Here is a 55,086-nt window from a genome sequence, read left to right as displayed (position 1 = left end):
TTCGGCGTCCAGCCGCTCCCAGCCGGCGTCCAGCGCGGCCGGCTCGCTCGCCTCGGCGAGCAGCGCCCGGCAGTCGGCGCAGACGGCGAGGTGCGCGTCGGCGGACCAGAGTGCCGGGGGCGCCAACTCGCCGCGCGCATAGGCGCGTACGTCCTCTTCGGTGACGTGCCAGCTCATGCCAGTGCCTCCCGCAGCTGCTTGCGGGCGCGCATCGCCCGTGTCTTGACGGTTCCGGCCGGTATGCCGAGCAGCACCGCCGCCTCCCGGGTGGTCAGCCCGTCGACGACCGTGGCCTGCAGGACCGCCCGCAGTTCCGGGGAGAGCCGGACCAGGGCGCCGGCGAGGTCCCCGTGCTCCACCCCCGCGAGCACGCGTTCCTCCGCCGACGCCTCGTCCCGGTGCCGCAGCCGGGCGAGCGCCTGCCGCAGCCGGCCCCGCGCCCCGTCACCGCGCAGCGCGTCGACCAGCCGCCGCGACCCGATCCGCCACAGCCACCCGGCCGCGTCCCCGGCGTCACCGTCCTCGCGATAGCGGGCGCTCCCCCGCCACACCGCGAGGAACGTCTCCTGGACGACGTCGTCGACGACCCCGGCGTCCGCGCACCGGCTGCGCAGCCGGGCGGTCAGCCAGGGCGCGTACCGCCGGTACAGCTCCTCGAAGGCGCGCCGGTCCCCGGCCGCGGCGATGGCCCGCAGCAGCTCCCCGTCGCTCTGTGGTGTGCTCACGTCTCCTCATCGGACGAGCCCCGCCGATCGGTTCACGGAAGTCTGACTTGACTTCCACCACCCCCCTCCACCACCCTTTCACTACTCAATTAGTGAAAGGGTGGTTCAACGCGTGGTCGAATTCCGCATCGACCGGCACAGCGGTGTCGCCACCTACGTCCAGATCGTCCAGCAGACCAAACAGGCTCTCCGCCTGGGCCTGCTGCAGCCCGGCGACCGGCTGCCGACGGCCCGCGAGGTCGTCGAGGCCACCGCCATCAACCCCAACACCGTCCTCAAGGCCTACCGCGAGCTGGAGCGGGAGGGCCTGGTCGAGGCGCGGCGCGGGCTCGGCACCTTCGTCCGGCGGTCCCTGGGCGCCGCCCCGGCCGACTCCCCCCTGCGGGCGGAGCTGGAGGAGTGGGCGGCGAAGGCCGTCGACGCGGGGCTGGACCGGGACGACGTGGCGGCCCTCTTCACCGCCGTACTCGACAAGCACTTCCAGGGAGAAGGTTCATGAGCGACACGGCTCTGGAGGCCACCGGCCTCGGCAAGCGCTTCGGGCGCCGGGGAGGCTGGGCGCTGCGCGACGCCGCATTCCGGCTGCCCGCCGGGCGGGTGTGCGCCCTCGTCGGGCCCAACGGCGCGGGCAAGTCGACGCTGCTCGCCCTCGCCGCCGGGCTGCTGCCGCCCACCGAGGGCCGGCTGACGGTGCTCGGCGGCACGCCCGCCGGGGCCCGCGCCCGGGTCGGCTTCGTCGCCCAGGACAAGCCGCTGTACCCGCAGCTCACCGTCGCCGAGACGCTGCGGATGGGCGCCGACCTCAACCCCGAGCGCTGGGACGCGGCCACCGCCGAGCAGGTCGTGGCCGGCGGCGACCTGGACCCGAGGTCCCGCATACGGTCGCTGTCCGGCGGACAGCGCACCCGCGTCGCCCTCGCCCTGGCACTCGGCAAGCGGCCCGAACTGCTGCTGCTGGACGAGCCGATGGCCGACCTCGACCCGCTGGCCCGGCACGAGCTGATGGGCACCCTGATGGCCGAGGCCGCGCAGTACGGCACCACCATCGTGATGTCCTCGCACGTGGTGGCCGAGCTGGAGGACTCCTGCGACCACCTGCTGCTGGCCGGCAGCGGCCGGATCCGCCTCGCCGGCGAGATCGACGACCTGCTCGCCGCCCATCTGCGCGTCAGCGGGGCCGCCGAGTCGACCGACCTGAGCGCGCACACCGTGGTCGAGTCGCGGGTCACCGGCCGCCAGCTGACCGCGCTGATCCGCCCGGCCGGACCGCTCCCCGGCGACCTGCGCACCTCGGTGCCCTCGCTGGAGGAACTCGTCCTCGCCCACCTGCGCAACCCCGGGGCCCCCGCGCTCAGCGCAGCACCGGCCGTGACCCAGGGGAGTGCCGCGTGACCGCCGTGACGACGCCGGCGGCCGTCCGCCGCCCGCACCTCACCCGCTGGGTGCTGCGCCTGCACCGGCCGGAACTGGTCGCCTGGGCGGGCCTGGTACTCCTCGGCGCCGCCCTGCTGCTGTGGCTCGGGGGCCCGCTCACCGACGCGGCGGCGGACGGCTGGCGCCAGTACAACGCCTGCGACTGGTCCGACAAGTGCTCCTACGACCAGGACGCGATCCTGCGCTACAAGGACGCGTACAACTACCTCACGCTCCCCCTCGCCGCGCTGCCGCTCCTTGTCGGGGCCTGGGCGGGCGCGGCCCTCACCGGCCGCGAGCTGGAGTCCGGCACCGCGCAGCTGGCCTGGGCGCAGGGCGTCACCCCGGCCCGCTGGCTGGCGACCAGGCTGGCCCTGCCGGCCGTCGCGGTCACCGCGGGGACGAGCCTGCTGGTGTTCCTGCACCACCGGGCGTGGTCGGCCGCTCGCGGCCGCATCGGCACCGCGAAGAGCTGGTGGGACCCCTGGACCTTCCACACCAACGGCCCCAGCACCGTCGCCCTCGCGCTGGCCGCCCTGGCCGTGGGCGCCCTCGCGGGCCTGACCCTGCGCCGCGCCCTGCCCGCGCTGGCCGTCTCCCTCGTCGCCACCGCGGGCGTCTGGGGCCTGGCGCAGTGGCTCATGCCGCACCTGTGGCCGGCCGTCACGCGGGTGACCGGCCTCAAGCACGGATACGACGGTCTCTACAGCGGCATCACCGTCGACCAGGGCCTGGTCACCCGCACCGGCGAGCACATCCCCGAGCCCGTCTGCTCCGCGCACACGACGGAGGAGTGCCTGCGGATGTTCGAGAAGCGGAACGCCGTCGGCTTCTTCCACACGTACCACCCGTACGCGCACTACGGGCCGCTCCAGCTGACCACCAGCGCCCTCGCCCTGGCCCTGGCCGGACTGTTCACCGTCGCCGCGTTCCTGGTGCTCCGGCGCCTCACCGGCGCGCTCCGGCCCGGCAAGGGGGCCACCGCATGAGCGCCGCCCTCCAGGGCCTGCCCCGCACGGTGCTGCGGCTGCACCGCACCGCCCTGCTCGTCTGGGCCGCCGTCGTCGCCGGCCTGACCGGCTGGCTGGTGTACCTGAACGAGGTCACCGCGGCCGCCACCCGCAGGGCCGAGCGGGCCTGCGCCCACACGGACGTGTGCATCGACTCCTTCGACCGCTTCGACTACGGCACCACGGTCGGCTGGATCGGCACGCTCATCTGCTACACCTTCCTCGCCGTCGCCGCCTTCGCGGGCGGCGCGCTCGTCGGCCGCGAACTGGAGTCCGGCACCGCGCGGCTGGCCTGGACGCAGGGCGTCACCCCGGTGCGCTGGCTGACCGCCAAGCTGGCCCTGCCCGCCGTGGCCGTCGCCGCCGGGGGGCTCACCCTGGTCCTCGCGTTCCGCTGGGGCTGGTCGGCGGGCGAGGACCTGATCCCGGTCACCCACTGGTACCAGAGCGACATCATCGTGGCCCGCGGCCCGCTCACGGTGGCGTACGGTCTGTGCGCCCTCGCCGTCGGCGCGCTCGCCGCGCTGCTGCTGCGCCGCACCCTGGCCGCGCTCGGCGCCGCCTTCGCCGCGATGTGGCTGCTCAACTTCCTGCTCACCCGCTACCGCGCCGACCTGTGGCCCGCGATCACCCGCACCTCCGGCAGAAGCATCGAGCTGCCCGACAACGCCTGGCGGGTGAACTCGGGACGGAACGCCGACGGCTATTTCGCCGTCTACCACCCCGCGTCCCACTTCTGGCCACTCCAGTGGGTGGAGACCGGCATCGTCCTGGCCGCGGCGGCGCTGACCACCGCCGCCGCGTACGCGGTACTGCGCCGCCGGGCGGCCTGACACCGAGGCGAGCCGAGGCTCCGTACGCCCCTTCGGTCCCGTACGTCCCTTCCACGGGGGGAGTGACGTACGGGACCGTCGCTTTCTCGGGTACCGGATCGCGCCTCGGACCCCTTCGAGCCGCCCCCCGATATCCCGCACGTCATGTCTCCGTAACCATCGATTCAGACGGTCTTGCGACGCTCAGCCAATGAACCCCGCCGTGCCAGAGCCTTCGCCGCCCCCCGAGGGGATCGCGAAAAACGGGACCGTGAAGCTCCCTCCCGCACGTTCCGACGCGCCTGTCTCGCCCTTGGCGCGGAAGAATGGGTTCATGAGTCAGCAAGACACCCAGGCAGAGGTCCAGCACGTCCAGCCCTCCGTGGGCTCCATCGCCGCGCACCGGCCGCACACCGTGGCCGCGGCGGTCTCCGACCTCGAACCCGACATCGATGCCGACCTCGACGAGTACGAGGAGGCGCCGGGTGAGGGGGCACCGCTGCCGCAGGGTCGTTTCCTCGACCGGGAGCGAAGCTGGCTCGCGTTCAACGAGCGCGTACTGGAACTGGCCGAGGACCCGAACACGCCCCTGCTGGAGCGCGCCAATTTCCTGGCGATCTTCGCCAGCAACCTGGACGAGTTCTTCATGGTCCGGGTGGCCGGTCTGAAGCGCCGTATCGCGACGGGCGTCGCCACCCGCTCGGCCTCCGGCCTCCAGCCGCGCGAGGTCCTGGAGATGATCTGGGCCCGCTCCCGCGAGCTGATGGCCCGGCACGCCGCCTGCTACCACGAGGACGTCGCCCCCGCGCTCGCGGAGGAAGGCATCCACCTGGTCCGCTGGAACGAGCTGACCGAGAAGGAGCAGGCGCGCCTCTTCACGCTCTTCCGGCACCAGATCTTCCCGGTCCTCACCCCGCTGGCCGTGGACCCCGCGCACCCGTTCCCGTACATCTCCGGCCTGTCCCTGAACCTGGCCGTCGTCGTACGCAACCCGGTCAGCGGCCACAAGCACTTCGCCCGGGTGAAGGTGCCGCCGCTGCTGTCCCGCTTCCTGGAGGCCGCGCCCGGCCGGTACGTCCCGCTGGAGGACGTCATCGCCGCGCACCTGGAGGAGCTGTTCCCGGGCATGGAGGTGGTGGAGCACCACGCCTTCCGGCTGACCAGGAACGAGGACCTGGAGGTCGAGGAGGACGACGCCGAGAACCTGCTCCAGGCCCTGGAGAAGGAACTCATGCGGCGTCGCTTCGGGCCGCCGGTGCGCCTGGAGGTCGAGGAGTCCATCGACCGCGAGGTGCTCGACCTGCTGGTGCGCGAGCTGAAGATCAGCGAGGCCGAGGTGTACCCGCTGCCGGGTCCCCTGGACCTCACCGGTCTCTTCCGCATCGCCGGCATCGACCGCCCCGAGCTGAAGTACCCGAAGTTCATCGCGGGCACCCACCGCGACCTCGCCGAGGTCGAGTCGGCGTCCGCGCCCGACATCTTCGCGGCCCTGCGCAGCCGGGACGTCCTGCTGCACCACCCGTACGACTCCTTCTCGACGTCCGTGCAGGCCTTCGTGGAGCAGGCGGCCGAGGACCCGGACGTCCTCGCGATCAAGCAGACCCTGTACCGGACCTCCGGCGACTCCCCGATAGTCAACGCGCTCATCGACGCCGCCGAGGCCGGCAAGCAGGTCCTCGTCCTGGTCGAGATCAAGGCCCGCTTCGACGAGCACGCCAACATCAAGTGGGCGAAGCGTCTGGAGGAGGCCGGCTGCCACGTCGTGTACGGCCTGGTCGGCCTGAAGACGCACTGCAAGCTGTCCCTGGTGGTCCGCCAGGAGGGCGAGACGCTGCGGCGCTACAGCCATGTCGGCACGGGCAACTACCACCCGAAGACGGCCCGCCTGTACGAGGACCTCGGCCTGCTCACCGCCGACCCCCAGGTCGGCGCCGACCTCTCCGACCTCTTCAACCGCCTCTCCGGCTACTCCCGCCGCGAGACGTACCGCCGGCTCCTGGTCGCCCCCAAGTCCCTGCGGGACGGCCTGGTCGCGCGGATCAACAAGGAGATCCAGCACCACCGCGCGGGCCGCCCGGCCTTCGTCCGCATCAAGGTCAACTCGATCGTCGACGAGGCGCTCATCGACGCCTGCTACCGGGCGTCCCAGGCGGGTGTGCCGGTCGACATCTGGGTGCGGGGCATCTGCGCCGTCCGTCCGGGCGTCGCGGGCCTGTCGGAGAACGTCCGGGTCCGCTCGATCCTCGGCCGGTTCCTCGAACACTCCCGGGTGTTCGCCTTCGGCAACGGCGGCGAGCCCGAGGTGTGGATCGGCAGCGCCGACATGATGCACCGCAACCTCGACCGCCGGATAGAGGCCCTGGTCCGGGTCACCGACCCCGGCCATCGGGCGGCCCTGAACCGGCTGCTCGACACGGGCATGTCCGACGCCACCGCCTCCTGGCACCTCGGCCCCGACGGCGAGTGGACCCGGCACGCGACCGACGCGGACGGACAGCCCCTGCGCAACGTTCAGGAGATGCTCATAGACGCCCGGAGGCGCCGGCGTGGCAACGCAACACCTTGACCCGACGGACCCGACGGCCTCGGAGGTGACCGGGAACGCCCTCGCGGGCTACCTGCGCTCCCAGGCCACGGAGTTCCTCCGCGCGCTGCGCCTGCACCGGGAGAACGGCAGTGCGGCGAACGGCGCGGCGGAGTCCGTCGACGCGGCCCGGGCCCTGCGCCGCTCGGCCCGCCGCATCAGCGGGAGCCTGCACACGTTCCGCCCCCTCCTCGACACCGACTGGTCGGAGGAGATGCGCCCGGAACTGGCCTGGCTGTCGGGCACGCTGGGCCTTGAGCACGCGTACGAGTCCCGCCTGGAGCGGCTGCTGCTGGCGCTGCACCGGCTGTCGGGTTCCACGTCACTGCCCGCACAGGCCGTGATCACCGACCTGGCTGCGGGCGGTCGTCCGGCAAGCCCGACGCCCACACCGGAGCGCGGCAACCTCACCGTAGGCGCGGCGAAAGCGGGCGCATTGCTCGAACGACAGCTGACCCTGGCCCGGACCCGAGCCCACTCCACCGCCCTCCAGGCCCTGGGATCCAGCCGCTTCCACGCCGTCGCCGACAAGGTCGCCGTACTCGCCAGCGAGGTCCCTCTCACCCCCACCGCCCCCACCACCGACCTGCGCCCCCTCGCGGCCGCCGCCGAGGAGCGCCTCACAGACGCCATCGCCGCCCTCCCGCTGCTCACCGCGGGCCACCCCTACAACGCGGAGGCCCTGGTCCACGGCCTGTCCCCGGACCCGTCCCCGCACCCCCAGGACGGCCCCTGGCACCAGGTCCGCCTGCTGCTGCGCCTGCACCGCTACGCCCGCGAGGTGCTGTACGCGGGCAGCGCCCCCATGGACGTACGCCTGCTGGCGGCGGGCCAGGCCCTGAACCGGCACCGGGACGCCTCGGAGGCGGCGGCCGCGGCCGCGCAGGCGGCCCGTACGCCCCGCATCGCGCCGGCCACGGCGTACGCGCTCGGCGTGCTCCACGCCGACCAGCGGCACGAGGTGGAGGCGGCCAGGTTCGCCTTCCAGCAGGCGTGGCAGAAAGAGACGGTCAACGCACCCTGAACCCTCCCGAGGAGGCGGTGTGAACGACACCATGGTCCAGGCAGCCGGATGCGTCCTGTGGCGCCGCTCGCCGGTCGACGGCGAGCTGGAGGTCTGCCTGGTCCACCGGCCGAAGTACGACGACTGGTCCCACCCGAAGGGCAAGCTCAAGCGGGGCGAGGACCCGCTCGCGGGCGCCCTGCGCGAGGTCGTGGAGGAGACGGGCTACACGGCGGAGCCCGGTACCGAGCTGCCGACCCTGCACTATCTGGCCAACGGCCGCCCCAAGCAGGTGCGTTACTGGGCGGCCGAGGCCGTCTCCGGCCGGTTCACCCCGAACAACGAGGTGGACCGGATCCTGTGGCTCTCCCCCACCGCGGCCCGGGGCCGGCTGACCCAGCCGCGCGACCGCGACCTCGTGGACACCCTCGTCCGGGAATTCGAACACATGTAGCGGAAGGGTTAATGCCACAGGAATGAACACCTGTGGCCCTTCTGTGTGACTGCCGAGCCTGTTGGGATGGGTGTGCACCACCTGGCACTGAACGTCCAACCAGACGCATTCACAGGGGAGTTGCCAGCACGATGCACATGAAGAAGAGCGCCGCGCTCATCGTGGCCGCAGCCGCCATCGCCACCGGCGCGAGTGTCGCCCCGGCCGTCGCCCAGAACGACGGCCGCTGCACCACCAGCGTCAGCTCGAACCTGTTCGGCGAGCTGTGTCTCTACTACAACTCCGGTCTCTCCGGCTCGCACGCCGACTTCAACGTGCCGACCCGTGACCACGCCGGCTACGTCTTCTCGTCCTCCGGCTCCGGCCAGGGCCAGCCGGTGAAGAACAACGCGGCCTCGGCCACCAACCTCGACCCCGACTGCACCGCGAGCATCTACTACAACAGCGGCTGGAGCGGCCCGGCCGACTACATCCCGGCCAAGTCGTCGGTCTCCCGCCTGAACAACACCTACAACAACAACGCCTCCAACCACTGGGAATGCCCGTGAGCCTGCGGCCGCGGGGGCGAGCCATCGTCCCCGCGGCCGCGGCCGCCCTCCTGCTCGCGGCCTGCGGCACCTCCGCGGACCCCGCACCACCCGAGCGGCCCCGCACCACCGCCCAGCCGGTCCGGCTGCCCGAGCCGCTGCTCGAACGCCCCGTCGACACGGCCAGGTTGTCGCCCCTCGAACTGGCCGCCGTCGGCCGCGCCGAACTCATCGAGCGCGCCGCCTGCATGCGCCGCTACGGCTTCGACGACCGGGTGCGCTTCACCCGCAGCCTCTACGCGACCCTCCCGGACCGCTCCTACGGCGTGATGACCGAGGAGGAAGCCCGCCGCCACGGCTACCACATGGCCCCGGACGTCGACCCGCGCGTGCCCGCGAACCAGAAGAAGCAGACCGACCTGGTGACCTCCCGGCCGCCGAGGACGGCCGCGGACCGCCGGGTCCGCGCCCTCGTGCTCTACGGCACCGCGTCCGACACCCTCACCGAGGCGGACGCCCGGCGCGCCGACGGCCCCCAGCCGCTGCGCGAGGCCAAGGTCATCGGCACCTACAAGGACCGCCCGGTCCGCGAGGGCGGCTGCGCCGAGGAGGCCCGCACCCGGATCGTCGGAGACGGCGGCAGCGAACGCAACCCGGTCGCCATGCGCATCTACCTCAACGGCTTCGCACAGGCCCAGAAGGACCCGGAGGTGCGCAGGGCCGTCAAGGCCTGGTCGTCCTGCATGGCCCGCAAGGGCTACGCGTACGACTCCCCGCTGGACGCCGGCACCGACCTCCCGACCGCCCGCGGGCCCGCCCCCGACGCCCGCGAGAAGACCGTCGCCCGCGCCGACATGGCCTGCAAGCACACCACCCGCCTGATCGAGGTCTGGTCGGCCGCCGAGGCCCGCCATGAACGACGCGCCATGGCCGGGGAGAAGTCCGCGCTCGCGGCGGAGACGGCACGCAAGAAGCGCATGCTGGAGCGTGCGCTGAAGGTCCTCGCCACCACCGAAGACGCGGCCTCCTGAACCTCGTCACCGGCGGACCGGACTCGTCACAGGGCCGTCGCGTGGCCCTCCGCGTCCGTTCTGGCCTGGCTGCGCGCCCGGCGGGCCGGGCCGCGCCAGCCGCAGGTGCAGCGGGCCACACAGAAACGGCCCTGCTCGGTCGTCGAAGTGAAATGCTCCTGCCCCTGCCGGACTCGCTCCGGCCCGTCCTGCTGCGCCACGGTGACAACGTTACCGACACCGCGGTTAAAGCGTTTGTATGCCCTATCCCAGCGTTCGGCAGTGCGTGACGGCACTCCCTACTCGTCGTTAACCGGAACAACAGGGGGCCCGTGACGGACGTACCGGCTGGGGGTAGGCAGGCGATGGATCGGCGGCAGCGAAGGCGGGCGGGCAGGACGGTCGTCGCGGTGGGGATCATGGCCGCGCTCGGGGCGGGTGCCACGGGGTGTTCCGGCCGCGGGGCCGCGGCCGAGGGCGTGAACGGCGCGGGCGGCGACCCCGTGACCACCCTGCTGCGCGCCGCCGACACCCTGCGCGGCGCGGGCAGTTCCAAGGCCACCACGTCCATGGAGATGGCGACCGGCGGCACCCGGGTCACCATCCGCGGCAGGGGCGTCTACGACTACCGGCGCCGGCTCGGACAGCTGACCGTCGTGCTGCCGGAGGACCCCGCGGGCACCTCCGAGCACCGGCCCATCACCGAACTCCTCGCCCCCGGCGCCCTGTTCATGAAGAACCGGGGCGCGGGGGTGCCCGCCGACAAGTGGGTGCGGGTGGAGACCGCGAGCCTGTCCGACGGCAACCTCGTCACCGGCGGCGCGACGGACCCGTACGCCGCCGCCGAGGTGCTGCGCGGGACGCGTACGGCGACGTACGTGGGGCGGACGGAGGTCGGCGGCACGCGGGTGCGGCACTACCGGGGGACGGCCGATCTGTCCCATGCGTCGAGGCGCGCCTCGGCCGATGACCGGGCGTCCCTGGCAGCGGCGGCGAAAGGGTTCGCCACGGCCGAGGTTCCGTTCGACGCCTACCTGGACGACGAGGGCCGCATCCGCAAGCTGCGCCAGCACTTCAGCTTCGTCAACGGCCGGGAGAAGACCGCCGTGGCGGTCGCCTCGACGACCCTGCTGTACGACTTCGGCACCCCGGTCGACGTGCACCTGCCGAGCCCGAAGGACATCTACGCGGGCCGTATCGCCGAGAGCGAGGCCGAAAACCGATCGGCGCACTAGTCAGGGACGCCACCCGCGAACTAGCCCGTCCGTGCCATGCGCGGTGTGTAGACCGCTCCCTACTCTAGGAAGTCGGTGACGGTTGAGAAGAGGTGATGCACGTGGCTCCGGTCGGCGGTACGGCAGTTCAGGACCACGTGGCCCTCGCCGAGATCGAGCTGTGCGGAGAGCTGATCATCGCCGCCTCGGCCGCCGAGGACCGGCTCAGCCTGGAGAGCATCGACGAGGTCCTGCGGGTGGCCGAGGAGCGGGAATCCGCCGATTTTGATCGGCTGTGATCGGCTGCGTCAGGTGCGCAGGAGCCGGCCGATCGCCTTCGTGGCCTCGTCCACCTTCGCGTCGATCTCGTCGCCGCCCTTGAGGGCCGCGTCCGCGACGCAGTGCCGCAGGTGCTCCTCCAGCAGCTGCAGGGCGAAGGACTGCAGGGCCTTGGTGGAGGCGGACACCTGGGTGAGTATGTCGATGCAGTAGGTGTCCTCGTCGACCATGCGCTGCAGACCGCGGATCTGGCCCTCGATCCGGCGCAGTCGCTTGAGGTGCTCGTCCTTCTGCTTGTGGTAACCGTGCGTGGCGCCGGCCTCGGTCGTCGTCATCGCGGGCCTCCATCTCGGGACGAACGGCGGATATATACCCCTGGTGGGTATATGGTAACGAATTTTGCTGGGTAAAGGGCCCTTGGTACGCCCCTGTGCTGATCACTGTGCCCGATGGGCGACACTGGGGGACGACCCGATAGCCGTGGCCGGATGTTGCGCCTAGCATCAGCCTGACCGAAACCGAAGCACCCCGAGGACCACACGTGCGCTTTCGTCTGACCCCCAGGGAGACGAGCTTCTACGACATGTTCGCCGCATCCGCGGACAACATCGTCACCGGCTCGAAACTCCTGATGGAACTGCTCGGGGCGGACGCGTCTGCCCGGGCCGAGATCGCAGAGCGTATGCGGGCCGCGGAACACGCAGGTGACGATGCCACGCACGCGATCTTCCACCAGCTGAACTCCTCGTTCATCACGCCCTTCGACCGCGAGGACATCTACTCTCTCGCCGGGTCCCTGGACGACATCATGGACTTCATGGAGGAGGCCGTCGACCTGGTCGTCCTCTACAACGTCGAGGAGCTGCCGAAGGGCGTCGAGCAGCAGATCGAGGTGCTGGCGCGCGCGGCCGAACTGACGGCCGAGGCGATGCCCAACCTCCGCACGATGGACAACCTCACCGAGTACTGGATCGAGGTCAACCGCCTCGAGAACCAGGCCGACCAGATCCACCGCAAGCTGCTCGCGCACCTCTTCAACGGCAAGTACGACGCCATCGAGGTGCTCAAGCTCAAGCAGATCGTGGACGTCCTGGAAGAGGCGGCGGACGCGTTCGAGCACGTGGCGAACACGGTGGAGACCATCGCCGTCAAGGAGTCCTGAGGCGTCGATGGACACCTTCGCCCTGGTCGTGACCATCGCGGTCGCGCTCTTCTTCACGTACACGAACGGTTTCCACGACTCCGCGAACGCGATCGCGACGTCGGTGTCGACGCGGGCGCTGACCCCGCGGGCGGCTCTCGCCATGGCCGCCGTCATGAACCTCGCGGGTGCCTTCCTGGGCTCCGGGGTCGCCAAGACCGTCAGCGAGGGCCTGATCGAGACGCCCAAGGGCTCGACGGGCATGGGCATCCTCTTCGCCGCCCTCACCGGCGCGATCGTCTGGAACCTCCTCACCTGGTACTTCGGCCTGCCCTCCTCTTCCTCCCACGCCCTCTTCGGCGGTCTGGTGGGGGCGGCGCTGGCGGGCGGCACGGAGGTGCTCTGGAACGGCGTCCTCGACAAGGTCGTCATCCCGATGTTCGTCTCGCCGGTCGTCGGCCTGCTCGTCGGCTACCTGGTCATGACGGCGATCCTGTGGCTGTTCCGCAAGTCCAACCCGCACAAGGCCAAGCGCGGCTTCCGCATAGCGCAGACCGTCTCCGCGGCCGGCATGGCCCTCGGTCATGGTCTCCAGGACGCCCAGAAGACCATGGGTGTGGTGGTCATGGCACTGGTGATTTCCGGCCATGAGACGTACGGCGACCCGATCCCGGTCTGGGTGAAGATCGTCTGCGCGCTGATGCTGTCGCTGGGCACGTACGCGGGCGGCTGGCGAATCATGCGGACGCTCGGCCGCAAGATCATCGAACTCGACCCACCGCAGGGTTTCGCCGCCGAGACCACCGGCGCGTCGATCATGTTCACCACGGCGTACCTCTTCAAGGCGCCGATCTCGACCACGCACGTCATCACGTCCGCGATCATGGGCGTCGGCGCGACGAAGCGCGTGAACGCCGTCCGCTGGGGCGTGGCCAAGAACATCGTCATGGGCTGGTTCATCACGATGCCGGCAGCGGCCCTGGTAGCAGCCCTGGCCTTCGGCCTCCTCAAGCTGACGATCCTGTAGCCCGGGTACCAGCTCGCCCACCACACCCACCTGTCTCGGTCAGCCGAAAAGCCGGCCAAGGGGGGTGGGTGTTCGCGTTCGCTTTCCAGCCGACCGAGACGGGTGGGCGGGTGGGAAACGGGGGGCCAGGGGCGGAGCCCCGGCGGGGTTGGGGGCGGAGCCCCCGGATCGCTGCCGAGGCAAACGCAGTGGGCCCGCCCCCGGGAGCCAGGGGCGGGCCCTCTTGCATCCTCGCGGTGGCACCGCCATGCAGCACCGCGAGGGGATCAGGGAGGCTCAGCCGAAGCGGCCCGAGATGTAGTCCTCCGTAGCCTGGACCGAGGGGTTCGAGAAGATCCGCTCGGTGTCGTCGATCTCGATCAGCCGGCCCGGCTGCCCGACCGCGGCCAGGTTGAAGAACGCCGTACGGTCCGAGACACGCGCGGCCTGCTGCATGTTGTGCGTCACGATGACGATCGTGAACCGCTCCTTCAGCTCACCGATCAGGTCCTCGATGGCGAGCGTGGAGATCGGGTCCAGGGCCGAGCAGGGCTCGTCCATGAGCAGCACCTTCGGCTCGACCGCGATCGCCCGCGCGATGCACAGCCGCTGCTGCTGACCACCCGAGAGGCCAGAGCCCGGCTTGTTCAGGCGGTCCTTCACCTCGTTCCAGAGGTTCGCGCCCTTGAGGGACTTCTCGACGATGTCGTTCAGCTGGGCCTTCTTGTAGCTGCCGTTCAGCCGCAGGCCCGCCGCCACGTTCTCGAAGATGGACATCGTCGGGAACGGGTTCGGGCGCTGGAAGACCATGCCGACCTCGCGGCGCACGGACACCGGGTCGACGCCGGCGCCGTACAGGTCCTCGTCGTCGAGGAGCACCTTGCCCTCGACGCGCCCACCGGGCGTGACCTCGTGCATACGGTTCAGGGTGCGCAGGAACGTCGACTTGCCGCAGCCGGAGGGGCCGATGAACGCCGTCACCGAGCGGGGCTCGACGGTCATCGAGATGTCTTCGATCGCCTTGTGGGAGCCGTAGTAGGCGGTGAGTCCGCTTACGTCGATTCGCTTGGCCATTGTCTACTTCACTTCCAGATAAGTCTTGGTCAGTCGCCGATTGGCCGCAGTCAGCGACCGGCCTTGGGGGCCTTCCAGCGGGCGATGCCGCGAGCCACCAGGTTCAGGATCATCACGAAGGCGATCAGCGTCAGGGACGCCGCCCACGCACGGTCGTACGCCGCGTTGGCTCCCGCGCTCTGCGAGTACTGCTGATAGATGTACAGCGGAAGCGACGCCTGCGCACCCTCGAACGGGTTGTTGTTGATGAACGGGTTGCCGAACACCAGCAGGAGCACCGGCGCGGTCTCGCCCGCGATACGGGCGATGGCCAGCATGATGCCCGTGGTGATACCGCCGATGGAGGTCGGCAGGACCACCTTCAGGATGGTCCGCCACTTCGGCACACCGAGCGCCAGCGAGGCCTCGCGCAGCTCGTTCGGGACGAGCTTGAGCATCTCCTCGGTGGAGCGGACGACGACCGGCATCATCAGGATGGCCAGGGCCAGCGAACCGGCGAAGCCGAACGGCTGCATCTTGAAGATGAGCATCAGGCTGAGGATGAACAGACCCGCGACGATCGACGGGATGCCCGTCATGACGTCGACGAAGAAGGTGACCGCGGAGGCCAGGCGACCACGCCCGTACTCCACCAGGTAGATCGCGGTCATCACGCCGATCGGGGCGCCGATCAGGGTGGCGAGGCCGACCTGCTCCAGGCTGCCGATGATGGCGTGGTAGATGCCGCCGCCCGGCTCGGAGTCGGCGACGACACCCATGGAGTGGGTGAGGAAGTAGACGTTGAGGACCTTCACGCCGCGCGAGATGGTCACCCAGACCAGGGAGACCAGCGGGATGAGGGCGACCAGGAAGGCGACCCAGACGAGGGAGGTCGCGACGCGGTCCTTGGCCTGACGGCGGCCCTCCACGCGGGCGGCGATGCCGTAGGTGCCGAGGACGAAGAGGATCGCGGCGATCAGACCCCACTGGATCTTGCTGTGCAGATCGGCGGCGGCGCTGATGCCGATGCCCAGGGCGAGCGAGCCCGCGGCGATGGCGTACGGCGTCCACTTCGGGAGGCTGGCGGCCCGCAGCGTGCTGGGGCGCTTGTCGGTGACAAGTGCGTTGCTCATGCGTTGGCCCCCGAGTACTCCTTGCGGCGGGCGATGATCGCACGGGCCGCGCCGTTGACCAGCAGGGTGATGACGAAGAGCACCAGACCGGAGGCGATCAGCGCGTCCCGGCCCTGCTCGGTGGCCTCACCGAACTTGCTGGCGATGTTCTGGGCGAAGGTGCCGCCGCCCGGGTCGAGCAGGCTGGCCTGGATGTCGTAGCTCGGGGAGAGCACGGTGGCCACGGCCATGGTCTCGCCGAGGGCGCGGCCGAGGCCGAGCATCGAGGCGGAGATCACGCCCGAGCGGCCGAAGGGCAGCACCGACATGCGGACGACTTCCCAGCGGGTGGCGCCGAGGGCCAGGGCGGCCTCCTCGTGCATCCGCGGAACCTGGCGGAAGACCTCGCGGCTCACGTTGGTGATGATCGGCAGGATCATGATCGCCAGCAGGATGCCGACGGTGAGCATGGCGCGGGGGGCGCCGCCGTCCCAGGAGAAGATGCCGGTCCAGCCGAGGTAGTCGTTCAGCCAGCCGTACAGGCCCTGCATGTGCGGGACGAGGATCAGGGCGCCCCAGAGGCCGTAGACGATGGACGGCACCGCGGCGAGCAGGTCGATCACGTAGGCGATCGGACCGCTCAGCTTGCGCGGGGCGTAGTGCGTGAGGAACAGCGCGATCGCGACGGCGACCGGGACCGCGAGGGCCATGGCGATGATCGAGGAGACGACCGTGCCGAAGGCCAGCACCGCGATGCCGAAGCTCGGCGGGGTGAGGTTGGTGTTCCACTCGAAGGTGGTCAGGAAGTTCCCGTGGTCCTTGCTGATCGCGAGCGAGGCGCGGTAGGTGAGGAAGACCGCGATGGCGGCCATGATCACCAGCAGCAGGATGCCGGAGCCGCGGGACAGGCCGAGGAAGATGCGGTCGCCGGGGCGGGTCGCGCCGCGGGCGTTGCCCTTCAGCTGGGCCACGGACGGCTCGGGCGTGGGGGGAGATGCGTCAGTTGTCTGGGTCGATATGTCCATCGGGGATTCTCCGGTCTGCGGAGCCGCGGGGTGGGCGGCTCGGTGGAGCCGCTCCCCTTGCGGGTCATGGCTCCGGGCGGCGGTGCACCGGACGGTGCGGCCCGGGTCGGTGAGGAACCGGGCCGCACTCTCGGATCAGGTCAGCTCAGGCCGGCGATGGTGGTGCGGACCTTGGCGATGATCTCGTCGGGGATCGGCGCGTAGTCGTTCTCCGACAGAACCTTCTGACCGTCCTCGCTGGCGATGTAGGTCAGGAAGGCCTTGGTGGCGGGCAGGGTGTCCGCCTTGTTGCCCTTGTCACAGACGATCTCGTACGTGACCAGGGTCATCGGGTAGGCACCCTCGGCCTTGGTCTTGTAGTCGAGCTGCAGCGACAGGTCGTTGCCGGTACCGACGACCTTGGCGGCCGCGATGTCGGCGGTGGCGGACTCGGTCGAGGGCTTCACCGGGGTCTTGGCGCCGGTGTTGATCGCGACGGTGTTGATGTCCTTGGCGTAGGACAGCTCGAAGTAGCCGATCGCGCCGGAGTTCTGCTTGACGCCCTGGGCCACACCGGCGGAGCCGGAGGCCGCCTGGCCGCCCTTGGCCTGCCAGGCCTTGCCGCCGGAGTACTTCCAGTTGTCCGGGGTGGTGGCGATCAGGTACTTGGTGAAGTTGTCCGTGGTACCGGAGTCCTCGGAGCGGTGGAACGCCTGGATCTTCAGGTCGGGAAGCTTCGCCGAGGGGTTCAGCTTCTGGATCGCCTTGTCGTTCCAGTTCTTGATCTCGCTGTTGAAGATCTTGGCGATCGTCGGGGCGTCCAGGACCAGGTTGTCGACACCCGGGACGTTGTAACCGAGGGCGATCGGGCCGCCGACCATCGGGAGGTCGATGCCCTGGCCGCCGGAGCAGACCTTCTTGGAGGCGGTGACCTCTTCGGGCTTCAGAGCGGAGTCCGAACCGGCGAACGCGATCTGGCCCTGGTTGAAGGAGGTGACACCGGCACCGGAACCGGCACCCTTGTAGTTGATCTGCACGCCACAGGCCTGCGAGAAGTTCTTGACCCAGGCGTCGATGGCGTTCTTCTGCGCGGAGGAGCCGTCGGCGAGAAGCTGGCCCTTGGCGTTGTCGCACTTGATGGAGCCCGCGGCAGCCGAGCTCGACGGCTTGCCCGTCGCGGTGCTGTTGCCGTTGTCGTCCGAGCCGCACGCCGACAGGGCCAGGGCGCCGGAGACGGCGAGAGCACCGAGAGAGAGGGCGCGCAGCCGGTTCTTGCGCTGAAGCATCACTTTCGGAAGTTCCTTCCAGGAGCCGCCGCAGGCAGTCGGCGGCGTGCGAGGTAGTGCGTGCGCGAGCGCATTGCTGAACCGCCCCCGCACCGGGTAGGGCCGAAATTAGGCAGATCAGGTGAAGCCGCCGATGGCCATAAATGAACGGAGGGTGAACCCCTGCCGTCGGTGCGGTGAGGTCACGGAATGCTTACGGGGAGGGCACACCTCGGTCCCGACCGGCGGGTTACGCGCACACGTATTCGAGACTCGTTCCCCTGTCGGCGGGAACCCTTGTGCGCATGGCGTCGTCTCGTTCCAGGAGAGCCGAGGAAAGGCGACGAACATGGAACGGCGTACGTTCATCTCGGGCGGCGCGGCCGCCCTGGCGGCGACCGCGCTGGCCGGGTGCAGTACTGGCCCGGACACCTCCGCCAGGTCCTCGGCGCACACACAGTCATCCTCAGGTACGGCGCTGAAGACCACCAGTCAGGCCGCCGCCGCGAACTGGGCCGCCCTCGCCCGCGACCTGGACGGACCCCTGGTGCGCCCCGGGGACGCGACCTGGAAGACGGCCCACCAGCTGTACAACACCCGCTTCGACGGCCTGAAGCCGGCCGCCGTCGCCTACGTCGCCCACGCCGACGACATCCGGACGACCCTGGCGTACGCCCAGTCCCACCAGATACGGGTGTCGATACGCAACGGCGGCCACTCCTACGCCGGCTACTCCTCGGGCGACAACCGGCTGATCCTCGACGTGTCCAAGCTGAACCGGGTCCGCGTGAGCGGCGGGACGGCGGTGGTCGGCGCCGGCTCCAAGCTGATCGACGTCTACCGGGCGCTGGGCGCGAAGGGCGTGACCATACCCGCGGGCTCCTGCCCCACGGTCGGCGTCTCCGGCCTGGTCCTCGGCGGCGGCCACGGGGTCGCCTCCCGCGCCTACGGCCTGACCTGCGACAGCCTCACCCAGGCGACGGTGATCACGGCGGACGGCACTCAGGTCACCGCGAACGCCACCTCCCACTCCGACCTCTTCTGGGCGCTGCGCGGCGCGGGCAACGGCAACTTCGGCGTCGTCACCGAGCTGCAGTTCAAGACCCACGCGGCACCGCAGGCGGTGACCGCGTACATGACCTGGTCCTGGTCCAAGGCGGCCGCGGTGATCAAGGCCTGGCAGGAGTGGGGGCCGTCCCAGCCGGACGAGATCTGGTCCTCCCTCCACCTGTCGAACACCCCGGGTGGCACCCCGACCATCTCCGTGGCCTGCTTCTCCCTCGGCACCTACGGCGAACTCCAGAACGCGGTCGACCAGCTCGCGCACAAGGCCGGTGCCAACGCCCGGTCCGTGTCCCTGCGCCGCCGTGGCTACGAGGAGGCGATGGAGATCTACGCCGGCTGCTCCTCCTTCTCCACCGACGCCCAGTGCCACCTCCCGGGCTCCACCCCCGGCCGCTCCCCCCAGGGCCGCCTGGGCCGGGAGACCTACGCGGCCCGCTCCGACTTCTTCGACCGCTCCCTGTCCGCGGCGGGCATCCAGACCCTGCTGAAGCAGATCGGCTCCGTCCGGGGCGGCGGGGGCAGCATCGCCTTCACGGCCCTCGGCGGCGCGGTCAACCGTGTCAGCCCCACGGCGACGGCCTTCGTCCACCGCCGCTCCCGCATGCTGGCCCAGTACATAGCCTCGTGGGGCTCCGGCTCCGCCGGCAGCACGGCCCAGTCCTGGCTCACCTCGGCCCACAACGCGATGAAGCCGTACGCCTCCGGCGCGGCGTACCAGAACTACACCGACCCGACGCTGACGAACTGGCGCAAGGCGTACTACGGCGACGCGGTGACCCGCCTGGGCAAGGTGAAGAAGCAGTACGACCCGGAGAGGTTCTTCTCTTACGCGCAGGGGTTGTAGGAGGGCGTAGGGATGACTGCCCGCCTAGCTGCGGGCAGTCGTACCGGGCTACGCGGCCAGGTCCTTCTCCTCGGACTCCACCGGCCGACGCGAACCGGGCACCAGCGCATCTCCCTGAGCCCCGCTCGTCGACCGGCCCCGCACGATCCACCCCGCCCGCCGCGACCGCTCCACCGCCTTCATCAGCGGGGTCAGCAGGGCCATGGCCAGAGGCGACAGCAGCAGCACGACCGCCGTGCCGAGCGCGAAGCCCCCGACCACGTCCGTCGGATAGTGCACGCCCATGTACACCCGGCAGAACCCCTCCAGCAACGCCAGCCCGATGCCCACGAGGCCGAAGCGGCGGTTGGCGACGAAGAGCCCCACCCCCAGCGCCATGGTGATCGTCGCGTGGTCGCTGACGAAGGAGAAGTCGGTCTTGCCGGTGACGAGGACGTCCAGGTCGTGGTGGTCGACGAAGGGGCGGGGGCGCTCGACGAAGCCCCGGATCGGCACGTTCACCAGCACCGCGACACCGGCCGCGAGCGGCGCCCACACCAGCGCGGCGACGGTGGACGCGGCGTCCTCCTCGGCCCGGCGGCGCACCGACCACCAACACCACAGCACCAGCAGCACCATGGCCAGAAGCAGCCCGTACTCACCCACGAACTCCATGACCCGGTCGAACCAGTGCGGCGCGTCCTTGGCCAGGCCGTTGATGTCGTAGAGCAGGTCGACGTCGGGGTTCGATCCGGATTCGGCGAGTACAGCCATCGTGCTGCGGCCCCTTCGTCGTCTTCCCGGACGCACCTCGTGTGCGTCGCTCCAGCCCCCCGTGGTTCGTAGATCCGCTTCCGCTGCACTGCCGCACTGACGTCCGCTCGGCTACGTCAACAGGAACGCACAGCCCCCATTGATACGTTCCACTCTCCACCGAATGATCACTCAGACGTTATCGAAGAGAGACTCATCACCGCAGCTCAGGGGGTGGGTTCACACTCGGTTCACACCGCCGTCGGGAGCGCTTTTGCGCCATCTTCGGTGACTCGCGTGGCCCCGAAGTAGTCGGGGGTGTCGACCGGGTCGAACCGGATCACGGCTCCCGACCGCGGCGCGTCGATCATGTATCCGCCGCCCACGTAGATCCCCACGTGCCGGATGGCCCGCGAGTCGGTGAGGTCGTCGGAGAAGAACACCAGGTCACCGGGGAGCAGTTGGTCCCGCGAGGGGTGCGGCCCGGCGTTGTACTGATCGTTGGCCACGCGCGGCAGGCTGATGCCGACCTTGTCGTACGCGGCCTTGGTCAGACCCGAGCAGTCGAAGCGTCCGCCCTGGTCGGCGGTGCCGTTGCCGCCCCACAGGTAGGGCGTGCCGAGCTTGCTCTGGGCGAAGGCGATGGCGCCCGCGGCCTGCCGGGTGGGGTCGATCCGCCGGACCGGCGCGGCGAAGCTCTTCTCCAGGCTGCGGATCCGCTGCACGTAGTTCTGCGTCTCGCTGATGGCCGGGACGCCCCCGGCCTTTATGACCCGGTAGGCACCCGCGTTGTAGGCGGCGAGCATGTTGTCGGAGACGTTGCCGGGAACGTCCTTGACGTACTTGGCGAGTTCGCAGTCGTACGACGCGGCCGACGGGATCGCGTCGTTCGGGTCCCAGATGTCGCGCTTGCCGTCGCCGTTGCCGTCGATGCCGTGGGTCGCCCAGGTGCTCGGGATGAACTGGGCGATGCCCCGCGCGTCGGCGGGGCTGACGATGGTCGGGTTCCAGCCGCTCTCCTGGTACAGCTGGGCGGCGAGCAGGGCCGGGCTGAGCGCGGGGCAGAGGTTCCCCCACTGCTGCACGAGCCCCTTGTAGGCGGCCGGTACGGCTCCCTTGGCGAGCCCTCGGCTGCCCGTGGTGACGCTGTTGACGAGGTTCCCGGCGACGACGTACACGCCGACGACGAGCAGCATCACGAACGCGAGCGCGGCGCCGACACCGGCCCCCGCCGCGATCCATGCCTTACGCACCGTCAACCGCCCCTCACCGCCCGGGAGTACGCCGGGGGTCAGTGTACGGCCGCAGGCCCCGGAGCCGGTCGTAACCGGCCCTGGTCAGACCCTGTCCAGTCGGGATCCCGCCTAATCGCGCAGCCCCTCCAGCACGACCGTCCGCAACTCGGCGTACCGCTCGGCCAGATCGGAGCGCCGGCTGAGCACGTCCGAGACGTGCTGCATGCCGAAGAACGCGGAGACGAGGACCCGGGCGGCCGAACGCGGGGTGACGCCGGCGCGCAGTTCGCCGGCCTTCTCGACCTCCTCGACCAGGCCGGTGAGGTAGTCCTCCCAGCCGACGTACGGCTCGGGCAGGTCGGCGTCGATCAGCGACCGCTCGATCTGCAGCCGGGCACCGGCCTGCACCACGACGTCGTCGCGGAAGGCCTCGGTGACCCGGTCCAGGACCGCGACGAGCGCCTCGTACGGCGGCAGTTCGCGGGCCGAGACCGCCTCCAGGATCACCGGCCAGCGGGCGTAGTGCTCCTGCACCACGGCGACGGCGAGGTCTTCCTTGTTCTTGTAGTGGAAGTACACCGCCCCCTTGGTCATCGACGCCCGCTCGGCGACGTCCTGCAGCGTCACCGTGGCGTAGCCGCGTTCGGCGAAGAGTTCGGCCGCCATCTCCAGGATGTGGGCCCTGGTCCGCCGGGCCCGTTCCTGCTTCGGCTCCGCCCTGCTGCTTGGCATGTACTCCACCTTCCCGAGGATCTCCATTGCAATATACATTCCCGAAGGTATATTTCTTGTGGCGGGGGGCGCCAGGCAGCCGAACGGGCACCCCTCATCTGCGCGTAACGCAAACAGCCTTGGGGGGAAACAGGCATGTCTGTCAGCACGCTGCGGTCCACGTCTCCGCTGGAGCACACCCGGGCCGGTCTCACGTTCGACCGCACGGTTCCGCGCCAGTTGGTGCACCGTGCCTCCGTCACCGAGGTCTTCCTCACCGACGCGGCCGCGGCCGCCGCCGACCGCTACCTGGTGGGCGCCCAGTGGCCGCGCCACCACGCGCTCTACCACCCCGACGAGTCGGGCCGCTGCGACTTCATGCTGCTCGCGGAAACGGTTCGTCAGGCGGGGATCTACCTGCTCCACCGCTTCTACGACGTTCCGCTCGGCCATCACTTCGTCTTCAAGTCCCTCGACGTGCACATCGACGACCACACCGCCCTGCGGGTGGGGGGCACCCCGCTCGGCGCGGTCCTGGACGTGTCCGTCACCCCGGCCGGCGACCCCGGCTCGGGCCGCTTCGACGCCCGGCTCGACGTCACCATCGAGGTCGACGGGCAGCCGTGCGCGTACAGCACGGTCGCCGTCGTCGTGGTCGACGCGCGTCGCTACGAGGTCCTCCGGCACCGCGGCCGGGACCTCACCAGCAGCATCAGGGCCACCTCCCCGACGACGCCCTCGCGGGCACCGGTCATCGCCGGCCGCCAGGACGCCAACGTGCTGCTGCGGACCGCGGCCGACGACGACTCCTCGACCTGGCTGCTGCACGTCGACCTCCAGCACCCGGGCTACTTCGAGCACCCCTCGGACCACGTGCCCGGCATGATGCTGCTGGAGGCGTTCCGCCAGGCGGGCCATCTGACCGCGGCCAGCAACTGCGTCCTCACCGCGCTCGAGGCCAGGTTCCGGTCCTTCGGCGAGCTGTTCCAGCCCATCGTCATCCGCTCGGCCACCGGCCCCGACGGACTGCTGCGGCTGACCGCCGTACAGGGCGAGCGCACCCTCGCCGAGGCCGACGCCCTCTTCATCCGGGACTGACCATGGACCTCCAGCGTCTGCGCACCTTCCGGGAAGTCGCCCGGGAGCTGAGCTTCACCCGCGCGGCCCGCAACCTGCACTACTCGCAGCCGACCATCACGGCGCAGATCAAGGGCCTCGAAGAGGCCGTCGGCACACCGCTGTTCGTGCGCCGCGGCAACCGCGCCGTCGAACTCACCTCGGCGGGCGCCCGGCTGTGCCCGTACGCCGACCGGATCCTGGACCTGGTCGAGGCCGCCCACACGGAGCTGCACGCCGGCCGCTGACCCCGGCCCGCCACTCCCCACACCACCCGTAAAGGTTTCCCATCCTCATGACGACCGACCCCGTCAGAGCCGCGTTCTTCGACGTCGACGAGACCCTCATCACCTGCAAGAGCATGCTGAGCTTCCTCGACTTCCACTGGGGCCGCGAGGGCCGCGCCCCCGCCCGCCTGACCGCGGCCCGGGCCGCACTCGGCCACCAACTCCGCTCGGGCGTACCCCGGGAACAGGTCAACCGCGCCTACTACCGCCTGCTGCGCGGCAGCCACGAGTCCGACCTGGAGGAGAGCGGCCGCCTCTGGTTCGCCCGCGAGAACACCCGCGGCCTCTTCCACCGGCCGGTCCGCGAGGCCCTACGGCAGCACCACCGGGCCGGCGACCTCACGATCCTGCTCTCCGGTTCCTTCGCCGCCTGCCTGGCCCCCATCGGCCAGGCGGTCGGCGCCGACCTCCTCGTCTGCACGACCCCCGAGATCACCGACGGCATCCTCACCGGCGACCTCACCGACCGCCCGATGATCGGCCAGGCCAAGTCGGAAGCGGCCCACCGCATCATGCGGGCCTTCGCCCTGGACCCGTCCGACTGCCACGCCTACGCGGACGACGCCACCGACCTGCCCCTCCTGACCAGCGTGGGCCGCCCGGTGATCGTGGGCAGCGACCCAACCCTGACCACAAGGGCAACCAGAGAGAACTGGCCCCGCCTACCGGGCCCGGCGATGAACGGCCTACTGGCAAAGGCAGCCTGAGAAACGGCCACGACGCAGTTCCCTGTGCCCCGACTCCCCAGGGGCGCGGGGAACTGCGCGACAAGCCACCACGCACCCGCACCCGCGAACGCACCGGGCCACCCGAGCTATTGGGCCCCTCGCCCCTCCAACGCACACAACACGAGATCCCACAGCTCACCAACCTCCTCCACCCCGCTCCACCGTGTCGCGTGCTCACCCATCAGCACCGCCACCACGAATCGAGCCAGCACCTCAGGCCGATGCCCCGCATCGATCCGCCCCTCGCGCTGGGCATCCCGGATCAACTCAAGCAATCGCACTCGCAGCTCGCCGAGAGGCACAGGCTCCTGCCGGGACACCCGAGCCGCATCCGCCGTAAGCCGAAGCCCCGCAGCGAACCGCACGTCCTCGTCCATTCGCCGAGCCAACCCCACGGTCAGCTCACGCAGTGAACTCCCGGCTGAGGCCAGCAACTTCGCCCACTCCTCCTCGAACCCCCGGGTCAGCTCCTCGGCCAACTCCGCCTTGGAGTCGAAGTGGCCGTACAACGCGCCCTTGGTGACACGAGAGCGGGCGGCGACGTCCGAGAGGTTCGTGCCCGCGAAGCCGTGGAGCACGAACTCGGCCGCCGCCGAATCGAGAAGCAGCTCGTGTGTGCGCCGCGCCCTGTCCTGCTTCACCTCGTCCGTCCCCGTCTGTCGACCTGGTGTAACCACCAAAGAAAATACCTTCTCGATCGAATCTTTTTCTACCCGTCAACATTTCTTCACGAAAGGCACCCAATGACCACCGCCCTGCCCGCCCCACCCCTCGCCCCGACCGCCGTCACCGCCCTGGCGACCCGGCACGCCCGCAGCGCCGAGGAGGCCGCACGCCTGCACCCGGACGTGGTCGACGCGCTGCCGGCCGCCGGCTTCGCCCGCCACTTCGTGCCGCGCCGCTGGGGCGGACGGGCGGGCGGCTTCACGGAGTTGGTGAGTGCCGTGGCCGCCGTCGGCGAAGCCTGCGCCTCCACCGCGTGGTGCTGCGCGCTGCTGGCCGGGCACGCCCGGCTGGCGGCCCATCTGCCCGAGCGGGCCCAGGCGGAGCTGTGGGCCGACTCGCCCGACACGGCGATAGCCGCGGCGGTGGTCCCACCCGCCGGCCGGCTCACCCGCGTCCCCGGCGGCCGGCGCCTGACCGGGCGCTGGGCGTTCGCGAGCGGGATCGAACACGCCGACTGGATCCTGCTCGCCACGCTGGAGGAACAGCCGGCCGGTCCGCCCGCCTACCGCATCCTGCTGCTCCCCCGCCAGGACGTCCGGGTGCACCACACCTGGGACAGCGTCGGTCTGCGCGGCACGGGCAGCCACTCGGTCGGCGTCGAGGACGTGTTCGTACCCGAACACCGCTCCTGCCTGCGGGACGCCCTGATGACCGGCGTACGCGAGCCGGACGCGGCGCCCTGCCACCGGGTGCCGTACCCCCTGGTCGCCGCGCTGCTGTTCTGCGCGCCCGCGCTCGGCGCCGCCCGGGGTGCGCTGGACGCCTGGACCGCGCTGGCCGAGGAGCGCGGCGCCTCGGCCGACCCCGGCATGCAGCGGACCCTCGCCCGCTGCTCGGGTGACATCGACGCGGCCGCCTTACTGCTGGAGTCGGCGGCGCAGCGCGCGGACCGGGCGGCGCTCACGCCTCCGGCGGCGTTCGAGCCCGAGACGGCGGCCCGCAACCAGCGGGACGCCTCCCGCGCCGCCGAGCTGCTGACCGACGCGGTGGAGCACCTGTTCCGCACGGCGGGCGCCCGCGCCCTGACCCGCTCCAACCCCCTGCAGCGCGCCTGGCGCGACATCCACGCGGTGACGGCCCACGCGACCCTGCAGCCGGGCCCGGCGGCGACGGCGTACGCGGGGACGGTGTTTCCCCAGGCCAACGCGTAGGTCGCGGGCAGCCGCAGGGCCCGGAGCAGCTTCTCGCTCCGGGCCCTGTGCCGTGCTTGCACCCCCGTTCCATCAGCGTTCCCGATAATATTTGATACCTTCGCGAAGGTTTTGTTTTATGGAGGCATGACCGAACCCACCAGCTCCACTCCCGCCTCCGGGGAGGGCCCGCAGACGCCGCTTCCCGGGCGTCACGGGGCGAGCAGGACGCCGCTGGCCGATGCCGTGCTCGCGGTGGCCCGCCGGGACATCGCCTCCTTCCACGCCCTTCCGCTCTCCCACGGCCGGTCGATCCGCGACTCCCGCGTCCGGGAGTCCTACGAGGCCCTCTTCGGCGCGGCCCAGCTCGCCGCGGACGTGTCGTACAGCGGCACGATGCTCGACTCCTTCTTCCGCCCCCGCGGCCCGCTCCGCGAGGCCCAGCGGCTGGCCGCCGACAGCTTCGGCGCCGACGCGACGTTCTTCCTGTCGACCGGCACCAGCACCGCCAACCGGGTCGCCCTGACCGCGCTGGCCCGCCCCGGCAGCCGCGTCCTCGCGGACCGCAGCTGCCACCAGTCGGTGCACTTCGCGCTCGGCGCGCTCGGCGTGGACGTCACCTACGCGCCCATGCAGAAGTGCTGCGCCGACTGCCCCCGCACCTTCGGCGACCTGCCCCGGCTGCTGGAGGCGTTCCGGACGGCGGTGGCGGAGGGCCGGCCGTACGACACGGTGGTGCTGTCGGCGGTGTCGTACGACGGTGTCCGCTACGACCTGCCCACCGTGCTCGCCGAACTGGCCGCGGCCCACCCCAAGGTGTCGGTTCTGGTCGACGAGGCCTGGGGCGCGGTGCACCGATTCCACCCCCAGCTGCGGCCGCTGACCGCGCTGCACGCGGTGGAGACCCTGCGCCGCACCGAGCGCCCGCTGCCCCGGAGCGTGGCCGTGACGCACTCGGCGCACAAGTCGATGTCGGCGCTGCGGCAGGGCTCGTACCTGCATCTGATCGGCGACGGCGAGGCCCAGGAGCGCACCGCGCAGGCGCTCTTCCAGCACCACACCACCTCGCCCAGCTGGCCGGTGCTGGCCAGCCTGGACCTGGCCCGGCTGCAGGCCGAGACCGAGGGCGAGCAGCTGCTGGAGCGCTCCCTGAACCTGGCCCGCACCCTGCGCACCGAACTCGGCACCGACCCGCGTCTGTCGGCGTACCGCGCGCTCGGCCCGGACGGCCATCTGACCGACCCGGCGCTGCTGGTGAGCGACGACCCGACCCGGGTGCTGGTGGACATCAGCGCGCTCGGCATCACCGCGGCCGACTTCCGCCGGATCCTCTTCGACGAGTACGCCCTCTACGTGGCCCGGGAGAGCGGCGACGCCGTGCTCTTCCACGTCCACATCGGTGTCGACGAGGCCACGCTGCTACGGCTGCTGGACGCGCTGCGCACCATCCAGCGCACCTACCGCACCGCGTCCGCGGCCCTGACCCAGGGCACCTCGGACCACTTCATCATCGCCTACCCGCCGGGCATCCCGATCACCGTGCCCGGTGAGCGCCTGTGCGACCGGACCCTCGGCGAGATCGACGCGCTGCGCTCCAGCGGCTGCGAGATCTACACGCTGCACCAGCCGGGAGCCTCCACCGCCGGCTACGGCGTCCCGTCCGGTCCCCCTGTTCCTGCCGTGCCCGCTGTTCCTGCCGTTCCCGCTACTCCTGCCGTTCCCGTTTCCGCCGGAAGGAAGTGACCGTAATGATCAAGCTCTCGGACATCCGCAAGCACGCCGAGCGCCGCCCCGGACACGTCGCCGTGGTCGACGGCGAGGTCCGGCTGACCTGGGCCAACCTCGCCGACAAGGTGGCCCGCGTGGCAACCGCGATCGAGGAGCGACTGCCCGACATACGACCCGCCCGCGCGGTGTTCGTCGCCGAGAACCGCTGGGAGCTGGTCGTCGCCATGGCGGCGGTCTCCTCGCTCGGCATCCCGTGCGTCGGACTCGACTACACCGCCGGGCCCGAGGCCACCGCCGGCGCGCTGGAGCAGCTGCGGCCGACCGTGATCATCAGCACCTCCGACCAGCGCGCGGTGCTCACCGAGGTCGGCTGGCCCGAGGGCCGCGACGTGCTGGACATCCGGCTGGACAGCGACCCGCCGAAGAACGCGCCGGGCGTCGCCTTCACCGACCTGCTGCTGTCGGAGCCGGGCGAACCGCGGCCGGTGGAGCAGCCGTTCGAGGCGTTCTCCTTCACCTCCGGCACCAGCGGCATCCCCAAGCTGGTGATCCGCCGGGCCTCCTTCGAGGCGCGCCGCTTCGCCGACCTGGTCGACCAGTACTCCTTCGACGAGGACGACGTCCACCTGGTGACGGTCCCGCTGTACCACGCCTCGGGCCCCGGCTGGGCGCGCATCTTCCTGTCCCTCGGCGGCACGATCGTTCTCGGCCCCTACGACGACACGGCCGCGCTGATCGGCCTGATCCAGGACGAGGGCGTCTCCACGACCCTCATGGTCCCGCCGGTCCTCAAGCGGGTGGTCGCCCACCCGGCCTCCGAGCACCTGCACAAGACCTCCCGGCTGCACTTCGTGCTCTCCGGCGGACGGCACCTGAACCGCTGGGTCGTCAACAACACCTGGGACCGCCTCGGCCCGGTCCTGCACCTCTACTACGGCACCACCGAGACCGGCGTGAACGTCATGATCGGCCCCGAGGAACTGCATGTGGCGCCGTGCCGCTCCGGCCGCCCGATGCCGGGCAACACCATCGCCGTACTGGACCCGGAGAACCGCCCGGTGCCCAAGGGCATGCGCGGCCGGGTGGCGATCGCCAGCTACCAGCTGATGGACGCCTACGCCACCGCCGAGCCGGAGTTCCTCGACCTCGACTACGGCGGCCGCACCCAGCGCTTCCTGCTCACCGGCGACAGCGGCTTCATCGACGAGGCCGGCCGGCTCGAACTCACCGGCCGCAACGACGGCGTCTCCAAGGCGGTCGAGGGCAAGCCGCTCGACGTCAACATCTTCGGCCTCGAGAACGACCTGATGGACCTGCCCTGCGTCCGCGAGACCGCCGTACTGCGCACCAAGCTCCAGGACACGGGCGAGGAGGTGCTGATCGTGCCCTTCGCCCCGGTCTCCCCGGAGCGGCTGGAGAGCGGCCGGCGCGCGGTCGCCGCCGCCTGCGCCCGCCGGGTGCCGTGCCTGCCGGCGTACGTGATCCCGGTGGAGGCGATCCCGTACAGCCCGACCGGCAAGGTGCGGGCGGCCCGCCTGCTGGAGACGGTGCTGCCGCTGGTCCGCGCCGAAGCCACGGCCCGCCGCACCGACCTCGTCCCCGCCTGACCCGACCCGACGACCACCACTGTCCTTGCCGTCCCCCCACTCGACAGGAAGAGTCATGAACGATCAGAAGAACTACGGCCGAGGCCTGTTGCTGTGCCTCCTGGCCACCGTGTCCTGGGGAGCGATGTTCCCCCTCATGGACGTGACCCTGAAGCACATCGACCCGTTCACCTTCACCTGCCTGCGGTACGCGATCGCCGGCGCGATGTTCCTGGTGTTCCTCAAGCTGCGCGAGGGTGCGGCCGGGTTCAAGCTGAAGGGCGAGCGGATCGGCCTGGCCTGGCTGTTCGGCACGGCCGGCTTCGCCGGCTTCCAGTTCCTGGTGTTCTTCGGTCAGGACCTCATCGGTGAGCGGGGCGCCCTGAACGCCTCGATCATGATGGCGACCATGCCCATGATGGGCTTCCTGGTGAACTGGGTGCTGCGCAAGGTCGTCCCGCCGAAGGGCGCGCTGGCCTTCATCGGGATGTCCTTCGTCGGCGTCATCCTGGTGGTCTCGGACGGCAGCCTCAGCTCCCTCTTCGCCCACCCGTCCGACTTCGGCCCCGACGCGCTGCTGCTGTTCGCCGCGCTGTGCTGGGTGATCTACACCTCCGGTGCGACGTACTTCCCGACCTGGTCGCCGATCAAGTACACCGCGATCACCACGGTCCTCGGCCTGGCCAGCGCCTCCGTCATCACGGCGATCATCCTGGCCACGGGCGGCGTCCCGGTCCCGACCGGCGGCGACGTGACGGCCATCCTCCCCGAGCTGGCCTACATGAGCGTCATCGCCGGCTTCGTGGGCGTCCTCGGCTGGAACTTCGGCAACAAGTACCTCGGTCCGCTCAACGGCGTCCTCTTCATGGACGTCGTCCCGATCACGGCGTTCATCATCTCGGCCCTGACCGGCGTGATTCCGGCGGGCATGCAGGTGGCCGGCGCCTCCCTGACCGCGCTGGCACTGGTCCTCAACAACCTGTACCTGCGCAAGGTCACCAAGCGCACGGCGGCGGAGGCGGCGGCGAAGGCTGCCGCGGAGAAGCAGGCGGTGGCGTCGGCCGCTGCCGAGAAGCCTGCGGCGGTGCCGGCGGCGCGCTGACCCGGCTCATCGAACGGACGCGGCTGCCGTGGGGGTACGACTCCCACGGCAGCCGCGTTGCTGTACGGCGGTGGCCCCGAGGGTGCCCCTCCGATTGCGGTCCGCGTGACGGCAACTTAGCGTCAGGGGCGTCGGAATCTTCCGATATGCCACATAGGACACCTATGTCGGAATCCCCCCAGGCACATCGAACGGAGCATTCATGTCGGTGATGACCGCTGCCCAGCCCCAGCAGCAGTTCGGCCAGCAGATCGGCACTGCCCAGCAGCCGATCGCGCAGATCGTCCAGCAGACCATCCAGCAGGCCTGTCAGCAGGCGAGCGTGCAGATCGCGCAGCGCATGCAGCAGACCCTGCAGCAGCTCCAGCAGGTCCAGCAGCAGCTCCAGCAGCAGGGCCTGGCCCACCACGCGCACCCGTACATGTCCGTCGCGCTGCAGCACACGCTGCGCGAGGGCGTCCGCAGCGCGGTGGAGCAGTCCGTGCAGCAGGCGCTGCCGATCGCGATCACGACGCTGCTCCAGCAGAGCCAGCAGGGTCAGCAGGGTCAGCAGGGCCTGCAAGGTCAGCAGGGCCTGCAGGGTCAGCAGCCGTGGGGCGCGGGCTTCGGCCAGCAGCCTTACGGCCAGCAGTTCCCGCAGTACCAGCAGCCCGGCTTCGGCTACGGCCACATGAGCCAGCCCTTCGGCATCGGCTGACACACGGCGGCGCGCGATGCGGTGTGCCTAGGAGCGATTCCCGGGCACACCGCATCCCCGTGGAAGCGCGAGCCGCCCGGCACCGGATCAGGAGCACAGGGACGACGTAGGCGTGGTGAAGGTGGAGTGATGGTCAAAGAAAGGCCGGCAAACAACCGCGAGAGCGGGTCCGAGAGTGCGGGAGTCGGGGGGCCGGGCCCTGAGGGCCCCAAGAGCAAGGAAACCGAACCGCGCGGGAAGAGCGCGCCCGCGCCCATCGCGGTGCAGCCGCGCCGGGCGCGGTACATGGTGACGCCACTGCCGCAGAGCATGCTCCCGCCCGGGGTGGACGAACTCGGTATGGACGCGGTGTGCGACCGGCTCGACCGGTTGCCCGAGGTCACGGTGGTCCGCAGGCTCCGGCCGTCGGAGAAGCTGCAGGGCGCCGGTCTGTACCCCTCCTGTCCGGAGATCGCGGTCGTCGAGGCGGCGGAGGCCCAGGTTCCGGCTATGCGGTCGCTGCACGTGCACATCGAGCCGGATCTGCCGCTGTCCGCGGCCGTACCCACCGCCGCGCCGACCGCGGGGATGCCGCCGCTGCTCGATCCGGGACTGGTCGCGCCGCTGGAGCAGCCCCTGGAGATCTCCTTGCGCGTCTGCGGCCCGGACGACGAACCACTGGCCGGTGCGGGCGTGTTCCTGATCGGCGCGACCTGGCCGAGCCAGGGCATCACCGGGGCCGACGGAACGGTCACCCTCACCCTGGCGACGGAGACCGCCGAGTCCGTCCAGGCCCTGTACGTCCGCCCCGCGGGCGGCTACGCGGACCGCTGGATCCACCGCCCCGACCTGTCGGCGAGCCAGGAGAATCTCGTCACCCTCACCCCGCTGGCCAAGATGTACCCGGAGCTGGAGAAGCGTCAGCAGTACGGCTGGGGCCAGCAGGCGATGGGGCTGGACCGGTTGCCGCCCACGTTCCGCGCCTTCGGTGTCAGGATCGGCCTCATCGGCTCCGGCGTCAGCGCCGAGCACCCCGATCTGGCGCAACGGGTGCACTCGGGCGCGGATCTCGTGCGCGGCACGGACAAGGGCTGGACCCACGACACGATGGGCACGGGAACCCACGCGGCGGGTGTCATCGCCGGAGCGGACACCGGCCGGGGCATCATCGGCATCGCCGTCGACGCCGAGATCGAGGTCTGCCAGGTCATGCCGGACGGGCACTTCAGCGACCTGATCGCGGCCCTGGACCACTGCATCGAGCGCGAGGTCGACATCGCTCACATCGCGGTCGCGACCCCGTACCCCTCGGCGCTGGTCTCCCGCAAACTCGCCGACGCCAGCGCGGCGGGCGTCGCCTGCGTCGCCCCGGCGGGCGACACCGGCGGACCGGTCGCCTTCCCGGGTTCGCTGCCCACCGTGTTCACGGTCGGCGCACTCGGGGCCTACGGCTCGTACGCACAGGAGACCTCCCAGGCCACCCACTGCGGACCGCAGTTGACTCCGGAGGGACTGTTCGCCGCCCCCTTCAGCTGCTACGGCTCCGGAGTCGACGCGGCCGCCCCCGGAGTGGCGGTCCTGTCCTGCGCCGTACAGGACGGATACACGGCCCTCGACGGCACCGGCACGGCATCGGCGCATGTCGTCGGCCTCGCCGCCCTCGTCCTGGCCCACCACGAGGACTTCCACGGCCAGTTGCTGCCCCGCGGACCCGGCCGGGTACAGCACCTGTTCGACATCATCGGCACCAGCTGCCGCCGGCTGGCCCCTCCGGGAACCATGGAAGCGGCCCGTGTCGGCCGCGGCCTGCCCGACGCCCTGGTCGCCCTCGGCCTGGCACCCGGAGTACAGCTCGCTCCGGCCTTGTCGCCCTACGCCCCGTCCATGGCCGGTTAGCCGACGCTCGGCCGGCGGGAACGGGCGGTCGGGGGACGTCGCCGCGGTGCGTTGAGGCTGGGTGGCTTCCACCTGCCCTCAGCCCACCGCAGCCGACGCCGCTCACCGCCCGCTCGCCGCATCCCGGTACAACTCGTCCGCCTCCGCCCCCAGCACCACGCTGTAGGAGATGTCGGCGGTGGCACCACCGTGCTCGTGCCCGCCCAGCACCCCGACGATCTGCTTGGCCCCGTTCACCCAGGGACTGCCGCTGGTCCCTCCGGTGAACTCGGGACAGCTGATCCGCTGCTGGGTACGGCTGTGCAGGGCCGGCTTGTTGGTGCAGGTGATGGGCACCTCGCGCTCGTCCGGATACCCGGTGACGGTCACGGCGGTGGCCCCGGTGGCGGTCCCGGTGACGAACCGGTTCCCGCCCACCACGTCCTCGACCCGCTTCCCGCCCAGCTCGTCGACGTAGGCGAAGGCGATGTCGCTGTCCTCGTTCTGCCCCTTGGCCCACCCGTCGGGCAGGAACCGCTTCCCCACCTTCCACACCCCGAAGGGCGCGTGCCCGTCCCGGTACCCCGGCGCGAACACCAGATCCCCGTCATCCCCATCCACGCAATGCGCGGCCGTGACAATGAGATCCCGCTGCCGGCTGTGCACGACCGAGGCGGTGCAGAAGTGCCCGCCGACCAGCTTGTCGGTCCGGTCCGCGCCGAACAGCGCGCCGACCCGCACGCTCTGCCGCGTCGCGACCGTGGCGGCGGTGACCCCGAAGGGCCCCGGCCCGTCGGAGGCGGAAGCCACGGACGCCGACGTCAGGCCGAGCGTCACCACACCGCACAGCAAGGTGGGACGCGAAGTGAGCCAGATGCGTGAGATGCGCTTCATCAGGCGTCACTCTCTCCCATGAAGGTGAGAAACCGGTCCCGACTTCACTGAGATTTTCCTGTGAACCGTCCCTATGGCCGCTGGGCTTCGCCATAGACCGGGAAGTCGTCGGTGGCCACTTCTCCACCGAACGGCTCAGGCAACCGCACCGGTTCCCCGAACTTCCCGGGCAGTACGTCCTGGTAGGCGCCGTTATCCGGGTGGGTGTGCAGGGTCCAGGTGGCGTGGCGGGGGTCGATGACGAGGAGCACGGGCACGCGTGCCACGGCATACCAGTCGGCCTTGTCCCGGATCTCGCGGGACTTCTCGGACGGAGAGATGACCTCGACGGCGAGCGCGCTGTCCTCGGGGTCGGCGAGCCAGTTGTCGTCCTCCTCCCATTCCTCTGGAAGAACGATCAGATCCGGCGTGACGTAGTCGTCCGGATCTTCGGGGAGGGCGATCGAGGACACCTCATACACGTCCAGCCCCTCCGGGAGGACCGCGCTCTCGAGTTGCCGCCGCAACCGCTTCACCACGCCCGCGTGCTTGCCACGCGGAGTCGGGGACATCACGAGCTTCCCTCCCACGATCTGCACGCGCAGACCTGTCGCGTCCTCGATCTTCTCGGCGATCTCGCGCAGATACCCCGGGCGGGCATGTGCCCGGGTCCAGGCGTCAGGTGACAAGGACATCGCTGGGTGCCTCCGTCCCTCCGCCTCGACTGCGGCCACGTCTGCGCACGCGGGTTCGGTGGGAGGCCCGACATCCCGCTCGGCGTCGAATCCACCGTACTGTGCGACTCCCTCCGTCGCCTCCGCGTCACGCTCCGCACACGCGCCCGTGACCCTCCTGAGCCGCTGGTCAGCCTTCGCCACGGCAGTCCGCCCAGAGCAGCTTCCCGCCCTTCGACGCGCCCAGCTCCCGCAGGACCGAGGCTCCCCACGAGTCGGCACAGGCTCGTACGAGGTACAACCCGCGTCCCGCTTCGGCGTCGTCCGGGGCTACGGCGACGGAGGCGGCCTCGACTTTGTCGTCGGTGAAGCCTGGTGGCACCCGGGGGTCGGTGTCCCACACGGCGATGCGCAGCCGGCCCGGTTCGCTCCCGAGGAGGCGGAGGGCGTAGGGACCGGTGGTGTGCAGGTGCGCGTTGGTGAGGAGTTCCGTGGCGAGGAGTTCTGCGGTGGGAGTGAGGGCGGAGAGGTCGTGCGCGGCAAGAACGGTACGGAGGGTTGCTCGGGCGATCCCCGGTGCGCGTGGATCGTGCGGGAGTTGGAGGGTGTAGGTCCAGGGCGGGGATACGGTGGGCATGAAGTCTCCGTTCGACCAGGAGGGTTGAAGGTGCCCAGTGGCCTGCCACCCCGTCGGGCGGTGCGCTTCTGAGCCGGGGCCCAGTTGTAAGGTAGCGGTGGCCAGTAAACCCGTTTACCGATTTCCCGGAATCTCGATTACTACCACCCGTGTGAGTGACAGCGAGGAGGCGGCAAGCCGTGAGGAATCCGACGGGTCGCCAACTCCGCTTCGGCACAGAGCTGCGGAAACTGCGCGAACGCGCAGGCTTGAGCGCCACCGAGGCAGGTCAACTCCTGGGCATCAGGCAGACGCAGGTCAGCAATATGGAGGCAGGACGCGTAGGCGTGAGCGCGGAACGCGTACGCACACTCGCCTGCCACTACGACTGCTCGGACCAGGCCCTGATCCAAGCACTCAGCGCCATGACCACCGAACGGTCACGCGGCTGGTGGGAGGAGTACCGCGAAATCCTGACCAGCGGCCTGCTCGAACTAGCCGAGATGGAGCACCACGCCACAAGACTGCGCGCGGGCATCACCGCACACATCCCGGGCCTGCTTCAGATCCACGACCACGCCCGCGAGGTCTTCCGCCAGGTAGTACCCACGCTCTCGCCTCCAGCCATCGAACACCGGCTCTCGTTCCGGATCAAACGGCAGACAGTACTGTTCGACGAGCCGCCGACGCCCTACGAGGCGATCATCCACGAGGCCGCCCTACGTATGCAGTTCGGCGGCCCGGCCGTCACCCAACGCCAGCTGCAGCACATCCTCGACATGAGCGAACACCCGCACATCACCGTGCAGGTCATCCCATTCGCCGCCGGAGCCTATCCCGGCTCGGGGCAGTCGATCCTGTACGCCCACGGCCCTGTGCCGCAGCTCGACACAGTGCACCTCGACCAGTCCCACGGCTCTGCGCTTCTCGATGCCGAGACACAACTCGCCAAGTACCGCGAGCTGCTGGACCGGATGGAGACGATCGCACTCGCCCCCGAGAAGTCCCGGGACCTGATCCACACCATCGCCCAGAACCTGTGAGGGAATCCGAGATGTCCACCAGCGCCTGGCAGAAGTCGTCCTACTGCGGCGAGGGCGAGGCCTGCATCCATATAGCCGCCGCCCCCGGCACCATCCACATAACCGAATCCGCCGACCCCAGCGGAGCGATACTCACGGCCACCCCCGCGGACTTCGGCGCCCTCCTGGCCGTACTCAAGAAACAAACACACCGCGCGGCGCCGATCGAAGTCACCGTCGGCGAAGAGGGCACCGTCCGCCTCCGCGAGACCAGCACCCCGGACACCGTCGTCACGACCGACCGCCGGAAGTGGAAAGCCTTCGTCCTCGGCGTGCAGGCAGGCGAGTTCGACCACTTCCTGGAGAGGGCAGTCAAGGGGGCGGCAGCCTGACGAGCTGCTAGTCCCGACGTGAGGGCCCAAGCGCAGGGGGCATCCGGTCGTCCCCGGCCGGGCCGGGGTCGCCGTCCTTCCACGCGGGGTCGTAGGCGCAGGGCATGGCGGCGCCGCCGGTGAAGTACTCCGTGTCCGGGTCCCAGGTGAAGGACATCCGCTCGGTCCCGTCGTTCCGCTGGACGAACAGGGCCCAGTCCTTGCCCTTCGCACCCTCACGGTAGGACGTGACCTTCCAGCCGTTGCCCTTCAGATGCCGGTGCAGTCGGCGCAGGCCGGGGACGGCCTGGCTCGCGGGCACGTGGTCCAGCGCCCAGCTGTGACTCATCGAGTAGGCGCCGTCAACGGTCTTGTCGTCCATCCCGGACAGGCCCCCGTCGTAGCAGAAGCCGGAGTCGAGCGTGTTCTCCGTGCTGACGCCGACGTGCTCGACTCCTGGCTCCACCCTGCGCTTGAACCCCACGACGTCGTACGCCTCCTGGGAACGCTGGAAGGCGCGGCTCGCCATCTCCTCGGGCGCGACGCGGGGAAAGTCCGTCGACCCCGATGAGCCAGATGCGAGCAGGACGACCACCACGAGTACGACTCCGACGAGCACGGCGAGGAGCGCGGCGCAGCCGCATCCGAACACCCGCGCGGTGTTGGTGGTGTTGGGCGGTGCGGTCTCCTCGGACATACGGGGACGGTATGTCGGCGGGGAAGCACGGCGGATGGGTACGGTCACCCGGCAAGCAGTGGGTACACGTACTCAATTGAGTCACGACTTCGGTTTCCTGGTGTCAGCGGCACTCATCGCGGGATGAGCGTTACAGCCATGACCGCTACTGGCCAGCTTCCGCGAGGACGGCCCAGGAAACGAAGGCACGCCCTGGTCACCGCTCGCCGCGCCCACCTCGCCCGCAGCAGTCGTCCCATCAAGCCGACATCCTCCAAGCCCTGACGACGGTGCGCCCGCCGCTCGGTCAGGGGTTGAGGTCCAGCACGCGGACCAGCTCACCAGTCGGGGGCGGCGGTGGCGATGATCGCTCCGTCGGGGCGGTCGGGGGTGGGCTGCGCGACATAAAGGGAATGCGCTGTAGCCCACGTGTTCTGCTGGGCCACTGCCAGGGCGGCGGGCAGGTCCAGGTCCAGGACGGTGATGCCTGGCAGGGCGGCGAGGTGCTCTGGCGTACCGGGCCGGGCGCGGTCGGCATCGACGAGCGCGCACGCCGGGGCATAGAGGTACCAGCCGGCCTCAGCATGGGCACGGTGGATCAGCCGGGAGGCAAGGGCGTTGCCCCGGCCGGCCGCGGTCATAGCGGTGTCATCCGGGACGATGTGCATGGCGTCGCTCACCGGTCACCCGCCTGAGCCAGCCGACGGTCCAACTCGCTGTCGAGGTCCTGCTCTTCAGCGGCGGTCGGCGCGTAGCCGGTCCACTCCTTCAGAGCGGCGCGCGCCTGCGGCTATGGCGGCGAGCCGGTCCCGGGCTTCCTCGGTGGAGCAGTCCAGGTGTTGCGGGTACCGGGTGGAGCCTTCCGTAGCCGTGGCCCTCAACATCGCCCAGGTCAAGACAGCACGCATCGACGAGGCCCTGCGCGCGGTCCTCGACCTCTGACCCGTACGCCAGGCGGAGAGGGCAGGATTCGAACCTGCGTGGGCCCCGAAGGGCCCGACCTTGAGGCGTGCTCGCTGGTCCCCGATCAACCACTCCGGGCACCTCTCCTTGCTCCCGGCCTCCGGTTTCCCGTGCCGTTCACATGAATGAGAGTGCCAGGAGCGGCTGACAGCGCGCTGACGGACCGCTGACCGCCACCGTGCAGAGGGAGAAGGGGTCTAGTCGACGTCCACCGGACCGTCGTCCGACTTCTTCCCCTTGCTCGCGGGCAGCTGGATCAGGCCTTCGACCTTGCTCTGCTCGGGGCGGCGGCCGTCGGAGTCCTGCCCGTTCAGGTTCTGCCGGACCGAGTCGAGGATGGTCAGGCCCTGGGACACCAGGCCGGCGGCGATCTCGCCGAGGCCGTCCGCGCCGTTGAGGACGTTGACGTTGGCGCCGGCCAGTCCCCCGGCGGCCTCCTTCACGATCTGCGGGAGCTGGTCGATCAGCATCCGGTCGAGCGCGACCCGGTCGTACGAGGCCGCGGCCTCCGCCTGGATCTTCATCCGCTGTGCCTCGGCGGCGGCGAGGATCCTGACCCGCTCGGCCTCGGCCTCGGCGGGCTTCACGACCTCGGCCACCAGCTGCTGCTGGCGCAGCTTGGCCTGACGCTGGGCCAGCTCCGTCTGGGCGGCGAGCACCTCCTGCTGGGCGTGCGCCTGCGCCAGCGGTCCGGCCTGCGCGGCCTGCGCCTGGGCGCGGTCCACCTCGGCCGAGTACTCGGCCTTGACGATGGCGGTCTGACGGGCGTACTCGGCCTGCTTGCGGGCCGCCGCCTGCTCCGCCTCGACCGAGGCCTGGGTGGCCTGTGCCTGGGCGATCTGCGCCTGCCGCTGGATCGCCGCCTTGTGCGGGGCGGACATCGCGTCGATGTAGCCGGTGTCGCCGTCGTCGATCGACTGGATCTGCAACGAGTCCACGATCAGGCCGATCTTCGCCATCTCCGTCTTCGAGGTGTCCAGGACCTCCGCGGCGAGCTTCTGCCGCTCGGTGACGATCTCCTCGACCGTCATCGAGCCGATGATCGCCCGCAGGTGACCGGCGAAGATCCGGCCGGTCAGCACCGACATCTGCTCCTGGTCGGAGAGGAACCGCTGGCCCGCGTTGATGATGCTCTCGTGGTCGTTGCCGACCTTGAAGGCGATGACCGCGCGGACGTGCAGCGAGATGCCCTGCCTGGTCACACAGGTCTCGGTGACCTCGGACTCACACATCGACAGGGTGAGGAACCGGACCTTCCGGAAGATCGGCAGCACGAACTTGCCGTGCCCCGTCACCACTCGGAACGGCGCGCCCCCCAGTCCCCGCCGGCCTCCCGAGATCAACATCGCCTCGTCGGGTGCGGGAACGCGGTATCCGAACATGCCTGTACTCCTCAGCCGGCGCCGGCGGGGTCGCCGCCGAGCGCATCCAACGGATCCACCCACTCGATGACACCGACCTCGCGGCATCCACGGGATTCGATCACGAGGACCGTCGCGCCCGTCGGCAGGGGTTGCTCCGACCACGCGAGGAAGGTCTCGGAGCCTCCTCTGACCCGCACCAGGACCTCACCGGGGCCCGCAGATCCACGCGTTCCGATGAGCACTTTCCCCGTGCAGCCGATCACGGCCTCGTCCTGCGGCATCACCGGCCGTCCTCCTCGTCCTGGCCCCAGTATTCCGACGATAGACCCAGTCGGGCGGGGACCCAACAGGCAGGAGGACTCGGCCCCACCGCCGGGACGGACGGGCTCCGACGCGCCGCGACGGACGCCGCGACGGACGGGCTCCGACGGGCCACGACGGACGGACCCTGCCGCACCCTCTCCGCCCTACCGCACCTTCTCCGCCTTACCGCACCCTCTCCGCCCTAGCCCACCTTCCCCGCCCCAGCCGGCCGCGCCGCCGAAGCGAACCCCCACTCGACCCCGGTCAGCTCCTCCGACAGCGTCCACAGCCTCCGCGCCGCCTCCGGATCGCTGGCCACCGCGCTGCGGCCCACCAGCGTCGGCGCGCCCCGCATCTCGCCCAGCCCGTCGGGGCCGACGTAGGCCGCGCCCGGCAGGTCCTGGCTCGCCGCGTAGAGGGTCGGGAGGGCGCCGGACTTGTCGTCCTGGGCGAGGAACTTGTTGCCGAACACCATGCCGATCCGCGCGAGGGGGTTCGCGGCATGGCTCTGCAGGTTGGTCGCCGCATAGCCGGGGTGCGCCGCCAGGGCACGTACGGACGAGCCCGCCTCGGTCAGGCGGCGCTGGAGTTCCAGGGTGAACAGGAGGTTGGCCAGCTTGGACTGGGCGTAGGCGCGGGTCGGGGAGTAGCGCCCCCGGAGGTTCACGTCGTCGAAGTGGATGATCCCGTCGCCCCCGCGGTGGAGTCCGGACGACACCGTCACCACCCGGTCCCTGACGTGCGGCAGCAGCAGGTTGGTCAGCGCGAAGTGTCCGAGGTGGTTCGTGCCGAACTGCATCTCGAAGCCGTCCTTGGTGCGCTGCTCCGGCAGCATCATCACGCCCGCGTTGTTGATCAGCAGGTCCAGCGGGCGGTCCCAGGAGTCGGCGAACTCCCGCACCGAGGCCAGGTCCGCCAGGTCGAGGCGCCGCACCTCCGTACTGCCACTCACCCTCGCCGCGGCGGCACCGCCGCGCTCGAGGTCCCGTACGGCGAACACCACGTGCGCGCCCGCGCGGGCCAGCGCGTCGGCGGCGGCGAAGCCGATGCCGCTGTTGGCGCCGGTGACGACGGCGGTGCGGCCGGACAGGTCGGGGAGGTGGGTCGCGTTCCATGTGCGCGCCTTGGGCGCGTCGGTCTTCTCAGCCATGCCCGCCAATGTAGGCGTCGCCAACAATGCTGTCAATGACAACAATGCTGCCGCCGACTACATGCGGTTACGATGGTCCGCATGCCCGAGAGCCGCCCCTACCACCACGGAGACCTGCGCGCCGCCCTGCTCAAGAGCGCCGAGCGCACCCTGAGGGAGAAGGGGGTCGGCGCGCTGTCGCTGCGCGAGCTGGCCCGTGACATCGGGGTGAGCCATGCCGCCCCGGGCCGGCACTTCAAGGACAAGCAGGCCCTGCTCGACGCCCTCGCGCTGGACGGGTACGAGCGCCTGAACCAGGCCGTGGGCACCGCCGCCGAGCACCCCGGCCTCACCTTCGAGCAGCAGATGACGGCGCTCGCCCGGGCCTATCTCGGGTTCGCGATCGAGAACCCGGAACTCCTGGAGCTGATGTTCGCGCGCAAGCACGACCCCGACAGCTCCGCACAGCTCGCGGCCGCCGTCGACCAGTCCCTCGGCTCCTTCGCCCGGATGATGGCGGACGCCCAGGAGCGGGGCGAGATCGTCCAGGGCGATCCCGAGCGCCTCACGCTGGTCACCGCCGCGAGTCTGCACGGCCTCGCCGCCCTCATCGCCAGCTGCGCCCTGGAGGCGGACGAGGCCCTGGCCGGCCTGGACGAACACGTCCATCTGCTGCTGCACGGCCTCAAGCCCCGGTGAGCCACGGAGCATCTGCGCACCACTGAGCGTCTGCGCACCACGGAGCATCTGCGACCTACTGAGCAGCTGTGCACTCCCTGTGCACCCGGTCAAGAGCGGGCCAGCACACAGCCAGCACAGAGTTATTGATCAGTAAGCCCCCAACCTCCTTCGGTATGGCGGAAGTCAGGATTCCGAAACCCGTCTTGTTTGTCGCGTACTCAACAAGCGATCGTCGTGGCGGGCCGCCGCCCCCACCGGCCACCACACCGGTGGTCCCCCCACCCGCAGGCCTCTGTCACCCACTCACAGGAGGCTGTACGTTGCGTACGCCCACCCCCACCACCCCCCACATACGCGGCAGATGGCGCCGTATCGGCTCCGCCGCCGCGGCCACCGCCGCGCTGGTGTTCGCCGGACTCGGCACCGCCGCCCACGCGAACGCGGCCACCCCCACGGCCACGAAGCACGTGAGCGCCAAGACCATCGCCGCGCAGGTCGCCAAGGCCCATGTGCAGTACACCAACGCGTGTGACGCGACCCCGAAGAAGGGCTACGCGTCCTGTCACGCGCTGCGCGTCACCGGCGGCACCACCGCCTTCCAGGAGGAGCAGGCCGCCAAGAAGGGCATCGCGCCCAGGACCGTCTCGCCGAAGGCGTCCTCCGACTCCCCGACCGGGTACGGCCCGAGCGACCTCCAGTCCGCCTACGGCCTGACCGACGCCGCCTCCGCCAACGGTTCCGGCGAGACCATCGCGATCGTCGACGCGTACGACGACCCGAACGCCGAGGCGGACCTGGCCACTTACCGCTCGTACTACGGCCTGTCGGACTGCACCACCGACAACGGCTGCTTCAAGAAGGTCAGCCAGACCGGTTCGACGACCTCCCTCCCCACCGCCGACAGCGGCTGGGCCGGTGAGATCTCGCTCGACCTCGACATGGCCTCCGCCGTCTGCCCGAACTGCAACATCCTGCTGGTCGAGGCCAAGTCGTCGAGCATGGCCAACCTGGGCACGGCCGTGAACGAGGCCGTCAAGCTCGGCGCCAAGTTCGTGTCGAACAGCTACGGCGGCTCGGAGTCCTCCTCCGACACCTCGTACGACTCCTCGTACTTCAACCACCCGGGCGTCGCCATCACCGTCAGCGCGGGCGACGAGGCGTACGGCGCCGAGTACCCGGCCGGCTCGAAGTACGTGACCGCCGTCGGCGGCACCGCCCTGAAGACCTCCTCCAACAGCCGCGGCTGGACCGAGAGCGTCTGGAAGACCTCCAGCACCGAGGGCACCGGCTCCGGCTGCTCCGCCTACGACGCCAAGCCCAGCTGGCAGACCGACACCGGCTGCACCAAGCGCATGATCGCCGACGTCTCCGCGGTCGCCGACCCGGCCACCGGTGTCTCCGTCTACGACACCTACGGCTCCGACGGCACCGGCTGGAACACCTACGGCGGCACCAGCGCCTCCTCCCCGATCATCGCGGCCGTCTACGCCCTGGCCGGCACCCCGGGCTCCAGCGACTACCCGTCCTCCTACCCGTACGCCGCGGCCGGCACCTCCGCCCTCAACGACGTCACCAGCGGCAACAACGGCACCTGCTCCACCAGCTACTTCTGCACCGCCAAGTCCGGCTACGACGGTCCGACCGGCTGGGGCACCCCTCAGGGCACGGACGCCTTCACCGGCTGACGAGCATGTGAACCACCCCGTCGGGTCACGGGGAGCCGCCATCTGAGGGGGACGTGGGGTCCCTTCGGCGGCAAGGAAAGGAAGACGGGCCACGGCATCCGGCCGCGGCCCGTTTTCCCTGTCCGGCTCTCGCATCCGGGCCCCCGCCGTTCCGACATGACGCTGCACCGGGCAGAATGCCGCCCGATCCATGACGTCCCCGGGGGAGACCACATGAAGCGCACTCTCGCAGTCCTTGCCACCGTCGCCGTACTCACCGCACCGCTGGCCGGTTGCAGCAGTAGCTCGAAGACCGTCACCGGCACTGTCGTCAGCAAGGACACGGACTACGAGTGCAAGACGAAGAAGAAGGGCACGAAGAGGACCCGCAGCTGCCACACCGAGTACGAGTTGCAGGTCCGCACGAAGAGCGGGGACGAGGAAGAGGTCGACGTCAGCAGCAGCGCCTACGCCAACTGCGTCGAGGGTTCGAACTACCCCAAGTGCACAACGCGCTAGCGGTTCCGTATCAGGCCCGCTTCGGTCCCGTGATGCCCTCCCCGATGACGAAGCCCTTGGCAGGGCCTTCGGGAATGATGGCGTCGGTCCCGTAAGGAACGCGGTGCTCATCCTCGTAGCGAGCACGCTCGGGCACGGGTGCGGTCAGGATGCTCACCGTGCCACGGTTGTCGTAGTCGTCGATGATCACGTAGACGGGAATTCCGGCTCGGGCGTACTCGCGACGCTTCCGCACACGGTCACGGTCCTGGTTGCGCTTGCCAGGAGAGACGACCTCGACGATGAGGTGCACGGAGTCGGCCCTGACCCCCATGTCGTCCTCGTCGCTGCAGGACTCCGTGTCCTCCGGGGCGACGAAGACGTCCGGGATCCATGCCTTGCGGTTGTGGATCACATTCACAACCTGATGGCAGGCGTACTCGCCTCCGTCCAGGAACTTGTCCAGCGCCCTTCGCACACGATTGGCGATCAGGCCGTGCGAAAGACGAGCGGTGGGCGACACCTCGATGGCTCCCTCGATGATCTCAGCGCGGTAGCCCTCGGGGAGTTCCATGGCCTTCCATGCCTGCCACAGGACCTCGTCCAGGTCGGGTTCGTTCGGGAATTCGGCCTGAGCCTCGGACATGGCCTGGGGCCTCTCATGTGCGAGAGCGGTGTGCAACGCGATCACGGTACGTACGGCGACTCGTAGCGGACCTGTCAGCCCTTCCTGCCTGAGCAACTGCCCAGAAACAGCTGTGAGTTGAGTCAAGCGCGCGGCATCGTTCGGTAACCCGGAGGCCAGGATTCCGACGATTACTTGTTGTCGCGTACTCAACAAGTCATCGTCTTCGTCGTACCGCCGCACGCACCCGCAATGCACCGCCCTGTTCCCACCCCCCACCCGGAACATCAGGAGGCTGCACCATGCGTACGACTCCCCCCGCAAGACCGGCCGCACCCGGCCGCTGGCGCCGTATCGGCTCCGCCGCAGCGGCCACCGCCGCGCTGCTCCTCGCCGGATTCGGCACCGCCACCCACGCGGACGCGGCGGCACCCTCGTCCTCCAAGGTCACCTGGACGAGTGCCTGTTCCACCCCCGCCAAGGGGCAGATGGCCTGCAAGGCGCTGCGCGTCACCGGCGGTATCACCGCCTTCCAGCAGGCGAAGGCCAAGGCCGACGGCGTCACCCCGAAGGCCGCGGACGCCGCGACCCCGTCCGGCTACGGCCCCTCCGACCTCCAGTCGGCCTACGGCCTCACCTCCGCCGCCGCCTCCAAGGGCTCCGGCGAGACCATCGCGATCGTCGACGCCTACGACGACCCGAACGCCGAGGCCGACCTGGCGAAGTACCGCTCGTACTACGGCCTGAGCGCCTGCACCACGGCCAACGGCTGCTTCAAGAAGGTCAGCCAGACGGGCTCCACCACCTCGCTCCCCTCGGCCAACACCGGCTGGGCCGAGGAAATCTCCCTCGACCTCGACATGGCCTCCGCCATCTGCCCGAACTGCGGCATCCTGCTGGTCGAGGCCAAGTCCGCGACCATGGCCAACCTCGGCACCGCCGTCAACGAGGCGGTCACCCTGGGCGCGAAGTACGTGTCGAACAGCTACGGCGGCTCGGAGTCCTCCTCCGACACCTCGTACGACTCCTCGTACTTCAACCACCCCGGTGTCGCCATCACCGTCAGCGCGGGCGACAGCGGCTACGGCGCCGAGTACCCGGCCGCGTCCAAGTACGTGACCGCCGTCGGCGGCACCGCCCTCTCCAAGGCCACCTCCACCACTCGCGGCTGGACGGAGACGGTCTGGAAGACCTCCAGCACCGAGGGCACCGGCTCCGGCTGCTCCGCCTACGACGCCAAGCCGACCTGGCAGACCGACACCGGCTGCACCAAGCGCACCATCTCGGACGTGGCGGCCGTGGCCGACCCGGCCACCGGCGTCTCGGTCTACGACTCCTACGGCGTCACCGCCGGCTGGTACACCTTCGGCGGCACCAGCGCCAGCTCGCCCATCATCGCCGGCGTCTACGCCCTCGCCGGCACCCCGAGCAGCAGCTCCTACCCGGCCAAGTTCCCGTACACCGTGGCCGGCACCTCCGCCCTGAACGACGTCACCAGCGGCAACAACGGCACCTGCTCCACCACCTACCTGTGCACCGCCCAGTCCGGCTACGACGGCCCGACCGGCTGGGGCACCCCGGAGGGCGTCTCGGCCTTCGCGGGCTGAGCACGTCAACCGCCCATCTCAGGGGCCTCGGCGACGCCTGTCGCCGGGGCCCTTCCCCGTTCTCCGCGCACCGCCCGTGAGAACATCGTCTCGACGCCTCACCCGACCAGCCGTCAGAAACCCTGCCTGGCCGTAAAGGGGGTCAACGACGGAACCACACGACAGGTTCCGCTCAGGCCTCGTTGCCCGGCGTGACCTGCCGTGATACACAGAGTGACCGTACGAGGTATTCGTACGAAACCCGCCAGTCAATGACGTCAAGTCGACATACGACCGCGACGTTGTCGGCGAGAATGAGACCTGACCTCTGCACACGGCAGGGGCAACGCGGAACTACCCACCAGGGGCGGTGACTTACATGCTCTTTGCGGCCGACAAGGGAGACATCAACACCATCATCGGCGGGATCGCTCCGGACTGGGGCCCCTTCGGCAGCCTGGGCAACGAGGCCAAGGTGATGATCGAGGTGGTGATGGCCGTGGCCATCCTGCTCTGCCTCGGCATCGCGGTCTGGGGTGCGGCCAAACAGCGGATCGGCGCGACGGCCCTGCGTGACACGTTCAGCGCGGAACAGGGCAAGGGCCTGATCATCGCCGGCCTCACCGGGGTCTTCATCATCGGCTCCCTCGGCACACTGTTCACGATCGTGTACGGCATGGCGGTCTGACGCCCCTTCTGCTCCGGGCGCGCCCGGTCGTCCCCCTCCACCCCACCCACCCGTCGTGCCCACCGGCAGAGGTTGCGTTTCCCTGATGTCGAGTCACCACACCGCGCCCGCGCGGGAACCAGCACGGCTACCGTCGTATGTCTACAAGGTGGAGGGGGCGTACGCGGCATGAGTCCCACAGACGAGCAGGGTTACCCCGAAACGGGCCAGACCCGAACCCGCCTGCCCGGCGGCGACCCCTACGGCGGCGCACCCCGCAGAACGGGCCGCTCCTCCTCCCGGGGCCTGATCACGGTGGTCGGCGTGGTCGTCCTCCTCATCGCAGCGATCGCCTTCGCGAACAGGGGAGACGGTTCGTCTGCCGACGGCTCGACCGGGAAGGGCGACCAGCCGCGAACTTCCTCCACGGCGGCGAGCGGCACCAAGCCGGTGGAGTCGAAGAGCGGGGGGATTCCTTCGGGGTTCGCGCACAGCGGGCAGGGGGCGGAGAGCGCTGCCGCTAACTATGCGGTGGCGTTGGGGTCGGCCGAGATGTTCAACACCGCCTGGCGGCACCAGATCGTCGACGCTGTCTATGCCCGGGATGTCGCAACTGCCAAGCAGTCGGCCATGGACAGCGCCTACTCCAACGAGAAGTTCCTCTCCAACATCGGCCTGGCCAAGGACGGCTCCGCGCCCAAGGGCCAGACGTTCGTCTCCAGGGTCATCCCCGTCGGCACCAAGGTCACCTCGTCAGGAACGGACGCCACCACGGTCGAGGTCTGGTACACCTCGCTGTTCGGCCTCTCCGGTGAAGCCTCGAAGAACCCGGTGACCGAGAGCTGGTACACCACGACGTACGAACTGAAGTGGGTCGACAACGACTGGAAGGTCACCGACTTCCAGCAGAAGGACGGCCCCGTCCCCGTGGGCCGCGATCAGACAGCTTCCACCGCCGACGACATGACGAAGGCCGTCGAGGAGTACGGAGGGTTCACGTATGCGCGCTAACCACCGCATCCTCAAGATCTCGGCGGTCCTCGGGGCCGTGCAGACGACGACGCTGCTGCTGGCCACCCACGCCGTAGCCGCGCCCAGTCCCACTCCGACCCCCACGAAGAGCAACGACCCTTGTGACCTGATCCGGGGCGCCGCCAAACAGTTCTGCGAAAAAGACAACTCCGGCGGAGGCTCCGGCGGCGCCACCACCAACAACCCCCTCACCGACACCCTCGACCCCCTCGCCTCCCTGGCCAAGGGCTGTGCCGACGCCGCCTCCTGGACCATCGGGAAGCTCAGTGGTGCCGTGAAGGAGACCGCGAACGTCGACTTCACGAACACGAAGTTCCTGCAGCAGTACGCCGTCGTGTTCGCGGCGTCCACGATCCTCACGCTCCTGCTGTGGCTGCTGGCCGTGGCCAAGCGGGCCGTACGAGGCGTGCCCCTCACCACCGCGATCGGCGAAGCCGTCGGCTTCCTCTGGCTGACCGTGCTCGCCTCCGCGTTCACCCCGCTGATCCTCTACACGGTCGTATCGGCCACCGACGGCGTGACAGAGGTACTCGCGAAGGCCACCGGCGACCAGACGGACACCTTCTTCGGCACCTTCTCCGGCGCCCTCAACAAGGGCAACAACATCGGCGGCGGCCCGATCATGCTGATCGTCGTCTCCCTGGTCAGCATCCTCGCCGCCGGCGTCCTCTGGCTGGAGCTGGTCATCCGAGCCGCCCTCCTCTACGTGGGCGCCCTCCTCGGCACGGTCGTCTACGCGGGCCTGGTCGACAAGAACCTGTGGGGACACGTCAGGCGCTGGGCCGGGATCATGATCGCCGTCATTCTGGTCAAACCGGTGATCGTCATCGTGCTCGGACTGGCCGGCGCCCTCTCCGGCGACAGCGGCCCCGACGCCTTCTCCGCCGTCGTCTCCGGCCTCGCCATCATCCTGCTCGCCATCTTCGCCAGCGCGATGATCTACCGCTTCGTCCCCGGCTTCGGCGACGAGATCGCGAACGGCCGCAACAACCGCATCATGCAGGGCGCCGAAGGCAAGGCCGCGGCCGTCATCAGCTCCCCGGCCACCCTCGTCGCCCAGGGCATCAAGACCCACAGCACCCGCGCCGACAACAACGGAGGAGGCGGAGGCGGCTCCAGCAGCGCCCGCCCCGCCAACCCCGCCTCCGGCGGCGTCGCCGCCCACAGCAGCCGTACCCCCCAGGGCGGCGGCGGAGCAGTCCCCTCCGCCGCGCCCGCGCCGCGCGCACCCAGCCCGGCCAACACCCCGCACGCCAGCAACACCCGCAACAGCAACCGCTCGGGAGGTGAAGGGCGTTGACGACCGAGTCCCACCTGTCCCATCCGGTCACGCCCCGCCGTACGTATCTCATCGGCCGCGCCCGGCCGAACGCGATCGTCGGCCGGAACCGTGAGTCCGGCGAGATCGCGCTGATCATCGTCGGCGCGTTCCTCGGCATGATGTGCGGCCTCCTCGTCCCGGTCCTGTCCATGCGGATCGTGCTGCTCACGGGCTTCCCACTGCTCGCGCTCGCCGCGGTCTACGTGCCGTACAAGCGCCGCACGTTCTACAAGTGGTTCGAGATCAACCGCTCGTACAAGCGGACCGTCAAGCGCGGGGCCGCGTACCGCTCCGGTGCCGTCGAGGCCGGGACGCGGCTCGACGGGCGCGAGGTCGAGATCGGGCCGCCGCCGGGAATCGGGCGGATCAGCTGGCTCGCCGCCCCCTTCGGGCCCGACGAGATCGCCGTACTCCTGCACGCCGACCGCAGGACGGTCACGGCCGCCATCGAGATCGAGGGCCCCGGCGTCGGCCTGCGCGACTCCGAGGACCAGGAGGCCCTCGTCGACCGCTTCGGCACGCTGCTCAAGCACGTGGCCAACGGCGACGGGTTCGTCACCCGCATCCAGATGCTCGCCCGCACCCTCCCCGCCGACCCCGACGCCCACGCCAAGGACGTCGCCCTGCGCGGGGACGAGAAGGCGGCGGACTGGCTGGCCCGGTCGTACGACCAACTCCAGTCCATGGTGTCCACCAGCAGCGAGCAGCACCGCGCCTACCTCGTCGCCTGCATGCACTACACCCGCGAACTCGCCGCCGAGGCCCAGGCCATGGCACGGGCCGCGCGGCCCCAGGCCGGGCGCAAGCTGGACCGGGACGCGGGCCTGGCCGTCGTCATGGCCCGTGAGCTGACCGACATCTGCTCGCGCCTCCAGGAGGCCGACATCCGCGTCCGCCAGCCCCTCGGGCAGGGCAGGCTCGCCTCCCTCATCCACTCCATGTACGACCCGGACCACCCCATCGACCACATCCAGGCGATGACCCGGCGCAACGCCTGGCCGGCCGAGCTGGACGCCATGGAGCCCACCTACCTCCAGGCCAAGACCCGCGAGTCCAACACCCGCGCCCCCTGGTGCCATGCCACGGCCTGGGTGAAGGAGTGGCCGATGACCCCCGTCGGCGTCAACTTCCTCGCGCCGCTGCTCGTCCACACCCCCGACGTCATCCGAACGGTCGCCGTGACGATGGATCTCGAACCCACCGAGGTAGCCATCGAACGCATGCTGACCGAGAAGACCAACGACGAGGCCGAGGCCTCCCGCGCCGCCAAGATGAACCGCACGGTGGACCCCCGGGACATCGCCGCGCACAACCGCCTCGACCAGCGCGGCGAGGACCTGGCGAGCGGCGCGGCGGGCGTGAACCTCGTCGGCTACATCACCGTCTCCTCCCGCTCCCCGGAGGCCCTCAACCGCGACAAGCGGACCATAAGGGCCTCTGCAGGCAAGTCGTACCTGAAGCTGGAGTGGTGCGACCGCGAGCACCACCGGGCCTTCGTGAACACACTTCCCTTCGCCACCGGCATTCGAAGGTAGGGGCTGATGCGCTGATGCGGGACCCGCTGTCCGTCCTCACCGACGCCTTCACGTCCTTCCTCTTCGGCAAGGTCGAGACGACCCGCCTGCCGGTCCGCACCTCCACGGGCCAGGCCCAGGCGGTCTACCTGCCGACCGCCGCACCCGGCCTCGGCGACTCCGGCGTCATCATCGGCCGCGAGGTGTACTCCGGGAAGGGCTACATCTACGACCCCTTCCAGCTCTACGGCCAGCAGCTCCCGGCCCCCCACTGGCTGGTCCTCGGCGAGTCCGGCAACGGCAAGTCGGCCCTGGAGAAGACGTACGTCCTACGGCAACTGCGCTTCCGCGACCGCCAGGTGGTCGTCCTCGACGCACAGGGCGAGGACGGGGTCGGCGAATGGAACCTCATCGCCGAGGAGCTGGGAATAACTCCCATCCGCCTGGACCCGACAGCGGCCCTGGACCACGGCATCCGCCTGAACCCGCTGGACCCCGCGATCACGACGACGGGCCAGCTGGCGCTCCTGCGCACCATCATCGAGGTCGCGATGGGCCACGGCCTGGACGAACGCTCCGGCTTCGCCCTCAAGGTCGCCCACTCCTACGTCAACGAGTCCATCCTCGACCGCCAGCCGGTCCTCACCGACATCGTGGAACAGCTACGGCACCCCGAGCCGGAGTCGGCCGAGGCGATGAACGTCGCCATAGACGACGTACGGGCGTGGGGCCTGGACGTGGCCCTGGTCCTGGACCGCCTGGTCGACGGTGACCTGCGCGGCATGTTCGACGGCCCGACGACGGTCGGCATCGACCTGGACGCCCCTCTCATCGTCTTCGACCTGTCCCACATCGACCGCAACTCCATCGCCATGCCGATCCTGATGGCGATCGTCGGCGTGTGGCTGGAGCACACCTGGATCCGCCCCGACCGCAAGAAGCGCATCTTCCTGGTCGAAGAGGCCTGGCACATCATCAACAGCCCCTTCGTGGCCCAGCTGTTCCAGCGCCTGCTGAAGTTCGGCCGACGGCTGGGCCTGTCCTTCGTCGCGGTCGTCCACCACCTGTCCGACGTGGTCGACGGCGCGGCCGCGAAGGAGGCGGCGGCGATCCTCAAAATGGCCTCGACCAGGACCATCTACGCCCAGAAGGCGGACGAGGCGAGGGCCACGGGCCGGGTACTGGGCCTGCCACGCTGGGCCGTGGAGATCATCCCCACCCTCACCCCCGGCATCGCCGTCTGGGACGTCAACGGCAACGTGCAGGTGGTCAAACACCTGGTCACGGAGACGGAACGCCCCCTCGTCTTCACCGACCGCGCGATGACCGAGTCCTCCAGCGACCTGGTGGCCGACGACGCCCTGCGCGCGGCCGAGCTGGAGGCCGAGCAGCGGGCGGCGGCCTTCGTGGAGCAGCACCTGGGCGACTCCGAATCGACGGTGGCGTAGGGCGGAGGGGCAGAGCGTGAGACCGGACGACCGCGACCGTCACGACAGCCGTGACAACCGCCGGGAAGGCCAGGGCGGTATCCCCGACGGCCTCCTGATCGGCATACTCGGCTTCCTCCTCGGCATGACCCTGCTGGTGTGGACGGCCACGGGTCTGGCGGCCCTCTTCTCCAAGGGCGCCTGGCCCGAGGGCGTCACCTTCACCCGCACCCCCCTGGCCATGCGCCACCTCATCGGCCGGCCCCACGACCTCGCCGGCGCCTGGCCGGACACCCCCACCACCCAACTCTCCGGCTGGGGCCTCTTCTGGGGCCTGCTCATCGGCCAACTGATGATCCTCTTCGTCCTGACCCTGTTCGTGATGGGGACGGTGGCGAGGTGGCGAGCGGGGAAGGTACGGCGGGCGTTCGAGCGGGGGGCGACGAAGGGACGGGCACAGTCGGCGGCGCCGGCTCCAGCACCGGAACAGCACTACGAGGTCCCGGTACCCCGCGCGGAGCCGGAGCCGGCGGAGCCGGTCCAGGAAACGGCTGTGGCGGAACCCTTGGGCACCTTCTCGGCGAACGGTGAACGGGTGGGCGGGTGGGAGAAAGTCCTCATCGCACCCAGGGAAACCCGCCACTCAACCGCAACCCAGGCCATCCAGGACGCGCAAGGCCCCACCGTGGTCGTCACCTCGAACCCCGCCCTCTGGTCGGAAACCAAGGACGCCAGAGCCAAACTGGGCCCCACCCTCCTCTACGACCCCACGCACCGCTGCGACACCCCCGCCCGCCTCCACTGGTCCCCCACCACAGGCTGCGAAGACAAACAGACGGCCCTGCAGAGAGCCACCGCCCTCCTCAGCCCCGTCCAACCCACAGCCAAGATCGACCAAGCGGTGGCGGACACAGCGATAACGCTCCTGAGGAGCTACCTCCACGCCGCCGCCCTGGAGAACCGCACCATCCGCCACGTCCACCGCTGGTCCCAGGGCACCCAGATCCAGGACGCCGTACGCACCCTCCGTACCCACCCCAAGGCCGCCCCCGGCGCCGCGGGCGAACTCGAAGCCACCCTCACCGCACACCCCGAACGCCGCGACATGGCCCAGGAGTTGACCAGCCGGGCCCTCTCCGCCCTCTTCACGGTCAACATCCGCGAGGCCTGCACTCCAAACCGAACTGATGCGCTCGCCTTGGATTCCTTTGTCCACGAAGGGGGCACGCTTTATGTGGTCGGTGAATCCATCGAGGACCCCAGGACCAACCCAGGCGCGATGCCCCTCCTGACGGCCCTCGTCTCAAGCGTGGTCGAGCGCGGCCGGCACATGGCCGAACGGTCATCCTCCGGTCGGCTCGACCCACCACTCACCCTGGTCCTGGACGACATCGCGGCCGTGGCGCCGCTTCCCCAGCTGCCGGACCTGCTGGCCACCGGAGCCGACCAGGGAATGCCCACCCTCGCCCTGCTCCGCTCCCGCGAACAGGCCAGATCCCGCTGGCCCCACCAGGAACTCCCCGCTTGACGGACTACCGCTCCAGAACGAACTCCAACTCGTTCTCGGCCTCGTCCTTCACGAACGACACCACCAGCCCGCTCGGCCCGAACCCCACCTTGCGGTACGCCCCCTGAGCCCGCGCGTTGTCCGCGTGGACGAACAGCCGTACCCGCTCGGCACCCTGCTCCCACGCCCAGTCCACACCGGCGTCGAACAGAACCTTGATCAGCCCGTTCCCGCGGTGCTCCGGCCGCACGAACACACCGACCACATGTCCCTGCCGCCGCTCGACCGGATACCCGGCCCAGTCCTTCGTCCCGGCCTCCTCCAGCAGCACGGTGACCGTGCCGGCCCAGCTCCCGTCCGGCGCCTCGGCGATGAACTGCCGTGCCGAGCCGGACCCTTCACCGGATCTGACGGCCCGCTCCTGATAGAAGGAGTCCGGCCTGTCCAGGGCGTCCTCGTAGGTCTCCAGGAAGGCGATGGGCGCGACCGGATCCCGCAGCGCGTCCAGACGCAACTGCTTCACGGCGGCCCACTCGTCGGGTCGTATCGCACGGACGACATAGTCATCGCTGGTCGGGCTAATCATGGAGCCACGGTAGCCCGCGCCCCCGGCACCCCTCACCCGATATTCAGGCCCGATTGTCAGTGGCCGGTCCTACTGTGGCCCCATGACCACCCTTCCCGATCGCCCCAACACCGCAGTGCTCGTCATCGACGTCCAGAACGGCGTGGTGGCGAACTCCCACAACCGCGACGACGTCATCGCGAACATCAACACCCTGATCGACAAGGCCCGCGCGGCGGACGTGCCGGTCGTCTGGGTGCAGCACTCCGACGAGGAGCTGGCGTACGGCCCCTCATCCACAAGAAGTACGGGGACTCCTTCGAGGACACCGACCTGGAGTCCGTACTGGCCGAGCGGAAGGTGGGCCGGCTCCTCGTCACGGGCGCGCAGACGGACGCCTGCATCCGCTCCACCCTGCACGGCGCGATCGTCCGCGGGTACGACGCGACGCTGGTCGCCGACGCCCACACCACGGAGGACCTGTCCAAGTACGGCGCTCCCGCCCCGGAGCAGGTGATCGCCCACACCAACCTCTACTGGAGATGGCACAGCGCCCCCGGCCGCCAGGGCGGCACCGTGGAGACGGCCGAGGTGACCTTCTAGCCCTTCTAGGCCGTGAACGCGAAAAAGCCCCAACTCGCGGGTTTTATCCCGGAGTTGGGGCTCTTTCTCAAAATTTGTTCGGCGGCGTCCTACTCTCCCACAGGGTCCCCCCTGCAGTACCATCGGCGCTGTGAGGCTTAGCTTCCGGGTTCGGAATGTAACCGGGCGTTTCCCTCACGCTATGACCACCGAAACACTATGAAACTGACAACCAGACCATGCGTGGCCACATGGGGCTGTTCGTGGTTTCAG

General features: G+C 70.1%; 56 protein-coding genes, 1 rRNA gene and 3 pseudogenes (1 of these 60 only partly in view). 36 read left to right on the top strand and 24 right to left on the bottom strand.

What is annotated here, in order from left to right; all coding sequences use genetic code 11:
- Both BEK98_RS14975 and BEK98_RS14970 read right to left on the bottom strand, forming a co-directional pair.
- On the bottom strand, positions 1–177 hold the 5' end (the start) of the coding sequence (locus tag BEK98_RS14975) for a zf-HC2 domain-containing protein (RefSeq protein WP_094217007.1). It extends 663 nt beyond the left edge of the window; only the first 177 of its 840 coding nucleotides appear in the window; its start codon is at positions 175–177; the stop codon falls past the left edge of the window.
- Positions 174–725 (bottom strand): RNA polymerase sigma factor, encoded by a 552-nt coding sequence (locus tag BEK98_RS14970; RefSeq protein ID WP_094217006.1) that lies wholly within the window; start codon positions 723–725, stop codon positions 174–176. Before BEK98_RS14970 ends, BEK98_RS14975 begins: the two co-directional genes overlap by 4 nt.
- 112 nt (positions 726–837) lie before the next feature.
- On the opposite strand from BEK98_RS14970, the gene BEK98_RS14965 reads away from it, so the two are divergent.
- From BEK98_RS14965 to BEK98_RS14925, 9 genes are all read left to right on the top strand, one after another.
- Complete coding sequence (locus BEK98_RS14965) at positions 838–1,224, top strand: GntR family transcriptional regulator (protein WP_094217005.1); 387 nt, start codon at positions 838–840, stop codon at positions 1,222–1,224.
- Positions 1,221–2,117, top strand: coding sequence for an ABC transporter ATP-binding protein (locus BEK98_RS14960; RefSeq protein ID WP_094217004.1), 897 nt, complete (start codon positions 1,221–1,223; stop codon positions 2,115–2,117). The genes BEK98_RS14965 and BEK98_RS14960 overlap by 4 nt, the downstream gene beginning before the upstream one ends.
- Positions 2,114–3,127 (top strand): ABC transporter permease, encoded by a 1,014-nt coding sequence (locus BEK98_RS14955; protein WP_094217003.1) that lies wholly within the window; start codon positions 2,114–2,116, stop codon positions 3,125–3,127. The genes BEK98_RS14960 and BEK98_RS14955 overlap by 4 nt, the downstream gene beginning before the upstream one ends.
- Complete coding sequence (locus BEK98_RS14950; protein ID WP_094217002.1) at positions 3,124–3,981, top strand: hypothetical protein; 858 nt, start codon at positions 3,124–3,126, stop codon at positions 3,979–3,981. Before BEK98_RS14955 ends, BEK98_RS14950 begins: the two co-directional genes overlap by 4 nt.
- A 190-nt stretch (positions 3,982–4,171) precedes the next feature.
- On the top strand, positions 4,172–6,526 hold the full coding sequence (locus BEK98_RS14945; RefSeq protein WP_094217001.1) for an RNA degradosome polyphosphate kinase: 2,355 nt from the start codon (positions 4,172–4,174) through the stop codon (positions 6,524–6,526).
- Positions 6,507–7,568, top strand: a complete 1,062-nt coding sequence (locus BEK98_RS14940; RefSeq protein WP_094217000.1) for a CHAD domain-containing protein — start codon at positions 6,507–6,509, stop codon at positions 7,566–7,568. The genes BEK98_RS14945 and BEK98_RS14940 overlap by 20 nt, the downstream gene beginning before the upstream one ends.
- 31 nt (positions 7,569–7,599) lie before the next feature.
- Positions 7,600–8,001, top strand: coding sequence for an NUDIX hydrolase (locus BEK98_RS14935; protein WP_208643125.1), 402 nt, complete (start codon positions 7,600–7,602; stop codon positions 7,999–8,001).
- A 131-nt stretch (positions 8,002–8,132) separates the two neighbouring features.
- Positions 8,133–8,549, top strand: coding sequence for a peptidase inhibitor family I36 protein (locus BEK98_RS14930; protein WP_094216998.1), 417 nt, complete (start codon positions 8,133–8,135; stop codon positions 8,547–8,549).
- Positions 8,546–9,559 (top strand): hypothetical protein, encoded by a 1,014-nt coding sequence (locus BEK98_RS14925; protein WP_094216997.1) that lies wholly within the window; start codon positions 8,546–8,548, stop codon positions 9,557–9,559. Before BEK98_RS14930 ends, BEK98_RS14925 begins: the two co-directional genes overlap by 4 nt.
- Before the next feature lie 26 nt (positions 9,560–9,585).
- Here BEK98_RS14925 and BEK98_RS48985 read toward each other — a convergent pair whose 3' ends face one another.
- Positions 9,586–9,759, bottom strand: a complete 174-nt coding sequence (locus BEK98_RS48985; protein WP_167444168.1) for a hypothetical protein — start codon at positions 9,757–9,759, stop codon at positions 9,586–9,588.
- Between the two features lie 144 nt (positions 9,760–9,903).
- On the opposite strand from BEK98_RS48985, the gene BEK98_RS14920 reads away from it, so the two are divergent.
- Positions 9,904–10,773, top strand: a complete 870-nt coding sequence (locus tag BEK98_RS14920) for an SCO4651 family lipoprotein (RefSeq protein WP_094216996.1) — start codon at positions 9,904–9,906, stop codon at positions 10,771–10,773.
- Positions 10,774–10,868: 95 nt separating this feature from the next.
- Complete coding sequence (locus BEK98_RS14915; protein ID WP_094216995.1) at positions 10,869–11,051, top strand: hypothetical protein; 183 nt, start codon at positions 10,869–10,871, stop codon at positions 11,049–11,051.
- Between the two features lie 9 nt (positions 11,052–11,060).
- Here the strand turns inward: BEK98_RS14915 and BEK98_RS14910 are convergent, their stop codons facing one another.
- Complete coding sequence (locus BEK98_RS14910) at positions 11,061–11,366, bottom strand: metal-sensitive transcriptional regulator (protein ID WP_020940900.1); 306 nt, start codon at positions 11,364–11,366, stop codon at positions 11,061–11,063.
- A gap of 206 nt (positions 11,367–11,572) precedes the next feature.
- Between BEK98_RS14910 and BEK98_RS14905 the strand changes: the two genes are divergently transcribed.
- The gene (locus tag BEK98_RS14905) at positions 11,573–12,193 is read left to right on the top strand and encodes a DUF47 domain-containing protein (RefSeq protein ID WP_094216994.1); all 621 of its coding nucleotides are present in this window, start codon (positions 11,573–11,575) and stop codon (positions 12,191–12,193) included.
- Positions 12,194–12,200: 7 nt separating this feature from the next.
- Positions 12,201–13,199 carry an inorganic phosphate transporter gene (locus tag BEK98_RS14900; protein ID WP_094216993.1) on the top strand — a complete coding sequence of 333 codons (999 nt, stop codon included), beginning with the start codon at positions 12,201–12,203 and terminating at the stop codon, positions 13,197–13,199.
- A 276-nt stretch (positions 13,200–13,475) separates the two neighbouring features.
- Here the strand turns inward: BEK98_RS14900 and pstB are convergent, their stop codons facing one another.
- From pstB to pstS, 4 genes are all read right to left on the bottom strand, one after another.
- The gene (gene pstB, locus BEK98_RS14895; RefSeq protein ID WP_094216992.1) at positions 13,476–14,252 is read right to left on the bottom strand and encodes a phosphate ABC transporter ATP-binding protein PstB; all 777 of its coding nucleotides are present in this window, start codon (positions 14,250–14,252) and stop codon (positions 13,476–13,478) included.
- Positions 14,253–14,302: 50 nt separating this feature from the next.
- Complete coding sequence (gene pstA, locus BEK98_RS14890) at positions 14,303–15,364, bottom strand: phosphate ABC transporter permease PstA (RefSeq protein ID WP_094216991.1); 1,062 nt, start codon at positions 15,362–15,364, stop codon at positions 14,303–14,305.
- Positions 15,361–16,368, bottom strand: a complete 1,008-nt coding sequence (gene pstC, locus BEK98_RS14885) for a phosphate ABC transporter permease subunit PstC (RefSeq protein WP_094216990.1) — start codon at positions 16,366–16,368, stop codon at positions 15,361–15,363. Before pstC ends, pstA begins: the two co-directional genes overlap by 4 nt.
- 140 nt (positions 16,369–16,508) lie before the next feature.
- Positions 16,509–17,636: a phosphate ABC transporter substrate-binding protein PstS gene (pstS, locus tag BEK98_RS14880; protein WP_094216989.1), complete on the bottom strand. Its 1,128-nt coding sequence runs from the start codon at positions 17,634–17,636 to the stop codon at positions 16,509–16,511.
- A gap of 325 nt (positions 17,637–17,961) precedes the next feature.
- On the opposite strand from pstS, the gene BEK98_RS14875 reads away from it, so the two are divergent.
- On the top strand, positions 17,962–19,521 hold the full coding sequence (locus tag BEK98_RS14875) for an FAD-binding oxidoreductase (protein ID WP_094216988.1): 1,560 nt from the start codon (positions 17,962–17,964) through the stop codon (positions 19,519–19,521).
- Between the two features lie 48 nt (positions 19,522–19,569).
- On the opposite strand, the gene BEK98_RS14870 is transcribed toward BEK98_RS14875, so the two are convergent.
- The 3 genes from BEK98_RS14870 to BEK98_RS14860 all read right to left on the bottom strand — a co-directional run bounded on the left by BEK98_RS14870 (position 19,570) and on the right by BEK98_RS14860 (position 22,220).
- On the bottom strand, positions 19,570–20,274 hold the full coding sequence (locus tag BEK98_RS14870) for a phosphatase PAP2 family protein (protein WP_094216987.1): 705 nt from the start codon (positions 20,272–20,274) through the stop codon (positions 19,570–19,572).
- Positions 20,275–20,504: 230 nt separating this feature from the next.
- A complete protein-coding gene (locus BEK98_RS14865; protein ID WP_094217401.1) occupies positions 20,505–21,506 on the bottom strand; it encodes a C40 family peptidase in 1,002 nt (333 codons plus the stop codon).
- A 111-nt stretch (positions 21,507–21,617) separates the two neighbouring features.
- Positions 21,618–22,220, bottom strand: a complete 603-nt coding sequence (locus tag BEK98_RS14860; protein ID WP_167444167.1) for a ScbR family autoregulator-binding transcription factor — start codon at positions 22,218–22,220, stop codon at positions 21,618–21,620.
- A gap of 135 nt (positions 22,221–22,355) precedes the next feature.
- On the opposite strand from BEK98_RS14860, the gene BEK98_RS14855 reads away from it, so the two are divergent.
- The 3 genes from BEK98_RS14855 to BEK98_RS14845 are packed head-to-tail and all read left to right on the top strand — an operon-like array spanning position 22,356 to position 24,309.
- Positions 22,356–23,297 (top strand): ScbA/BarX family gamma-butyrolactone biosynthesis protein, encoded by a 942-nt coding sequence (locus tag BEK98_RS14855; protein WP_094216986.1) that lies wholly within the window; start codon positions 22,356–22,358, stop codon positions 23,295–23,297.
- Between the two features lie 2 nt (positions 23,298–23,299).
- Positions 23,300–23,563 (top strand): LysR family transcriptional regulator, encoded by a 264-nt coding sequence (locus tag BEK98_RS14850; RefSeq protein WP_094216985.1) that lies wholly within the window; start codon positions 23,300–23,302, stop codon positions 23,561–23,563.
- A 47-nt stretch (positions 23,564–23,610) separates the two neighbouring features.
- Positions 23,611–24,309: an HAD family hydrolase gene (locus BEK98_RS14845; protein WP_094216984.1), complete on the top strand. Its 699-nt coding sequence runs from the start codon at positions 23,611–23,613 to the stop codon at positions 24,307–24,309.
- A 107-nt stretch (positions 24,310–24,416) separates the two neighbouring features.
- On the opposite strand, the gene BEK98_RS14840 is transcribed toward BEK98_RS14845, so the two are convergent.
- Positions 24,417–24,971 (bottom strand): TetR family transcriptional regulator, encoded by a 555-nt coding sequence (locus BEK98_RS14840; protein ID WP_167444166.1) that lies wholly within the window; start codon positions 24,969–24,971, stop codon positions 24,417–24,419.
- 102 nt (positions 24,972–25,073) lie between these two features.
- On the opposite strand from BEK98_RS14840, the gene BEK98_RS14835 reads away from it, so the two are divergent.
- The 6 genes from BEK98_RS14835 (at position 25,074) to BEK98_RS14810 (ending at position 33,174) form a co-directional block, all read left to right on the top strand.
- Positions 25,074–26,207 carry an acyl-CoA dehydrogenase family protein gene (locus BEK98_RS14835; protein ID WP_094216982.1) on the top strand — a complete coding sequence of 378 codons (1,134 nt, stop codon included), beginning with the start codon at positions 25,074–25,076 and terminating at the stop codon, positions 26,205–26,207.
- Positions 26,208–26,333: 126 nt separating this feature from the next.
- Positions 26,334–27,929, top strand: a complete 1,596-nt coding sequence (locus tag BEK98_RS14830) for an aminotransferase class I/II-fold pyridoxal phosphate-dependent enzyme (RefSeq protein WP_094216981.1) — start codon at positions 26,334–26,336, stop codon at positions 27,927–27,929.
- 5 nt (positions 27,930–27,934) lie between these two features.
- Positions 27,935–29,521, top strand: a complete 1,587-nt coding sequence (locus BEK98_RS14825) for a class I adenylate-forming enzyme family protein (RefSeq protein ID WP_094216980.1) — start codon at positions 27,935–27,937, stop codon at positions 29,519–29,521.
- Positions 29,522–29,576: 55 nt separating this feature from the next.
- Positions 29,577–30,602, top strand: a complete 1,026-nt coding sequence (locus BEK98_RS14820; RefSeq protein ID WP_094216979.1) for a DMT family transporter — start codon at positions 29,577–29,579, stop codon at positions 30,600–30,602.
- Between the two features lie 202 nt (positions 30,603–30,804).
- Positions 30,805–31,299: a hypothetical protein gene (locus BEK98_RS14815; RefSeq protein WP_094216978.1), complete on the top strand. Its 495-nt coding sequence runs from the start codon at positions 30,805–30,807 to the stop codon at positions 31,297–31,299.
- Between the two features lie 285 nt (positions 31,300–31,584).
- Positions 31,585–33,174 (top strand): S8 family serine peptidase, encoded by a 1,590-nt coding sequence (locus tag BEK98_RS14810; RefSeq protein ID WP_244201861.1) that lies wholly within the window; start codon positions 31,585–31,587, stop codon positions 33,172–33,174.
- A 102-nt stretch (positions 33,175–33,276) separates the two neighbouring features.
- Here the strand turns inward: BEK98_RS14810 and BEK98_RS14805 are convergent, their stop codons facing one another.
- The 3 genes from BEK98_RS14805 to BEK98_RS14795 form a co-directional block, all read right to left on the bottom strand.
- Positions 33,277–34,047: a trypsin-like peptidase domain-containing protein gene (locus BEK98_RS14805; protein ID WP_094216976.1), complete on the bottom strand. Its 771-nt coding sequence runs from the start codon at positions 34,045–34,047 to the stop codon at positions 33,277–33,279.
- 71 nt (positions 34,048–34,118) lie between these two features.
- Positions 34,119–34,721 carry a Uma2 family endonuclease gene (locus tag BEK98_RS14800; protein ID WP_094216975.1) on the bottom strand — a complete coding sequence of 201 codons (603 nt, stop codon included), beginning with the start codon at positions 34,719–34,721 and terminating at the stop codon, positions 34,119–34,121.
- A 169-nt stretch (positions 34,722–34,890) separates the two neighbouring features.
- The gene (locus BEK98_RS14795) at positions 34,891–35,337 is read right to left on the bottom strand and encodes an ATP-binding protein (RefSeq protein WP_094216974.1); all 447 of its coding nucleotides are present in this window, start codon (positions 35,335–35,337) and stop codon (positions 34,891–34,893) included.
- 179 nt (positions 35,338–35,516) lie between these two features.
- Here BEK98_RS14795 and BEK98_RS14790 point away from each other — a divergent pair, with 179 nt between their 5' ends.
- On the top strand, positions 35,517–36,359 hold the full coding sequence (locus BEK98_RS14790; RefSeq protein ID WP_094216973.1) for a helix-turn-helix domain-containing protein: 843 nt from the start codon (positions 35,517–35,519) through the stop codon (positions 36,357–36,359).
- An 11-nt stretch (positions 36,360–36,370) separates the two neighbouring features.
- Entirely contained in the window at positions 36,371–36,730 is a 360-nt protein-coding gene (locus BEK98_RS14785) for a DUF397 domain-containing protein (protein ID WP_094216972.1), read from the top strand.
- A 7-nt stretch (positions 36,731–36,737) separates the two neighbouring features.
- On the opposite strand, the gene BEK98_RS14780 is transcribed toward BEK98_RS14785, so the two are convergent.
- From BEK98_RS14780 to BEK98_RS14755, 6 genes and pseudogenes are all read right to left on the bottom strand, one after another.
- Positions 36,738–37,406: a hypothetical protein gene (locus BEK98_RS14780; RefSeq protein ID WP_094216971.1), complete on the bottom strand. Its 669-nt coding sequence runs from the start codon at positions 37,404–37,406 to the stop codon at positions 36,738–36,740.
- Between the two features lie 286 nt (positions 37,407–37,692).
- Positions 37,693–38,053, bottom strand: a pseudogene (locus BEK98_RS14775) (PIN domain-containing protein).
- Positions 38,054–38,340: 287 nt separating this feature from the next.
- Positions 38,341–38,435 (bottom strand): annotated as a pseudogene (locus tag BEK98_RS48980).
- Positions 38,436–38,545: 110 nt separating this feature from the next.
- Positions 38,546–39,730 carry an SPFH domain-containing protein gene (locus BEK98_RS14765; RefSeq protein ID WP_094216970.1) on the bottom strand — a complete coding sequence of 395 codons (1,185 nt, stop codon included), beginning with the start codon at positions 39,728–39,730 and terminating at the stop codon, positions 38,546–38,548.
- Positions 39,731–39,741: 11 nt separating this feature from the next.
- Positions 39,742–39,993 (bottom strand): hypothetical protein, encoded by a 252-nt coding sequence (locus BEK98_RS14760; RefSeq protein WP_094216969.1) that lies wholly within the window; start codon positions 39,991–39,993, stop codon positions 39,742–39,744.
- Between the two features lie 224 nt (positions 39,994–40,217).
- On the bottom strand, positions 40,218–41,165 hold the full coding sequence (locus BEK98_RS14755) for an oxidoreductase (RefSeq protein ID WP_094216968.1): 948 nt from the start codon (positions 41,163–41,165) through the stop codon (positions 40,218–40,220).
- 72 nt (positions 41,166–41,237) lie between these two features.
- On the opposite strand from BEK98_RS14755, the gene BEK98_RS14750 reads away from it, so the two are divergent.
- From BEK98_RS14750 to BEK98_RS14740, 3 genes are all read left to right on the top strand, one after another.
- Positions 41,238–41,843: a TetR/AcrR family transcriptional regulator gene (locus BEK98_RS14750; RefSeq protein ID WP_094216967.1), complete on the top strand. Its 606-nt coding sequence runs from the start codon at positions 41,238–41,240 to the stop codon at positions 41,841–41,843.
- A gap of 302 nt (positions 41,844–42,145) precedes the next feature.
- A complete protein-coding gene (locus tag BEK98_RS14745) occupies positions 42,146–43,510 on the top strand; it encodes a S53 family peptidase (protein WP_094216966.1) in 1,365 nt (454 codons plus the stop codon).
- A 213-nt stretch (positions 43,511–43,723) separates the two neighbouring features.
- A complete protein-coding gene (locus tag BEK98_RS14740) occupies positions 43,724–44,008 on the top strand; it encodes a DUF2500 family protein (RefSeq protein WP_094216965.1) in 285 nt (94 codons plus the stop codon).
- A 10-nt stretch (positions 44,009–44,018) separates the two neighbouring features.
- On the opposite strand, the gene BEK98_RS14735 is transcribed toward BEK98_RS14740, so the two are convergent.
- Positions 44,019–44,633, bottom strand: a complete 615-nt coding sequence (locus BEK98_RS14735) for a Uma2 family endonuclease (RefSeq protein WP_094216964.1) — start codon at positions 44,631–44,633, stop codon at positions 44,019–44,021.
- 281 nt (positions 44,634–44,914) lie between these two features.
- Here BEK98_RS14735 and BEK98_RS14730 point away from each other — a divergent pair, with 281 nt between their 5' ends.
- From BEK98_RS14730 to BEK98_RS14700, 7 genes are all read left to right on the top strand, one after another.
- Positions 44,915–46,219 carry a S53 family peptidase gene (locus BEK98_RS14730; protein WP_094216963.1) on the top strand — a complete coding sequence of 435 codons (1,305 nt, stop codon included), beginning with the start codon at positions 44,915–44,917 and terminating at the stop codon, positions 46,217–46,219.
- A gap of 358 nt (positions 46,220–46,577) precedes the next feature.
- Complete coding sequence (locus BEK98_RS14725) at positions 46,578–46,886, top strand: hypothetical protein (RefSeq protein WP_014673544.1); 309 nt, start codon at positions 46,578–46,580, stop codon at positions 46,884–46,886.
- 168 nt (positions 46,887–47,054) lie between these two features.
- Positions 47,055–47,876: a DUF8175 domain-containg protein gene (locus tag BEK98_RS14720; RefSeq protein ID WP_094216962.1), complete on the top strand. Its 822-nt coding sequence runs from the start codon at positions 47,055–47,057 to the stop codon at positions 47,874–47,876.
- On the top strand, positions 47,866–49,197 hold the full coding sequence (locus tag BEK98_RS14715; RefSeq protein ID WP_094216961.1) for a hypothetical protein: 1,332 nt from the start codon (positions 47,866–47,868) through the stop codon (positions 49,195–49,197). Before BEK98_RS14720 ends, BEK98_RS14715 begins: the two co-directional genes overlap by 11 nt.
- A complete protein-coding gene (locus tag BEK98_RS14710; protein ID WP_094216960.1) occupies positions 49,194–50,753 on the top strand; it encodes an SCO6880 family protein in 1,560 nt (519 codons plus the stop codon). Before BEK98_RS14715 ends, BEK98_RS14710 begins: the two co-directional genes overlap by 4 nt.
- A gap of 14 nt (positions 50,754–50,767) precedes the next feature.
- Entirely contained in the window at positions 50,768–52,180 is a 1,413-nt protein-coding gene (locus BEK98_RS14705) for an ATP-binding protein (protein WP_094216959.1), read from the top strand.
- Positions 52,181–52,196: 16 nt separating this feature from the next.
- Positions 52,197–53,687: a type IV secretory system conjugative DNA transfer family protein gene (locus BEK98_RS14700; protein ID WP_094216958.1), complete on the top strand. Its 1,491-nt coding sequence runs from the start codon at positions 52,197–52,199 to the stop codon at positions 53,685–53,687.
- 4 nt (positions 53,688–53,691) lie between these two features.
- On the opposite strand, the gene BEK98_RS14695 is transcribed toward BEK98_RS14700, so the two are convergent.
- Positions 53,692–54,252: a GNAT family N-acetyltransferase gene (locus BEK98_RS14695; protein ID WP_208643111.1), complete on the bottom strand. Its 561-nt coding sequence runs from the start codon at positions 54,250–54,252 to the stop codon at positions 53,692–53,694.
- Positions 54,253–54,334: 82 nt separating this feature from the next.
- On the opposite strand from BEK98_RS14695, the pseudogene BEK98_RS14690 reads away from it, so the two are divergent.
- Positions 54,335–54,834: pseudogene (locus BEK98_RS14690) on the top strand (isochorismatase family protein).
- 76 nt (positions 54,835–54,910) lie between these two features.
- Here BEK98_RS14690 and rrf read toward each other — a convergent pair.
- Positions 54,911–55,027, bottom strand: a 5S ribosomal RNA gene (rrf, locus tag BEK98_RS14685).
- Between the last annotated feature and the right edge of the window lie 59 nt (positions 55,028–55,086).

It is taken from the genome of Streptomyces diastatochromogenes (assembly GCF_002242805.1).
GTDB lineage: Bacteria > Actinomycetota > Actinomycetes > Streptomycetales > Streptomycetaceae > Streptomyces > Streptomyces diastatochromogenes.
Note: the sequence above shows the minus strand (reverse complement) of the source record. Positions and strands in the feature narration are given on the sequence as shown.

What these genes read in the sequence shown, in the direction of transcription:
- BEK98_RS14850 (WP_094216985.1), top strand. Translation starts at nt 23,300, where the DNA reads ATGGACCTCCAGCGTCTGCGCACCTTCCGGGAAGTCGCCCGGGAGCTG.
- BEK98_RS14930 (WP_094216998.1), top strand. Translation starts at nt 8,133, where the DNA reads ATGCACATGAAGAAGAGCGCCGCGCTCATCGTGGCCGCAGCCGCCATC.
- BEK98_RS14715 (WP_094216961.1), top strand. Translation starts at nt 47,866, where the DNA reads ATGCGCGCTAACCACCGCATCCTCAAGATCTCGGCGGTCCTCGGGGCC.
- BEK98_RS14835 (WP_094216982.1), top strand. Translation starts at nt 25,074, where the DNA reads ATGACCACCGCCCTGCCCGCCCCACCCCTCGCCCCGACCGCCGTCACC.
- BEK98_RS14750 (WP_094216967.1), top strand. Translation starts at nt 41,238, where the DNA reads ATGGTCCGCATGCCCGAGAGCCGCCCCTACCACCACGGAGACCTGCGC.
- BEK98_RS14720 (WP_094216962.1), top strand. Translation starts at nt 47,055, where the DNA reads ATGAGTCCCACAGACGAGCAGGGTTACCCCGAAACGGGCCAGACCCGA.
- BEK98_RS14910 (WP_020940900.1), bottom strand. Translation starts at nt 11,366, where the DNA reads ATGACGACGACCGAGGCCGGCGCCACGCACGGTTACCACAAGCAGAAG.
- BEK98_RS14915 (WP_094216995.1), top strand. Translation starts at nt 10,869, where the DNA reads ATGCACGTGGCTCCGGTCGGCGGTACGGCAGTTCAGGACCACGTGGCC.
- BEK98_RS14755 (WP_094216968.1), bottom strand. Translation starts at nt 41,165, where the DNA reads ATGGCTGAGAAGACCGACGCGCCCAAGGCGCGCACATGGAACGCGACC.
- BEK98_RS14785 (WP_094216972.1), top strand. Translation starts at nt 36,371, where the DNA reads ATGTCCACCAGCGCCTGGCAGAAGTCGTCCTACTGCGGCGAGGGCGAG.
- pstB (WP_094216992.1), bottom strand. Translation starts at nt 14,252, where the DNA reads ATGGCCAAGCGAATCGACGTAAGCGGACTCACCGCCTACTACGGCTCC.
- BEK98_RS14740 (WP_094216965.1), top strand. Translation starts at nt 43,724, where the DNA reads ATGAAGCGCACTCTCGCAGTCCTTGCCACCGTCGCCGTACTCACCGCA.
- BEK98_RS14875 (WP_094216988.1), top strand. Translation starts at nt 17,962, where the DNA reads ATGGAACGGCGTACGTTCATCTCGGGCGGCGCGGCCGCCCTGGCGGCG.
- BEK98_RS14815 (WP_094216978.1), top strand. Translation starts at nt 30,805, where the DNA reads ATGTCGGTGATGACCGCTGCCCAGCCCCAGCAGCAGTTCGGCCAGCAG.
- BEK98_RS14950 (WP_094217002.1), top strand. Translation starts at nt 3,124, where the DNA reads ATGAGCGCCGCCCTCCAGGGCCTGCCCCGCACGGTGCTGCGGCTGCAC.
- BEK98_RS14900 (WP_094216993.1), top strand. Translation starts at nt 12,201, where the DNA reads ATGGACACCTTCGCCCTGGTCGTGACCATCGCGGTCGCGCTCTTCTTC.
- BEK98_RS14935 (WP_208643125.1), top strand. Translation starts at nt 7,600, where the DNA reads ATGGTCCAGGCAGCCGGATGCGTCCTGTGGCGCCGCTCGCCGGTCGAC.
- BEK98_RS14810 (WP_244201861.1), top strand. Translation starts at nt 31,585, where the DNA reads ATGGTGACGCCACTGCCGCAGAGCATGCTCCCGCCCGGGGTGGACGAA.
- BEK98_RS14780 (WP_094216971.1), bottom strand. Translation starts at nt 37,406, where the DNA reads ATGTCCGAGGAGACCGCACCGCCCAACACCACCAACACCGCGCGGGTG.
- pstA (WP_094216991.1), bottom strand. Translation starts at nt 15,364, where the DNA reads ATGAGCAACGCACTTGTCACCGACAAGCGCCCCAGCACGCTGCGGGCC.
- BEK98_RS14820 (WP_094216979.1), top strand. Translation starts at nt 29,577, where the DNA reads ATGAACGATCAGAAGAACTACGGCCGAGGCCTGTTGCTGTGCCTCCTG.
- pstC (WP_094216990.1), bottom strand. Translation starts at nt 16,368, where the DNA reads ATGGACATATCGACCCAGACAACTGACGCATCTCCCCCCACGCCCGAG.
- BEK98_RS14765 (WP_094216970.1), bottom strand. Translation starts at nt 39,730, where the DNA reads ATGTTCGGATACCGCGTTCCCGCACCCGACGAGGCGATGTTGATCTCG.
- BEK98_RS14960 (WP_094217004.1), top strand. Translation starts at nt 1,221, where the DNA reads ATGAGCGACACGGCTCTGGAGGCCACCGGCCTCGGCAAGCGCTTCGGG.
- BEK98_RS14705 (WP_094216959.1), top strand. Translation starts at nt 50,768, where the DNA reads ATGCGGGACCCGCTGTCCGTCCTCACCGACGCCTTCACGTCCTTCCTC.
- BEK98_RS14830 (WP_094216981.1), top strand. Translation starts at nt 26,334, where the DNA reads ATGACCGAACCCACCAGCTCCACTCCCGCCTCCGGGGAGGGCCCGCAG.
- BEK98_RS14860 (WP_167444167.1), bottom strand. Translation starts at nt 22,220, where the DNA reads ATGCCAAGCAGCAGGGCGGAGCCGAAGCAGGAACGGGCCCGGCGGACC.
- BEK98_RS14760 (WP_094216969.1), bottom strand. Translation starts at nt 39,993, where the DNA reads ATGCCGCAGGACGAGGCCGTGATCGGCTGCACGGGGAAAGTGCTCATC.
- BEK98_RS14695 (WP_208643111.1), bottom strand. Translation starts at nt 54,252, where the DNA reads ATGATTAGCCCGACCAGCGATGACTATGTCGTCCGTGCGATACGACCC.
- BEK98_RS14825 (WP_094216980.1), top strand. Translation starts at nt 27,935, where the DNA reads ATGATCAAGCTCTCGGACATCCGCAAGCACGCCGAGCGCCGCCCCGGA.
- BEK98_RS14845 (WP_094216984.1), top strand. Translation starts at nt 23,611, where the DNA reads ATGACGACCGACCCCGTCAGAGCCGCGTTCTTCGACGTCGACGAGACC.
- BEK98_RS14795 (WP_094216974.1), bottom strand. Translation starts at nt 35,337, where the DNA reads ATGCCCACCGTATCCCCGCCCTGGACCTACACCCTCCAACTCCCGCAC.
- BEK98_RS14725 (WP_014673544.1), top strand. Translation starts at nt 46,578, where the DNA reads ATGCTCTTTGCGGCCGACAAGGGAGACATCAACACCATCATCGGCGGG.
- BEK98_RS14855 (WP_094216986.1), top strand. Translation starts at nt 22,356, where the DNA reads ATGTCTGTCAGCACGCTGCGGTCCACGTCTCCGCTGGAGCACACCCGG.
- BEK98_RS14735 (WP_094216964.1), bottom strand. Translation starts at nt 44,633, where the DNA reads ATGTCCGAGGCTCAGGCCGAATTCCCGAACGAACCCGACCTGGACGAG.
- BEK98_RS14920 (WP_094216996.1), top strand. Translation starts at nt 9,904, where the DNA reads ATGGATCGGCGGCAGCGAAGGCGGGCGGGCAGGACGGTCGTCGCGGTG.
- BEK98_RS14805 (WP_094216976.1), bottom strand. Translation starts at nt 34,047, where the DNA reads ATGAAGCGCATCTCACGCATCTGGCTCACTTCGCGTCCCACCTTGCTG.
- BEK98_RS14945 (WP_094217001.1), top strand. Translation starts at nt 4,172, where the DNA reads ATGAACCCCGCCGTGCCAGAGCCTTCGCCGCCCCCCGAGGGGATCGCG.
- BEK98_RS14730 (WP_094216963.1), top strand. Translation starts at nt 44,915, where the DNA reads ATGCGTACGACTCCCCCCGCAAGACCGGCCGCACCCGGCCGCTGGCGC.
- BEK98_RS14800 (WP_094216975.1), bottom strand. Translation starts at nt 34,721, where the DNA reads ATGTCCTTGTCACCTGACGCCTGGACCCGGGCACATGCCCGCCCGGGG.
- BEK98_RS14870 (WP_094216987.1), bottom strand. Translation starts at nt 20,274, where the DNA reads ATGGCTGTACTCGCCGAATCCGGATCGAACCCCGACGTCGACCTGCTC.